At 73.2% G+C, this 54,678-nt stretch carries 53 protein-coding genes and 2 pseudogenes (1 of these 55 running past the window's edge); 26 read left to right on the top strand and 29 right to left on the bottom strand.

Annotation, left to right across the window (positions count from 1 at the left end):
• The 3 genes from ACIQWA_RS30740 to ACIQWA_RS30730 all read left to right on the top strand — a co-directional run.
• On the top strand, positions 1-479 hold the 3' end of the coding sequence (locus tag ACIQWA_RS30740; protein WP_402487976.1) for a hypothetical protein. Its footprint begins 607 nt before the window's first position; only the last 479 of its 1,086 coding nucleotides appear in the window; its start codon lies beyond the left edge, outside the window; the stop codon is at positions 477-479.
• Between the two features lie 297 nt (positions 480-776).
• Positions 777-1,088: a hypothetical protein gene (locus ACIQWA_RS30735; protein WP_360232043.1), complete on the top strand. Its 312-nt coding sequence runs from the start codon at positions 777-779 to the stop codon at positions 1,086-1,088.
• A 2-nt stretch (positions 1,089-1,090) separates the two neighbouring features.
• Entirely contained in the window at positions 1,091-3,289 is a 2,199-nt protein-coding gene (locus tag ACIQWA_RS30730) for a DUF6571 family protein (protein WP_402487978.1), read from the top strand.
• Positions 3,290-3,354: 65 nt separating this feature from the next.
• Here the strand turns inward: ACIQWA_RS30730 and ACIQWA_RS30725 are convergent, their stop codons facing one another.
• Complete coding sequence (locus ACIQWA_RS30725) at positions 3,355-4,458, bottom strand: NADH:flavin oxidoreductase/NADH oxidase (protein ID WP_402487980.1); 1,104 nt, start codon at positions 4,456-4,458, stop codon at positions 3,355-3,357.
• A 124-nt stretch (positions 4,459-4,582) separates the two neighbouring features.
• Between ACIQWA_RS30725 and ACIQWA_RS30720 the strand changes: the two genes are divergently transcribed.
• Positions 4,583-4,801, top strand: coding sequence for a hypothetical protein (locus tag ACIQWA_RS30720; RefSeq protein WP_402487982.1), 219 nt, complete (start codon positions 4,583-4,585; stop codon positions 4,799-4,801).
• Between the two features lie 57 nt (positions 4,802-4,858).
• On the opposite strand, the gene ACIQWA_RS30715 is transcribed toward ACIQWA_RS30720, so the two are convergent.
• Positions 4,859-6,247 (bottom strand): MFS transporter, encoded by a 1,389-nt coding sequence (locus ACIQWA_RS30715; RefSeq protein WP_402487984.1) that lies wholly within the window; start codon positions 6,245-6,247, stop codon positions 4,859-4,861.
• Positions 6,248-6,679: 432 nt separating this feature from the next.
• Entirely contained in the window at positions 6,680-8,299 is a 1,620-nt protein-coding gene (gene dacB, locus ACIQWA_RS30710; protein WP_402487986.1) for a D-alanyl-D-alanine carboxypeptidase/D-alanyl-D-alanine-endopeptidase, read from the bottom strand.
• 238 nt (positions 8,300-8,537) lie between these two features.
• Between dacB (ACIQWA_RS30710) and ACIQWA_RS30705 the strand changes: the two genes are divergently transcribed.
• Complete coding sequence (locus tag ACIQWA_RS30705; protein ID WP_402487988.1) at positions 8,538-9,734, top strand: MFS transporter; 1,197 nt, start codon at positions 8,538-8,540, stop codon at positions 9,732-9,734.
• Between the two features lie 55 nt (positions 9,735-9,789).
• Here the strand turns inward: ACIQWA_RS30705 and ACIQWA_RS30700 are convergent, their stop codons facing one another.
• The 3 genes from ACIQWA_RS30700 to ACIQWA_RS30690 all read right to left on the bottom strand — a co-directional run bounded on the left by ACIQWA_RS30700 (position 9,790) and on the right by ACIQWA_RS30690 (position 13,103).
• Positions 9,790-10,521, bottom strand: coding sequence for a heparin lyase I family protein (locus ACIQWA_RS30700; RefSeq protein WP_402487990.1), 732 nt, complete (start codon positions 10,519-10,521; stop codon positions 9,790-9,792).
• A 125-nt stretch (positions 10,522-10,646) separates the two neighbouring features.
• The gene (locus ACIQWA_RS30695) at positions 10,647-12,107 is read right to left on the bottom strand and encodes a uracil-xanthine permease family protein (RefSeq protein ID WP_402487991.1); all 1,461 of its coding nucleotides are present in this window, start codon (positions 12,105-12,107) and stop codon (positions 10,647-10,649) included.
• Positions 12,108-12,242: 135 nt separating this feature from the next.
• Entirely contained in the window at positions 12,243-13,103 is an 861-nt protein-coding gene (locus tag ACIQWA_RS30690) for a PIG-L family deacetylase (RefSeq protein WP_402487992.1), read from the bottom strand.
• Positions 13,104-13,352: 249 nt separating this feature from the next.
• Here ACIQWA_RS30690 and ACIQWA_RS30685 point away from each other — a divergent pair, with 249 nt between their 5' ends.
• Positions 13,353-14,075 (top strand): ricin-type beta-trefoil lectin domain protein, encoded by a 723-nt coding sequence (locus tag ACIQWA_RS30685; protein ID WP_402487994.1) that lies wholly within the window; start codon positions 13,353-13,355, stop codon positions 14,073-14,075.
• Between the two features lie 278 nt (positions 14,076-14,353).
• The gene (locus ACIQWA_RS30680; protein ID WP_402487996.1) at positions 14,354-14,557 is read left to right on the top strand and encodes a hypothetical protein; all 204 of its coding nucleotides are present in this window, start codon (positions 14,354-14,356) and stop codon (positions 14,555-14,557) included.
• 32 nt (positions 14,558-14,589) lie between these two features.
• Here ACIQWA_RS30680 and ACIQWA_RS30675 read toward each other — a convergent pair.
• Positions 14,590-15,120 (bottom strand): annotated as a pseudogene (locus ACIQWA_RS30675) (RNA-guided endonuclease InsQ/TnpB family protein); the annotation flags it as partial.
• A 112-nt stretch (positions 15,121-15,232) separates the two neighbouring features.
• Between ACIQWA_RS30675 and ACIQWA_RS30670 the strand changes: the two are divergent.
• From ACIQWA_RS30670 to ACIQWA_RS30660, 3 genes are all read left to right on the top strand, one after another.
• The gene (locus tag ACIQWA_RS30670) at positions 15,233-16,306 is read left to right on the top strand and encodes a cytochrome P450 (protein ID WP_402487998.1); all 1,074 of its coding nucleotides are present in this window, start codon (positions 15,233-15,235) and stop codon (positions 16,304-16,306) included.
• Positions 16,307-16,308: 2 nt separating this feature from the next.
• Positions 16,309-17,196, top strand: coding sequence for an NAD-dependent epimerase/dehydratase family protein (locus ACIQWA_RS30665; protein ID WP_402488000.1), 888 nt, complete (start codon positions 16,309-16,311; stop codon positions 17,194-17,196).
• Positions 17,197-17,364: 168 nt separating this feature from the next.
• Positions 17,365-17,727, top strand: a complete 363-nt coding sequence (locus ACIQWA_RS30660; RefSeq protein ID WP_402488001.1) for a peptidoglycan-binding protein — start codon at positions 17,365-17,367, stop codon at positions 17,725-17,727.
• 152 nt (positions 17,728-17,879) lie between these two features.
• Here ACIQWA_RS30660 and ACIQWA_RS30655 read toward each other — a convergent pair whose 3' ends face one another.
• From ACIQWA_RS30655 to ACIQWA_RS30645, 3 genes are all read right to left on the bottom strand, one after another.
• On the bottom strand, positions 17,880-18,242 hold the full coding sequence (locus ACIQWA_RS30655; protein WP_402488001.1) for a peptidoglycan-binding protein: 363 nt from the start codon (positions 18,240-18,242) through the stop codon (positions 17,880-17,882).
• 168 nt (positions 18,243-18,410) lie between these two features.
• Positions 18,411-19,298: an NAD-dependent epimerase/dehydratase family protein gene (locus tag ACIQWA_RS30650; protein WP_402488000.1), complete on the bottom strand. Its 888-nt coding sequence runs from the start codon at positions 19,296-19,298 to the stop codon at positions 18,411-18,413.
• 2 nt (positions 19,299-19,300) lie between these two features.
• Positions 19,301-20,374, bottom strand: coding sequence for a cytochrome P450 (locus ACIQWA_RS30645; protein ID WP_402487998.1), 1,074 nt, complete (start codon positions 20,372-20,374; stop codon positions 19,301-19,303).
• A gap of 112 nt (positions 20,375-20,486) precedes the next feature.
• Between ACIQWA_RS30645 and ACIQWA_RS30640 the strand changes: the two are divergent.
• A pseudogene (locus ACIQWA_RS30640) lies at positions 20,487-21,017 on the top strand (RNA-guided endonuclease InsQ/TnpB family protein); the annotation flags it as partial.
• A gap of 32 nt (positions 21,018-21,049) precedes the next feature.
• Here the strand turns inward: ACIQWA_RS30640 and ACIQWA_RS30635 are convergent.
• A complete protein-coding gene (locus ACIQWA_RS30635) occupies positions 21,050-21,253 on the bottom strand; it encodes a hypothetical protein (RefSeq protein ID WP_402487996.1) in 204 nt (67 codons plus the stop codon).
• 278 nt (positions 21,254-21,531) lie between these two features.
• Entirely contained in the window at positions 21,532-22,254 is a 723-nt protein-coding gene (locus tag ACIQWA_RS30630) for a ricin-type beta-trefoil lectin domain protein (RefSeq protein WP_402487994.1), read from the bottom strand.
• Between the two features lie 249 nt (positions 22,255-22,503).
• On the opposite strand from ACIQWA_RS30630, the gene ACIQWA_RS30625 reads away from it, so the two are divergent.
• From ACIQWA_RS30625 to ACIQWA_RS30615, 3 genes are all read left to right on the top strand, one after another.
• On the top strand, positions 22,504-23,364 hold the full coding sequence (locus tag ACIQWA_RS30625) for a PIG-L family deacetylase (RefSeq protein WP_402487992.1): 861 nt from the start codon (positions 22,504-22,506) through the stop codon (positions 23,362-23,364).
• A 135-nt stretch (positions 23,365-23,499) separates the two neighbouring features.
• Positions 23,500-24,960, top strand: a complete 1,461-nt coding sequence (locus tag ACIQWA_RS30620) for a uracil-xanthine permease family protein (protein ID WP_402487991.1) — start codon at positions 23,500-23,502, stop codon at positions 24,958-24,960.
• A 125-nt stretch (positions 24,961-25,085) separates the two neighbouring features.
• Positions 25,086-25,817, top strand: a complete 732-nt coding sequence (locus tag ACIQWA_RS30615) for a heparin lyase I family protein (RefSeq protein WP_402487990.1) — start codon at positions 25,086-25,088, stop codon at positions 25,815-25,817.
• A gap of 55 nt (positions 25,818-25,872) precedes the next feature.
• Here the strand turns inward: ACIQWA_RS30615 and ACIQWA_RS30610 are convergent, their stop codons facing one another.
• Positions 25,873-27,069 carry an MFS transporter gene (locus ACIQWA_RS30610; RefSeq protein ID WP_402487988.1) on the bottom strand — a complete coding sequence of 399 codons (1,197 nt, stop codon included), beginning with the start codon at positions 27,067-27,069 and terminating at the stop codon, positions 25,873-25,875.
• Between the two features lie 238 nt (positions 27,070-27,307).
• Here ACIQWA_RS30610 and dacB (ACIQWA_RS30605) point away from each other — a divergent pair, with 238 nt between their 5' ends.
• Positions 27,308-28,927 carry a D-alanyl-D-alanine carboxypeptidase/D-alanyl-D-alanine-endopeptidase gene (gene dacB / locus ACIQWA_RS30605; protein ID WP_402487986.1) on the top strand — a complete coding sequence of 540 codons (1,620 nt, stop codon included), beginning with the start codon at positions 27,308-27,310 and terminating at the stop codon, positions 28,925-28,927.
• 432 nt (positions 28,928-29,359) lie between these two features.
• Positions 29,360-30,748 (top strand): MFS transporter, encoded by a 1,389-nt coding sequence (locus ACIQWA_RS30600; protein WP_402487984.1) that lies wholly within the window; start codon positions 29,360-29,362, stop codon positions 30,746-30,748.
• A gap of 57 nt (positions 30,749-30,805) precedes the next feature.
• On the opposite strand, the gene ACIQWA_RS30595 is transcribed toward ACIQWA_RS30600, so the two are convergent.
• On the bottom strand, positions 30,806-31,024 hold the full coding sequence (locus ACIQWA_RS30595) for a hypothetical protein (RefSeq protein ID WP_402487982.1): 219 nt from the start codon (positions 31,022-31,024) through the stop codon (positions 30,806-30,808).
• Positions 31,025-31,148: 124 nt separating this feature from the next.
• Here ACIQWA_RS30595 and ACIQWA_RS30590 point away from each other — a divergent pair, with 124 nt between their 5' ends.
• On the top strand, positions 31,149-32,252 hold the full coding sequence (locus tag ACIQWA_RS30590) for an NADH:flavin oxidoreductase/NADH oxidase (protein WP_402487980.1): 1,104 nt from the start codon (positions 31,149-31,151) through the stop codon (positions 32,250-32,252).
• 65 nt (positions 32,253-32,317) lie between these two features.
• On the opposite strand, the gene ACIQWA_RS30585 is transcribed toward ACIQWA_RS30590, so the two are convergent.
• The 6 genes from ACIQWA_RS30585 to ACIQWA_RS30560 form a co-directional block, all read right to left on the bottom strand.
• Complete coding sequence (locus ACIQWA_RS30585; RefSeq protein ID WP_402487978.1) at positions 32,318-34,516, bottom strand: DUF6571 family protein; 2,199 nt, start codon at positions 34,514-34,516, stop codon at positions 32,318-32,320.
• Positions 34,517-34,518: 2 nt separating this feature from the next.
• Entirely contained in the window at positions 34,519-34,830 is a 312-nt protein-coding gene (locus ACIQWA_RS30580; protein WP_360232043.1) for a hypothetical protein, read from the bottom strand.
• Positions 34,831-35,127: 297 nt separating this feature from the next.
• Positions 35,128-36,213, bottom strand: coding sequence for a hypothetical protein (locus ACIQWA_RS30575; RefSeq protein ID WP_402487976.1), 1,086 nt, complete (start codon positions 36,211-36,213; stop codon positions 35,128-35,130).
• Positions 36,210-37,157 carry a hypothetical protein gene (locus ACIQWA_RS30570; protein WP_402487975.1) on the bottom strand — a complete coding sequence of 316 codons (948 nt, stop codon included), beginning with the start codon at positions 37,155-37,157 and terminating at the stop codon, positions 36,210-36,212. Before ACIQWA_RS30570 ends, ACIQWA_RS30575 begins: the two co-directional genes overlap by 4 nt.
• Positions 37,154-38,098: a hypothetical protein gene (locus ACIQWA_RS30565; protein ID WP_402487973.1), complete on the bottom strand. Its 945-nt coding sequence runs from the start codon at positions 38,096-38,098 to the stop codon at positions 37,154-37,156. The genes ACIQWA_RS30570 and ACIQWA_RS30565 overlap by 4 nt, the downstream gene beginning before the upstream one ends.
• A gap of 62 nt (positions 38,099-38,160) precedes the next feature.
• Positions 38,161-39,117: a hypothetical protein gene (locus ACIQWA_RS30560; protein ID WP_402487971.1), complete on the bottom strand. Its 957-nt coding sequence runs from the start codon at positions 39,115-39,117 to the stop codon at positions 38,161-38,163.
• Between the two features lie 359 nt (positions 39,118-39,476).
• Between ACIQWA_RS30560 and ACIQWA_RS30555 the strand changes: the two genes are divergently transcribed.
• Positions 39,477-39,899, top strand: coding sequence for a carboxymuconolactone decarboxylase family protein (locus ACIQWA_RS30555; protein WP_402487969.1), 423 nt, complete (start codon positions 39,477-39,479; stop codon positions 39,897-39,899).
• A gap of 48 nt (positions 39,900-39,947) precedes the next feature.
• Positions 39,948-40,943 (top strand): ADP-ribosylglycohydrolase family protein, encoded by a 996-nt coding sequence (locus ACIQWA_RS30550; protein ID WP_402487967.1) that lies wholly within the window; start codon positions 39,948-39,950, stop codon positions 40,941-40,943.
• A gap of 145 nt (positions 40,944-41,088) precedes the next feature.
• Here the strand turns inward: ACIQWA_RS30550 and ACIQWA_RS30545 are convergent, their stop codons facing one another.
• Positions 41,089-41,982 carry an SDR family NAD(P)-dependent oxidoreductase gene (locus ACIQWA_RS30545; RefSeq protein ID WP_402487965.1) on the bottom strand — a complete coding sequence of 298 codons (894 nt, stop codon included), beginning with the start codon at positions 41,980-41,982 and terminating at the stop codon, positions 41,089-41,091.
• A 196-nt stretch (positions 41,983-42,178) separates the two neighbouring features.
• On the opposite strand from ACIQWA_RS30545, the gene ACIQWA_RS30540 reads away from it, so the two are divergent.
• Positions 42,179-42,784, top strand: coding sequence for a TetR/AcrR family transcriptional regulator (locus ACIQWA_RS30540; RefSeq protein WP_402487963.1), 606 nt, complete (start codon positions 42,179-42,181; stop codon positions 42,782-42,784).
• A gap of 677 nt (positions 42,785-43,461) precedes the next feature.
• On the opposite strand, the gene ACIQWA_RS30535 is transcribed toward ACIQWA_RS30540, so the two are convergent.
• The 3 genes from ACIQWA_RS30535 to ACIQWA_RS30525 all read right to left on the bottom strand — a co-directional run bounded on the left by ACIQWA_RS30535 (position 43,462) and on the right by ACIQWA_RS30525 (position 45,760).
• Positions 43,462-44,214, bottom strand: coding sequence for an SDR family NAD(P)-dependent oxidoreductase (locus ACIQWA_RS30535; protein WP_402487961.1), 753 nt, complete (start codon positions 44,212-44,214; stop codon positions 43,462-43,464).
• A gap of 80 nt (positions 44,215-44,294) precedes the next feature.
• On the bottom strand, positions 44,295-44,726 hold the full coding sequence (locus ACIQWA_RS30530) for an Rrf2 family transcriptional regulator (protein ID WP_402487960.1): 432 nt from the start codon (positions 44,724-44,726) through the stop codon (positions 44,295-44,297).
• A gap of 512 nt (positions 44,727-45,238) precedes the next feature.
• Positions 45,239-45,760, bottom strand: a complete 522-nt coding sequence (locus ACIQWA_RS30525) for a peptidylprolyl isomerase (protein ID WP_402488012.1) — start codon at positions 45,758-45,760, stop codon at positions 45,239-45,241.
• A gap of 105 nt (positions 45,761-45,865) precedes the next feature.
• On the opposite strand from ACIQWA_RS30525, the gene ACIQWA_RS30520 reads away from it, so the two are divergent.
• Together ACIQWA_RS30520 and ACIQWA_RS30515 are read left to right on the top strand one after the other, a co-directional pair.
• Positions 45,866-46,096 (top strand): hypothetical protein, encoded by a 231-nt coding sequence (locus ACIQWA_RS30520; RefSeq protein WP_402488010.1) that lies wholly within the window; start codon positions 45,866-45,868, stop codon positions 46,094-46,096.
• Between the two features lie 3 nt (positions 46,097-46,099).
• A complete protein-coding gene (locus ACIQWA_RS30515) occupies positions 46,100-46,375 on the top strand; it encodes a hypothetical protein (protein ID WP_402487958.1) in 276 nt (91 codons plus the stop codon).
• Between the two features lie 155 nt (positions 46,376-46,530).
• On the opposite strand, the gene ACIQWA_RS30510 is transcribed toward ACIQWA_RS30515, so the two are convergent.
• Positions 46,531-47,919, bottom strand: coding sequence for an ALF repeat-containing protein (locus ACIQWA_RS30510; protein ID WP_402487956.1), 1,389 nt, complete (start codon positions 47,917-47,919; stop codon positions 46,531-46,533).
• Positions 47,920-48,095: 176 nt separating this feature from the next.
• Here ACIQWA_RS30510 and ACIQWA_RS30505 point away from each other — a divergent pair, with 176 nt between their 5' ends.
• Entirely contained in the window at positions 48,096-49,031 is a 936-nt protein-coding gene (locus tag ACIQWA_RS30505) for an NAD-dependent epimerase/dehydratase family protein (protein ID WP_402487954.1), read from the top strand.
• 76 nt (positions 49,032-49,107) lie between these two features.
• Here the strand turns inward: ACIQWA_RS30505 and ACIQWA_RS30500 are convergent, their stop codons facing one another.
• Positions 49,108-49,437 (bottom strand): DUF1330 domain-containing protein, encoded by a 330-nt coding sequence (locus ACIQWA_RS30500; protein WP_402487952.1) that lies wholly within the window; start codon positions 49,435-49,437, stop codon positions 49,108-49,110.
• A 288-nt stretch (positions 49,438-49,725) separates the two neighbouring features.
• On the opposite strand from ACIQWA_RS30500, the gene ACIQWA_RS30495 reads away from it, so the two are divergent.
• Together ACIQWA_RS30495 and ACIQWA_RS30490 are read left to right on the top strand one after the other, a co-directional pair.
• Positions 49,726-50,676: a hypothetical protein gene (locus ACIQWA_RS30495; RefSeq protein WP_402487950.1), complete on the top strand. Its 951-nt coding sequence runs from the start codon at positions 49,726-49,728 to the stop codon at positions 50,674-50,676.
• 156 nt (positions 50,677-50,832) lie between these two features.
• Positions 50,833-51,909, top strand: coding sequence for a response regulator transcription factor (locus ACIQWA_RS30490; RefSeq protein ID WP_402487948.1), 1,077 nt, complete (start codon positions 50,833-50,835; stop codon positions 51,907-51,909).
• A gap of 313 nt (positions 51,910-52,222) precedes the next feature.
• Here the strand turns inward: ACIQWA_RS30490 and ACIQWA_RS30485 are convergent, their stop codons facing one another.
• Genes ACIQWA_RS30485 through ACIQWA_RS30475 form a run of 3 tightly spaced genes read right to left on the bottom strand, consistent with a single transcriptional unit; the run spans position 52,223 to position 53,837 of the window.
• A complete protein-coding gene (locus ACIQWA_RS30485; protein WP_402487947.1) occupies positions 52,223-52,759 on the bottom strand; it encodes a hypothetical protein in 537 nt (178 codons plus the stop codon).
• Entirely contained in the window at positions 52,756-53,535 is a 780-nt protein-coding gene (locus ACIQWA_RS30480; RefSeq protein ID WP_402487945.1) for a DNA/RNA non-specific endonuclease, read from the bottom strand. The genes ACIQWA_RS30485 and ACIQWA_RS30480 overlap by 4 nt, the downstream gene beginning before the upstream one ends.
• Positions 53,532-53,837, bottom strand: a complete 306-nt coding sequence (locus ACIQWA_RS30475; protein WP_402487943.1) for a hypothetical protein — start codon at positions 53,835-53,837, stop codon at positions 53,532-53,534. The genes ACIQWA_RS30480 and ACIQWA_RS30475 overlap by 4 nt, the downstream gene beginning before the upstream one ends.
• On the opposite strand from ACIQWA_RS30475, the gene ACIQWA_RS30470 reads away from it, so the two are divergent.
• A complete protein-coding gene (locus ACIQWA_RS30470; RefSeq protein WP_402488008.1) occupies positions 53,769-54,656 on the top strand; it encodes a hypothetical protein in 888 nt (295 codons plus the stop codon). The two genes, ACIQWA_RS30475 and ACIQWA_RS30470, sit on opposite strands and share 69 nt — an antisense overlap.
• Positions 54,657-54,678: the final 22 nt, after the last annotated feature.

Here is a 54,678-nt window from a genome sequence, read left to right as displayed (position 1 = left end):
CGGCGTCGGCGGCCCCCGACGGGGCGGCCCCGGCGAACTGGGTGTCCTGCGACGCGCTGCTCGGCGACCTGCAGAACCCGGCCCGGATGCGCACCCTGCTGCGGCAGAACGTGTGCCGCGCGGCCACCGTCCGGGAGTGGACCGCCTCCGACGGCACCAGCACCCGGATCCGGCTGATGCGCTTCGGCACCTCCGCCGAGGCCTGGGACACCTTCTCCCGGACGCGCTCGGAGATCCAGCTCAAGGCCGCGCCCGACGCGCGGACCGCGACCTCCTCGGCCGACGGCGAGCTGCCGGACGGTGTCGAGGTGACCCGCAAGGAGTCCCGGGAGACCGCGGGCAAGGACGTGCCGACGACCCGGCTGGCGTTGGTGTCGGCCTCCGACGTGGTGGCCGTGATCACCATGACCAACCCGCGCGGCGTGCCCGCCGCGGCCTTCCGCCAGGTGGTCGACCTCCAGTCCGACCTGCTCGCCTGAGCGCTGCGCCCACCCGAGGGCCCCGCACCCCCCGCGCAACGGGCGGGTGCGGGGCCCTCGGCCCGTCACGGTACGGGCGGCCCGGCCGGCCCCGGGCCGCTCCGCCGGCCCCGGACCGTTCCACCGGCCCCGGCCCGGCCGGTGTGCCGTACCCGAACGGCCCGCCGGGCGCCGGGCGGTGACAGAACGGTGACGAATCCCTGATGAATCCCTTGCGAAAACCGGCGCTCCGCGGACTTACGATCATCGGCGCCCGGTGACCACACCGCCGGGTCACCACACATGGGGGAACGACGGATGAGCACACCGGCACCGGGCGGGTTCGGAGTCAACCACGCCGCGCTGGACAAGGCGCACGCCACGCTGACCAACCTGGCCCACGACTGCCCGGGCGCGGGCGCGGTCGCCGACGACGCCACCGGGACGGCGGTCGGCGCCCTCAAGAACTGGGACAGCGCCGGGGCGTTGAAGGACTCGCTGGACGAGTGGCACCAGCAGGTCAAGGCGCTGACCGGGCGGCTGAACGCCAACGCCGCCGCGATGCAGAGCACCAGCGCCAACTACCGCAGTACCAACCTGTCCATCGCCCAGTCCCTCCAGGTGCAGTGACCATGCTCGGATACGAAGACGTCATCAACGCCAACCCGGACGCGCTGACCTCGGCCGCCACCCAGTGGCGCGCGATGGCCACCCGCTTCCACACCATGCAGACCACCATGGAGCAGGACGTCCTGGGCGGAAGCGGCAACGGCGGCGGCATCGGCGGCAACGGCCTGTTCACCCCGGGCGGCTCCGGCCTGCCGGGCAGCGGCGGCCCCTGGTGGACGGGCGGCACCGCGAACCTGGCCAACGCGGCGCTGCTGGCCACCAAGGGCCAGATCGTCGACGCCCAGACCGAGGCCAACGCGATGGCCTCGCTGCTCGACGAGGCGCACGCCGACTTCGCCGCCGCGCAGAAGCAGACCCGCGACGCCGCCGACGGCGCCGTCAAGGACGGCTTCAAGGTGACCGGCACCGGCACCGCCGTGTTCGACGAGAGCACCCTCGACCCGGCCACCCGCCAGGCCCTGCACCACGACCCGGAGGCCCGGCAGTCCTACCAGGACGCGGCCGACAAGTGGACCAAGGCGATCGCGGCCGGCATCCAGGCCGCCACCCGCGCCGACCAGCGCATCGCCGCCGCCCTGCGCGGCGCCTCCAAGGCCGGCAACCCGCTGGACACCACCTTCAACGGCCAGGCCGTGGGCGGCGGCGACGCCGGTGACGCCCAGCGTGCCGCCGACCTGGCCACCCACCTGAACGACCTGACCCCGGAGCAACTGGTCCAGCTGCAGGACCTGATGAAGGACAAGGCCGACCACCCCGCCTTCTCCCAAGGCCTGTTGGACCGGCTCGGCCCGGACGGCATGCTCAAGCTCGCCGGGAAGCTGAGCAGCCCCGGCGGCGACCGCAAGGCCGCCTACACCGACCTCCAGGGCGGCCTCACCCACGCGCTGGCCTCCGCCACCCAGGACACCAACACCGACTTCTACCGGCGCTGGCGCGCGGGCATGGCCAAGGTCGGCTGCGACGGGGACCACAACTACGGCTCCAACACCGACCCGGTGTACGGGTACCAGGTCCTCACCACGCTGATGACCAAGGGCGACGCCACGTACTCGGCCGGGATGCTCGGCGACCTGGCCGACGACATCACCGCCGCGGAGAAGAAGACCCCCGACGCGTGGTCCTACAAGGCCAACCACAACGGCACCGCGCTGGGCGCCGACCCGCTGGACAACGTGCTCGCCGTGATGGGCCGCGAGCCGGACGCCGCCACCGCCTACCTGGACCCCAACTCCGGCGGCGGCAACCAGCACCTGCACTACCTGCTCAAGGACCGCAAGTGGCCCGAGGGCTGGGTCAGTTCGATGGCCGGCCCGTTCAAGACGCCCGACCCGCTGTCGCAGAGCGGCCTGGGCGCGGCGCTGGAGGCCGCCACCACCGGCCAGCCGGCCGGCGCCCCGCACACCGGGCACCACACCGAGGCCCAGGCCCGGATCATGCACGACACCGTCACCACCCTGGACGAGGGCCAGGGCGGCAACAAGGTCAACGCCAACCTGCGCCAGCCGCTGGCCAACGCGCTGGCCGACTACACCAACGACAGCCACGAGATCTTCAACGGCCGCAACTCCCAGTACCTGGACCACGGCAGCACGGTGTGGACCGACGCGAACGGCACCGTGCACATGGGCGTCGGCGAGGACAGCCTGGTGCGGGTGATGCGCGGACTGTCCGACAACCCCGACGCCTACGCCACCCTGCACCAGGCCGAGAGCGCGAAGATCGCCCAGGAGCTGTCCTCGATCGGGCCCCACCCCTCGCAGAACGACGTCCAGGACGTGATGAACAAGGGCGCCGCCGGCCTGGGCGTCTACGACGCGATCCGCGCCGACGTCGCCATGGGCCAGCGCGACGACGCCAACCTCCAGGCCGACTGGAAGGCCAAGGTCGCCTACCACGTGGTCGGCGCCCCGCTCACCCCCATCCCGTGGGTCGGCGACAGCGCCCAGCGCCTGGTCGACACCTGGGCCTGGGAGTGGGACAACCAGATGAAGGACCACAACAACAGCGTCGCCAACGCCAAGATCTCCGACACCTACCTGGACGCCAACAACGAGATGACCCACCTGGTCAGCGGCTGGGCCAAGGACCGCGGCATGGACCCGGACAGCAGCATGATCCACGTCGTCGAGGACGCCTCCCACGACCGCCGCTCCACCAGCGCCACCACCGCCGGCCACTTCCTGGGCCGCGGCAACTCCTGACGCAGCGTCAACTGTGGTGCGGCCGCCGACCCGAAGTCCAGGGGGCGGCGGCCGCAGCCGCGTCGTCAGGCGCGGTGGTACTGGACGGGGGTGTGCACCTCACCGCCCAGCTGGCCGGCCGCGTGGCGGGCCCAGGAGGGGTTGCGCAGCAGTTCGCGGCCGAGCAGGACGGCGTCGGCGCGGCCGGCGGCGAGGATCTCCTGGGCCTGGGCCGGCTCGGTGATCAGGCCGACGGCGGCCACCGGCAGGCCGGCCTGGTCGCGCACCGCCTCGGCGAAGGGCACCTGGTAGCCGGGGCCGGCCTCGATCGCGGCGTCGGGCACCAGGCCGCCGGTGGAGACGTCCAGCAGGTCCACGCCGTGCGCCTGGAGCTCCTTGGCCAGGCGGACGGTGTCCTGCGAGGTCCAGCCCTCGCGGCCGTCCTGCGGGTTCTCGGTGAGCCAGTCGGTGGCCGAGACGCGGAAGAACAGCGGCAGCTCCTGCGGCCACACCTCGCGCACCGCGTCGACGACCTCCAGCGCGAAGCGGATGCGGCCCTCGAAGGAGCCGCCGTAGGCGTCGGTGCGGCGGTTGCTCTCGGGGGAGAGGAACTGGTGGATCAGGTAGCCGTGCGCGCCGTGGACCTCGACGACCTGGAAGCCCGCCGCCAGGGCGCGCCGCGCGGCGTCGGCGAACTGCCGGACGATCCCGCCGATCTGATCGACCGTCAGCTCCTCGGGGGTGGTGTGCTCGGGCGAGAAGGGCAGCGCGCTGGGGGCGAGAGGGGTCCAGCCGTGCTCCTCCTCGGGGGCCAGGGCGCGCCCGCGGTCCACCCAGGTCCGCTCGGTGGAGGCCTTGCGCCCGGCGTGCCCGAGCTGGACGGCCGGCACGGTGCCCTGGGCCTTGAGGAAGTCGGTGATCCGGCGGAACGCCTCGACCTGGGTGTCGTTCCACAGCCCGAGGTCGTACGGGCTGATCCGCCCCTCGGGGCTGACCGCCGTGGCCTCCGTGATGATCAGCCCGGTGCCGCCGGCGGCCCGCGCCGCCTGGTGGGTGTAGTGCCAGTCCGTGGGGACCCCGGCGGCCTCTCCGGCCGGTGCGGCGCTGTACTGGCACATCGGCGGCATCCAGACCCGGTTGGGAACGGTCAGTTCCCGCAGCGTGTACGGGGTGAAGAGGGTGGTGCTCATGTCGGACTCCCGGTGGGAACGGCAGCGCCAGGACACAGGCGCTTGCTGATGCGCTTTATATGTCAACACAATAGTTGCACGGGACGACACTTTCAACGGGGAGCCCTGGCCCCCACCCCAGGGCGTGGCCGCCGTGCCGCTGGCCGCCGGGTTCTGGGTCGCCCTCGCCTTCCGCGACGAACGCGAACTCGCCCCCGCCACCGGCGGCCTGCCCCCGGGCGTCGAACGCGACGACCCCCTCCCACCCCACCCCAAGTACCCCGGGTACCTCGACCGGTGGGTCTTCCGGGCCGTCCTGAACCGCCTGAACGGCGTCGACGACACGGCGGACGCCCCCTGGTGAGGAGAAACGGCGGCGCCGTCCGGGGAACCCCGGACGGCGCCGCCGGCCGACGAACCGTCAGCGCACCGTCTGCGCCACCCGCTGCGCCGGGACGCCCGGCGCCCGGCCCGTACGCGGCGCGGCCGGGGAGGCGCCCAGCGCCGTACCGCGGGTCTCCTCCGCCCACAGCACGCACACCAGCAGGCCCAGCGCCGTCACCCCGGCGGCGATCAGCATGGTCGGGCCGGTGCCCAGGCCGGTCAGCGACAGCGGCAGCAGGTAGGTGCCCACCGCGGCGCCGATCCGGCTGACCGAGGTGGCCATGCCCACGGCGGTGGCCCGGATCTCGGTCGGGAACAGCTCGTTGGGGTAGGTCCAGTCGAGCACGTTCGGCCCGCCGCACAGGAAGGCGTACGCGCACAGCGCGGTCAGCGCCACGGCCGCCGGGGCGGTGGGCCACACGCCCAGCAGCGCCAGCGGCACGGTCATCAGCGCGAAGGACCAGATGATGACGGGGCGCCGGCCCTTGGTGTCGATCAGGCGCAGCGCCGGGTAGCAGCCGAGCAGGAAGACCAGGCTGATCAGCCCGGTGCCCAGGGTCTCCATCACGGTGCCGCCGGGCATGCCGAAGGAGGACAGGATCTGCGGGCCGAAGGTGAGCATCGCGAACAGCGGGCCGACCTGGCACAGGAAGAACAGGCCGCAGAACAGGGTGCGGCGCCGGTAGGGCGGGGTCATCAGCAGCCGCAGCCCGCCGGCGGCGCGGGCGCGCCCGGCCGGGTCGGGCATCAGCTCGCGGCCGTCGACCCGCACCCCCAGGTGCTTCTCCACCACGCGCACCGCCTCGCCGACCCGCCCGTTGGCGGCCAGCCAGCGCGGCGACTCCGGCGAGCCGCGGCGGATCACCAGGAACACCACGCACAGCACGGTGGAGCTGGCCAGCATCCACCGCCAGCTGCCCGGTCCGGCCAGCTCCAGGAACAGGTAGCCCACCACGTAGGCGAGCACCGAGCCGGCGTACCAGGCGACGATCTGCTGGCCGAGCAGCCGCCCGCGGTGCTTGGCGGGCAGCCACTCGGCCAGCAGGGAGGTGGCGATCGGGTAGTCGGCGGCCACCGCCATGCCGAGCACGAAGCGCAGCACGGTGATCGCCCACACCGAGTCGACCCAGAACGAGAGCACCGAGCAGGCGACCATCACCAGCAGGTCGGCGGTGTACATCACCTCCCGGCCGATCCTGTCGGTCAGCACGCCGAACACGGCGCCGCCGACGAACATGCCCACCAGGGCGGCGGCGCCGATCAGGCTGACCTGCGCGGTGGACAGGCCCAGGTCGGGGCGCATCCCGATCAGGGCGACACCGACGATGCTCAGGATGTAGCCGTCGAGCAGCGGCCCGCCGGAACAGGCCAGGGCCAGCCTGCGGTGGAAGGCGGTGTACGGGGCGTTGTCGATCGTTTGGGACATGGGCTTCGGGGTCCTCCGGGACGTACGGCCACGTGCTCGTCACGCGTCCCGTGCGCCGGGTAGACGGCAGGGAACGGCGCCGCCCACAGCGGACGGCGCCCTCGCCCGACCACGCCGGGCGACCGTCCACGGTTGCCCGGATACGCACGGTGAACCACCGGGCCGAAGGTCGGCCGGATTCGTGCCCAAGGTCCCGAAGCGGACAGGGCCTTCGCCCGTGCCGATCCACGCCCCGCCCAGTCCTCAGGGGCTCTGACGCCGCCCGCCCGCCTGCCCGGGGTCGGTGAGTGACCCTCATCACTTCCGGCGCCGCGGAGTGTGGGACCCGCCACGTTTCGCCGCACCGGTCCGGATTTCAGCGGTCCGAGGTCGACCACGTGCTCCCGCCCGGCCGGTGGCGGTCGGCCGTCCCGGCCGGGCGGGGAGGGGGGTTCAGGAGGCGGTCGGGTGGGGCGGGTGGTTGCGGGCCTGCCTGCAGGCCTCCTGCTGGAGGATGACGGCGATCTGGTCGACGTCGTCGTTGACGTCGAAGAAGCCCTGGATGTTGGGGACGGCGGCGCCGTTGACGCCGACGAAGAAGGTGTAGAGGTGGCCGTCGTCCGCCTGGAGGTAGCCCGCGTAGGTCTGGGCGTTGATGGCGAACTGCTGGTTGAGCCAGTCGAAGCCGATGATGGTGCCGGGCTTGGCGAAGACCTTGCCCTTGGCCGGGCAGGCGTCGGTGTTGCAGTAGAGCGCGCCGGTGCCGGACACGCCGAGGATCGGCAGCGAGGTGCGGAAGGCGTCCGCGTCGGGGGTGTGCAGCCAGTACGCCAGCAGCTGGTTGAGCCCGGTGGGCGTGACGCGGTCGACGGGGACGTCGCCGCGGCCGTCGGCCAGCTGGAACTGGGTCGGGTCGACCTTCGCCGTCGTGGTGAGGAAGTCGTGGACGACGGGGAAGCCGTCGAAGCAGTTGCTGCTGCCGCGGCCGACGGCCATGTTGCACAGGGCCAGGTTGGCGCCGAGGTTGTGGCTGACGTTCAGGATCAGCTTGGCGTACTCGCGGTACGGCGGGGAGACGAAGGCGGCCACCTGGGGGTCGCCGCTGTACGAGGCGGGCAGCGCGGCCTGCGGGTTGGGCCCGGTGGGCGGGGCGGTGACGGTGACCCCGGCGCGGCCCAGGGCCTCGATCAGGGCGGTGCGCCCGAACGCGTTGGGGTCCTGGACCTGGGAGATCTTCAAGGTGGGCGGGGCGTCGGCGGCGATGGTGCCGGAGAGGGTGATGCCCGTGCCGTCGGGGGAGGCGCTGACCTGGATGTCGGTGGTGCCGCCCGGGTCGACGGTGCGGACGTTCGAGGTGACCTGGTAGGGCGCGACCTGCGGGCGCCAGCTCAGCTGGGCGGGCTGCCCGGGGGAGGAGGGCGTGGTCAGCAGGTCGATGACGTTGTCGTTGATGATGAGGGGGGTCGGCTGGGGGTTGAGCGCGGGGGGCGTGAACAGCCGCGGGTCGATGACGACGTCGCCGTCGACGGTGGTGATGCCCGAGTCGCGGACCTGACGGGCGATCTGGTCCAGGCCGGCGAGCGGGTCCTCCGGGGTGAGGGTGGCGCCCGGGACGTCGTCGGCGTAGGTGTGGTCGATGGGGGTGAAGTCGACCGACCCGTCCGGTTTGGTGCGGCCGCCCATGGTGAGGTCGCCCTGGGCGACGAGCGCCAGGTTCCCGGTGAGGGTCGAGCCGTCGAGGCGGCCGACGGCGTGCACCGGCGTGGTGAAGCGGTGGTCGGGGCCCAGGGCGTGCCAGGCGCCGGAGATGGTGATCAGCTTGACGGTCGAACCCGGCATGAAGAACTGGTCGGGGTAGCGGGAGTGGAGGACCCGCCCGTCCTCGGGGTCGATCTCCAGCAGCCCCCACTGGGCGTGCTGGTAGGCGGGCTTGTTCATGATCGCCGTGATGTCGGGACCGAGGTCGTCCTGCGGGTTCTCCCCGGGCGCGGCGGCGGCCGTACCGGCCACGACCGCGAGTGCGACGCCGACGACGGCCCAGGGCCGAAGCCGGCCGCGGATCCTTGCTCTCATCTGCCCAGCCGTTCCTCGAGTCGGAAGCCCCGATTCGCGGGGCGCTCAAGGCGCACATGGTAGGTATCCGGACTCCCGGCGCCGGGATCCCGGACGGTGTGCTGACGGCGCGGGGGGGTGAGAACCATCCGATCGGTCGAAGGCGGGCGTCTGATAACAGTAGGCCCGGACCGCATCCGCTGCGGTCCGGGCCGTCACCGCAGCGGTGCGGGGGGCCGTGACTTGGGGGAGAGAACCTGTGCGTGTGCAGACCGAGCAGCTGGAGCAGCCCGCTGCCGAGACCACCGACAAGCGATCCGTACGGCACGCCCTGCTGATCTCGCTGGGCAGCGGCATCGGCTACCTGCCGTTCGCCCTGACCATCCCGATCCTGCCCGGCCTCGTCACGGGCCCGCTGCACGGCGGTCCCGCCGAGGTCGGCGCCGTCGTCGGCGGTTACGCGCTGACCGCGCTGCTGGCCCGCCCGGTGTCGGGCGCGCTGATGAACCGCCTCGGTGCCCGGGCCCTGACCATCGGCGGAGCGCTCCTGACCACGCTCGCCACCGTCTGCTACCCGCTCGCCGGGTCGGTCGCCCAACTCGTCGGCCTGCGCATGCTGGTGGGCATCGGCATGGGCGTGATGCTGGCCGCGACCGGGGTCTGGCCGGTCCAACTGGTCGCCAAGGACCGGCAGGGCTGGGCGCTGGGGCTGAGCGGCACCGTCATCTACGTGGCCATCGGCGTGGGCGCTCCGCTGGGCACCCTGGTCGAGCACCTGGTGGGCACCACGGCCACGTTCGTGATCGCCGGGCTGCTCGCCCTGCCCGTCATCCTCATCGCCCTGTCCGTGCCCGAGGTGCGCGTGCCCGCGAAGTCGGCGGAGCGGGCCGGCATCGAGCGGGGCCGGGCCCTGCTGGGCACCGTGCTGCCCAGCATCGCGCTGGTCTTCACCGCCTTCGGCTTCGCGGCCGTCTCCGGCTTCGCGGTCGCCAAGTTCGACGCCCTCGGGGTCGCCGGGGGAGCGGCCGTGGTCACCGCGTACTCCCTGACCGTGGTGCTGCTGCGGGTGGCGAGCACCTGGATCCGCTGGGAGGCCACCCGGCCGGTGGCGCTCGCCGCCCTGTTCCTGGTCGAGGCCCTGGGGGTCGCGCTCATCGGGCTGTCGGACGGCCTCGGCGCGGGGGTGATCGGCGGTGTGCTCACCGGGGTCGGCATGTGGCAGATCTACCCGGTGCTGGGGCTGTTCGTGGTGCGCTCGGTCGGCGAACGCCAGCGCGCCACGGCGCTGTCGACCTTCGGGGCCTGCTTCACCGTGGGCCTCGCCGCCGGCAGCGGCTCGCTGGGGCTGGTCGCCGAGGCCACCGGGTACCGGACGATGTTCCTGGTCTGCGCGGCCTGCGTGGGCCTGGGGCTGCTGGTGGCCGTGGCGGCCGCCCGCGTCGCCCGGATCCGCTGACGGCACGGGCCCGGGCCCGGACCGCATCCGCTGCGGTCCGGGCCCGTGGGTGCTGCTACGAGCCGGCCGTGGCCAGGTCCAGGGTGGTGGCCATCACCGGGCTGGTGAAGGTGTTCGTCGCCTCGCCCGGGTTCTGGTGGTACGAGCCCCACTTGAGGTAGTTGCGGTCGCCGTCCCAGGTGGTGCCCTTGAAGGTCCCCGAACCGGTCGTGAAGGTCTGCTTCCTGCCGTCGAACCAGAAGTCGATCGTCCCGTCGGTGCGACCCAGGTGGATCCTGAGCGCGTAGGCGTGCCACTCGCCGTTCTTCACCGGCGCCGTCCACAGCGGGTGCGCGTTGTGCTCGGTGTCCCACTCCTGGAGCCGCACCCGCGCGTTGGTGATGTCGATCTCGATCGGGTGGTTCGCCGTGCCCTCGCTGGGCGAGCACTTGAGCTGGAACACGTACCGGCTCTGGTCGTCCTTGATGTCCACCTTGGACGACCAGCCCAGGTAGAAGGTGTCGCCGCCCTTGAGGTCCGGGCCGACCGTCTCGCAGCGCTCCTGGTCCGCGGCCTGGAAGGCCCGCCACACCTCGCCCTTGGCGGGGTCCTTGACGACGCCGAAGGTGCTCGGGGCGGCGCACTGCACACCGGGGAAGGAGGACGGGCCGGCCTTGGTGCTCGGGGTCCACAGGACCTTGCCCGCGGCGGCGGTGGTGCCGGCGGTGGCCGAGCCGCAGGAGATCGCGAACACGGCGAGGGCCAGGGCCCCGACGGTGAGCCGGCGGCGGTGGGGCAGAACGGACATGCCACTCCCGGTGGGTGGGGTCGGGTGGTCGGATCGCTGGGTGCGATTCGACCACCCGACGGCCCTGCCGGCCAGGCGGAACGACCGGCGGAAGTACCGTCAGGTCATGTCCGGGCCAATTCTGCCTACGGCTCGTGCCGCTGCCCCTCGCTCCCGGAGCCTCCGGTGCTTCCCGTGCTTCCCGTGCTCCCGGTGCTCCCGGAGTCCCCGGACGACGGTGCGTCGTACGAGGAGGTGCCCTCGTCCAGCAGCGGCTCCTGGGTCTTGAGGTGCGCGGGGGCGAGCGCGCGCAGCGCGTGGTAGCCGGTGATGACGACCAGGGTGCCCAGGGCGATGCCGCTGAGGCTGAACGTGTCGGTGAACTTCAACGTCACGTTGCCGATGCCGATGATGATGCCGGCCGCGGCCGGGACCAGGTTCAGCGGGTTGCGCAGGTCGACCCCGGACTTGGTCCAGATCTGGGCGCCGAGCAGCCCGATCATGCCGTACAGGATGACGGTGATGCCGCCGAGCACCCCGCCGGGGATCGCGGCCACGACCGCGCCGAACTTGGGGCAGACGCCGAACAGCAGGGCGAAGCCGGCCGCGGCCCAGTAGGCGGCGGTGGAGTAGACCCGGGTGGCGGCCATGACGCCGATGTTCTCGGAGTAGGTGGTGTTGGGCGGGCCGCCGAGCGCGGTGGAGAGCACCGAGCCGACGCCGTCCGCGGAGATCGCGGTGCCCAGCCTGCCGTCCAGGTTCTCGCCCGTCATCTCGCCGACGGCCTTGACGTGTCCGGCGTTCTCGGCGACCAGCGCGATCACCACGGGCAGCGCGACCAGCACGGCCGACCACTGGAAGGAGGGGCCGTGGAAGGTGGGCAGGCCGATCCAGTCCGCCTTGCCGACGCCGGAGAGGTCCAGGCGCCAGTGGTCGGTCGGCTGCCCGCCCGGGCCCACCGAGTGGATCTTCCCGAAGACCCGGTCGAAGACCCAGGAGATCCCGTACCCGAAGACCAGTCCGAGGAAGATCGCCACCCGTGACCAGAAGCCGCGCAGGCACACCACCGCCAGGCCGGTGAAGAGCATCACCAGCAGCGCCGTCCACTGGTCCTGCGGCCAGTAGGTGGAGGCGGTGACCGGGGCGAGGTTGAAGCCGATCAGCATGACGACGGCGCCGGTGACGATCGGCGGCATCGTCGCGTGGATGATCCGCGCCCCGAAGTACTGCACCGCCAGTCCCACCAGGAACAGCACCACGCCCACCACGAGCACCGCGCCGGTCACCGTCGCGCTGGTGCCGCCCTGCGCCCGGATCACCGCGGCGACCCCGACGAAGGACAGCGAGCAGCCGAGGTAGCTGGGCACCCGGCCGCGGGTGGCCAGCAGGAAGATCACGGTCGAGACGCCGGACATCATGATCGCCAGGTTGGGGTCGAGCCCCATCAGCACCGGGGCGACGAAGCTCGCCCCGAACATGGCGACCACGTGCTGGGCGCCGAGCCCTGCGGTGCGGGGCCAGGAGAGCCGTTCGTCGGGGCGGACGACCGCTCCCGGTGCGGGCGTGCGCCCGTCACCGTGCAGCTTCCAGCGCACGCCGAGATCCATGTGGGGGTTCCTTCTGTCAACTTACGGGGGGGCTGTCCGCACCATTCTCATGGTCACCAGGGCCCCCGCGCGCCACCGGCCCCGCGCCTGACCTGCGCACTCGCGTACGGGGCCGGGTGCGGGGCGGGCGCCGGGTCAGCGCAGGCCGGCGAAGAGGTCCTGCTCCGGCAGGGCGGCGCCGGTGGTGTCGCGGACCCGGACGAAGGTCTCGGTGCCCATCAGCTCGGTGAAGCGCTCCTTGCCCATCCGCAGGAAGAAGATGTTCTCGCCCTGGCTGGCGTGCGCGGCCAGCGCGTCGTACTTCTGGGCGCCAAAGGCGTGGGTGTCCACCCAGGTGGTGACCTCCTCGTCGGGCAGCCCGATCGGGGGCAGCTCGGGGGGCCCGGCCGGCTCGGAGCCCTCCGCGGCCTCCCCGGCCTGCTCGTCCCCGTCGGTGCCGAACTCCTGCATCGCCGCGAAGAAGCGCTTCATCGCCGAGTGCGGCGCGGTGGTCCAGTACACCTTGGACGCCACGCCGGGGGCCAGTTCCAGGGCGGCCATGGTGATGCGGTGGGCCTGGATGTGGTCGGGGTGGCCGTAGAAGCCGTTCTCGTCGTAGGTGACGACGACGTCCGGCCGGTAGCGGTGCAGCAGTTCGGCCAGCCGGGCGGCGCCCTCGGCGACCGGGGTGCCCCAGAACGAGCCGGGCGCGTCGTTGGCGGCCCAGCCCATCATCCCGGAGTCGCCGTACTCGAGCAGTTCGAGGTGGTCGACGCCCAGGACCCGGCAGCTGGCATCCAGTTCGGTGCGGCGCAGGGCCGCGACCGCCGCCGGGTCGTGCCCGTCCTCGCCGGGCTTGACGCCGCCGGGGCCGTCGCCGCAGGCGCCGTCGGTGCAGGTGACCAGGACGGTGCGGATGCCCTCGGCGGCGTAGCGGGCGAGGACGCCGCCGGTGCCGGTGGCCTCGTCGTCGGGGTGGGCGTGCACTGCCATCAACGTCAGGGGCCGGTCGGCCATGGGTCCGTCCTCGGTTGGTTCGGGTGATCCACCCCCCAGTCTGCCCGGTGGCCCCGACAACCCGCCGCCCGCCCTCGCCGCCGCGGCAGCCGCCGTCCCGCGCCGTTCGATGCGAACTGACATGAATGGTTTTTGGACAAGCCATACACAACAGTTGACGCATCCTCATCCGGTCGCCCACGCTGGGCGACACCAACCACACGATCCACACAACCGGTTGGGCCCCGTCTGCTCGGAAGGGACCCTCACATGCGCCTGCGACGAACCCTCGCGGCCCTGTTCACCAGCCTGATCGCCCTGGTGGGCGTCGCCGTCCTGCCCGCCACCGCCGCCCACGCGGACTCCCCGGGCCAGTGCTCCACCACCCACAGCGGCCCGGTCGCCTCCGCCTACTGCGGCAACGTGCCCAACGGCACCATCTGGCGCGCCCAGGCCGTCTGCCTCTACATCGTCGGCACCACGCCCTACACGTACTGGGTCAACGGCACCATCGTCACCGGCAACGGCTCCTCCGTCGCCTACTGCAACCCCGGCCACTACGCCACCAAGACCATCGAGCCGGTCGTCCTCGGCATCCAGGGCCAGCAGGGCCGCCTGGTCGGCTACGGCGGCAAGTGCATGGACATCGCCAGCGGCCGGGCCAACAAGGGCACCCCCGTGCAGATCTACGACTGCAACGGCACCGGCGCCCAGTGGTGGACCCTGGGCGTCGACAACACCGTGCGCGGCCTGGGCATGTGCCTGAACGTGGTCTGGGGCAGCGCCGACAGCCCCAACGGCACCAAGGTCGAGATCTACGACTGCGTGGGCGCCGCGGGCGAGCAGTGGATCCCGCAGCCCGACGGCTCGTTGAAGAACGTGCTCACCGGCAAGTGCCTGGACGAACTCGGCTTCGACACCTCCAACCGCGCCCAGCTGGGCATCTGGGACTGCAACGGCCTCGCCAACCAGAAGTGGGTCCTCACCCCCTGAGGCCGTCCCCCGCTCCCGTCCGGCTAGGGCGTGTCTTGTGGATCAGGTCGGACCAGACCGCGGCGTCAGGGTGCGTGCATCGCAAGGCGGAGGAGGGAGTCCATGCGGAGCATCGGCGACCGACGACAACGCGGCGAGGTGCGTGCCCTGGCGTCGCGGGCCTGGCCTGATCCACAAGACACGCCCTAGCCCGCACTCCCCGAACGGGTATCCGCCCGGGCCCACCTGAGTACCCGTACTCAGGTGGGCCCGGCGCCCCGCGCACCAGCATGGGAGCCATGCACGCAGCAGCGACCCCGAGGATCGGCATCACCGCCGTCGGCTCCCACCTGCCCGCCCGCCGGATCACCTCCCAGCAGCTCCAGGACGAGATCACCGCCACCGCACAACTCGCTCTGCCCGAACGGATGCTGGAGAAGGCCACCGCCATCCGCACCCGCCACCACCTCACCTCTATCGGACGCACGCCGGCAACAACGTGACTCCTCCCCTGGCTGAGGCCGGGGGCTTCTCGCTAACCCCTTCGGGCGTCGCGACGGGCCAGCCCGGCCCGTAGAACGTTGACGGCTCCCACGGTGTCGGCGTGCGCCCGGTGGCCGCAGCGCACACAGTGGAAGGCTTCCTGGCTGGGCCGGTTCTCCGCCGTGACGTGCCCGCATTCGGGGCAGGTCCGGGAGGTGTTGCGGGGGTCCACGGCGATGATTACCCGTCCGGCGCTTTCAGCCTTGGCGTGCAGGATCGCGAGGAACACCCCCCAACCGGCATCCGATATCGAGCGGTTGAGTCCGGCCTTCGCCGACGCGCCGTTGGGCAGGAAGGTTCCCGGCTGGTTCGGGTCGGGCCTGGGCGCGGGGGCCTTGACCATGTTGCGGATCCGGAGGTCCTCGTGCGCGATGAAGTCGTGCGTACGGACCAGCCGGAGAGCGGTCTTGTGGGCGTGGTCCAGCCTTTGGCGGCGGACCTTGCGGTGCAGGTCCGCGACCCGCTGGACGGCCTTGCGGCGGCGGTTGCCGTGCCGCTCGCAGCGGGCCAGGGCCTGCTGGGCGGGGCGCCGCCCGCCCCGACGCCCTCCTGTTCGGCACCGTCCCGCTCGCCGGCCGCTCCCGCAAACCCGACCGCGCCGCCGCATCCGCCCACTGCGCACGGGAGTTGACCCGATGACCGGCCCCCTCGCCCCGCCCGCCGCCGCCCGCCGGGCCCGCCGCCGCGACCGCACCGTCTACCTGCGCAGCCACCCCCTCCTGTTCGCCCTGCTCTGCGCCACCCGCCACCGCCCCGTCCTGCGCCTGGGCCGCACCCTGCTCGTCCACCACCCCGACGCCTACCGCGAAGCCCTCACCCGCATCCCCCTGCACCGCACCGCCCCCGGCACCACCGGCGCCGCCACCAGCCAACTGGCAGAAACCGCAACCCTGTTCGACCAGGACGGCGCCGACCACCGCACCGCCCGCCGCACCCTCGCCCCCGACCTCGGCGCCACCGCCCTGCCCCGGCTGCGCCCGCTCTGGCAGGCCCTGCTCGCCGAACGGATCCCCGCGCTGGCCACCGGAGACCTCGAACTCGTCGACCTCGCCGCCGAGTTGGCCGCCACCACCGCCGCCGCCCTGACCGGCACCGACACCCCGCCCCGCCAACTCGCCCACGCCGCCCGCGAAACGGCGGCCGCCGCCGCCCGCGACCACCTGCCCGGCCCGCGCCGCAGCGGCCCGACAGCCGCCGAGGCCGCCGCCCGCCTCACCGCCCTGCTGCTCGACCCGCGCCACGCCGTGCTCGCCGTCACCGCCGTCAACACCACCGTCGCCGCCCTGCCCCGGGCCGTCGCCTGGTGCGCCGACGCCCGCCTGTGGCCCACCGTCGACGCCACCACCGCACCCGCCCTCGCCGCCGAACTCCTGCGCCTGACCGCCCCCTCCCCGCTGCTGCCCAGGGCCGCCGCCGCCGACACCACCCTGGCCGGCCACCCCGTGCGCACCGGCGACCGGCTGATCCTCGTCGCCCGCCACGCCGCCCGCGCCCACCACCGCACCCCGCCCGCCGACCCCGCCGCCACCCAGGCCGTCTTCGGCACCGGCCCCCACGCCTGCCCCGGCGCCCACCTCGCCCGCGCCCAACTCGCCGACACCCTCCTCGCGTTGGCCCCCCACCAACCCCGCGTCGTACGCTCCCGCGCCGACCGCCACGCCGCCCTGCCCGGCTACGCCGAACTCACCCTGCGCCGAGGAAGCCGCTGACCATGCGCATCGCCATCACCGGCGCCACCGGCTTCTGCGGCGCCCACCTCGCCCGCGCCGCCGCCCACCTGGGCCTGGACGTCACCTGCCACGGCCGCCGCCCCGGCCCCGTGGGCCGCCACCTGCCCTGGGACGCCACCGCGGCCGACCCCGACCTCGGCGACGCCGACCTCGTCGTCCACTGCGCCGCCGCCGTCGCCGACCTCCCGCCCGGCCACCGGGACGAAGCCCACCAGCACGCCGTCAACGTCACCGGCACCCGCCGCGTCCTGCGCGCCGCCGCCGGCCGCCCCCTCGTCCACGTCAGCAGCGCCAGCGTCTACGACCCGCGCACCACCGCCACCGCCCTCACCGAGGACCACCCCACCGCCGCCGGCCACCTCGACGCCTACGGCCGCACCAAGGCCGCCGCCGAACACCACGCCCTCGCCGCCGGCGCCGTCGTCCTGCGCCCCCGCGCCGTCTACGGCCCCGGCGACCCCCACCTGCTGCCGCCGCTGCTCGCCCGCGCCCGCCGCGGCCTGCTGCCCCTGCCCGGCCCCGACACCACCCTCAGCCTCACCGCCGTCGCCAACCTCACCGACGCCTGCCTGGCCGCCCTCGGCCTCACCGGCACCCCGCCCTGGCCCCCCGGCGCCTACAACATCGCCGACCCCGCCCCCTACCGCCGCGACGCCGCCCTGCGCCACGTCCTGACCGCCCACCGCCTGCCCGCCCGCATCGCCCACCTCCCCGCGCCGCTGGCCCGCCTCGCCGCCCGCACCACCCTGCTGCCCGGCCTCACCCCCTACACCGTCGACCTCCTGGCCCGCGGCGTCGTCCTCGACCTCACCCGCGCCCGCGCCCAGGGCTGGCACCCGCGCCACACCCTGGCCGACTACCGGCCCTGACCCCCACCCCGACTGCCGTGCCGACCTCCTGTCCTGACCTCCCGTCCGGCCCAAGTGGCCCACGGATGCGGCGGTCAATTGGATACCCCGCCGGGGCATCAGCCCTGGCTAGGGTCGGGGCACACGCTGCGCCGCCAGAACGGGCGCACGCCAACGGGAGGGTTATCCATGCGCAAGATCATCATCGGGCTGGCCGCCACCGGCCTACTGCTCGCGGGCACGGTCGCCACCGCCGGCACCGCCAACGCCGCGGGCACGCGCTGCGGCGACTGGAGCACCGCCGAGCCGCTGCTCAAGTACGGCGCCACCGGCGACGCCGTCAGGGAGCTCCAGTGCGAGCTGAACTACTCGCTCAACCCCGACGTCTTCGGCAAGACCACCGTCGACGGGGTCTTCGGCGACGACACCCTGCGCCGCGTTCGCATCTTCCAGGGCTGTATGCCGAACCTCCAGGTCGACGGCGCTGTCGGCCCGCAGACCTGGGGCTCGCTGGACTGGTGGAGTTCCAAGGACGCCTACCCCAACTGCTGAGGCAGCCGGTGGGAACAGCTAGTGGGAACAGCTGGTAGGAACAGCTGGTAGGAAGGGCGCCGGGGGCGGGGCATCCGGATGCCCCGCCCCCGGCGCCCTTCCTACCAGCTGTTCCTACCAGCTGTTCCCACTAGCTGTTCCCACCGGCTGCCTCAGCAGTTGGGGTAGGCGTCCTTGGAACTCCACCAGTCCAGCGAGCCCCAGGTCTGCGGGCCGACAGCGCCGTCGACCTGGAGGTTCGGCATACAGCCCTGGAAGATGCGAACGCGGCGCAGGGTGTCGTCGCCGAAGACCCCGTCGACGGTGGTCTTGCCGAAGACGTCGGGGTTGAGCGAGTAGTTCAGCTCGCACTGGAGCTCCCTGACGGCGTCGCCGGTGGCGCCGTACTTGAGCAGCGGCTCGGCGGTGCTCCAGTCGCCGCAGCGCGTGCCCGCGGCGTTGGCGGTGCCGGCGGTGGCGACCGTGCCCGCGAGCAGTAGGCCGGTGGCGGCCAGCCCGATGATGATCTTGCGCATGGATAACCCTCCCGTTGGCGTGCGCCCGTTCTGGCGGCGCAGCGTGTGCCCCGACCCTAGCCAGGGCTGATGCCCCGGCGGGGTATCCAATTGACCGCCGCATCCGTGGGCCACTTGGGCCGGACGGGAGGTCAGGACAGGAGGTCGGCACGGCAGTCGGGGTGGGGGTCAGGGCCGGTAGTCGGCCAGGGTGTGGCGCGGGTGCCAGCCCTGGGCGCGGGCGCGGGTGAGGTCGAGGACGACGCCGCGGGCCAGGAGGTCGACGGTGTAGGGGGTGAGGCCGGGCAGCAGGGTGGTGCGGGCGGCGAGGCGGGCCAGCGGCGCGGGGAGGTGGGCGATGCGGGCGGGCAGGCGGTGGGCGGTCAGGACGTGGCGCAGGGCGGCGTCGCGGCGGTAGGGGGCGGGGTCGGCGATGTTGTAGGCGCCGGGGGGCCAGGGCGGGGTGCCGGTGAGGCCGAGGGCGGCCAGGCAGGCGTCGGTGAGGTTGGCGACGGCGGTGAGGCTGAGGGTGGTGTCGGGGCCGGGCAGGGGCAGCAGGCCGCGGCGGGCGCGGGCGAGCAGCGGCGGCAGCAGGTGGGGGTCGCCGGGGCCGTAGACGGCGCGGGGGCGCAGGACGACGGCGCCGGCGGCGAGGGCGTGGTGTTCGGCGGCGGCCTTGGTGCGGCCGTAGGCGTCGAGGTGGCCGGCGGCGGTGGGGTGGTCCTCGGTGAGGGCGGTGGCGGTGGTGCGCGGGTCGTAGACGCTGGCGCTGCTGACGTGGACGAGGGGGCGGCCGGCGGCGGCGCGCAGGACGCGGCGGGTGCCGGTGACGTTGACGGCGTGCTGGTGGGCTTCGTCCCGGTGGCCGGGCGGGAGGTCGGCGACGGCGGCGGCGCAGTGGACGACGAGGTCGGCGTCGCCGAGGTCGGGGTCGGCCGCGGTGGCGTCCCAGGGCAGGTGGCGGCCCACGGGGCCGGGGCGGCGGCCGTGGCAGGTGACGTCCAGGCCCAGGTGGGCGGCGGCGCGGGCGAGGTGGGCGCCGCAGAAGCCGGTGGCGCCGGTGATGGCGATGCGCATGGTCAGCGGCTTCCTCGGCGCAGGGTGAGTTCGGCGTAGCCGGGCAGGGCGGCGTGGCGGTCGGCGCGGGAGCGTACGACGCGGGGTTGGTGGGGGGCCAACGCGAGGAGGGTGTCGGCGAGTTGGGCGCGGGCGAGGTGGGCGCCGGGGCAGGCGTGGGGGCCGGTGCCGAAGACGGCCTGGGTGGCGGCGGGGTCGGCGGGCGGGGTGCGGTGGTGGGCGCGGGCGGCGTGGCGGGCGACGAGGATCAGCCGGTCGCCGGTGCGCACGGGGTGGCCGGCCAGGGTGGTGTCGGCGGCGGCGGCCCTGGGCAGCAGCGGGGAGGGGGCGGTCAGGCGCAGGAGTTCGGCGGCGAGGGCGGGTGCGGTGGTGGCGTCGACGGTGGGCCACAGGCGGGCGTCGGCGCACCAGGCGACGGCCCGGGGCAGGGCGGCGACGGTGGTGTTGACGGCGGTGACGGCGAGCACGGCGTGGCGCGGGTCGAGCAGCAGGGCGGTGAGGCGGGCGGCGGCCTCGGCGGCTGTCGGGCCGCTGCGGCGCGGGCCGGGCAGGTGGTCGCGGGCGGCGGCGGCCGCCGTTTCGCGGGCGGCGTGGGCGAGTTGGCGGGGCGGGGTGTCGGTGCCGGTCAGGGCGGCGGCGGTGGTGGCGGCCAACTCGGCGGCGAGGTCGACGAGTTCGAGGTCTCCGGTGGCCAGCGCGGGGATCCGTTCGGCGAGCAGGGCCTGCCAGAGCGGGCGCAGCCGGGGCAGGGCGGTGGCGCCGAGGTCGGGGGCGAGGGTGCGGCGGGCGGTGCGGTGGTCGGCGCCGTCCTGGTCGAACAGGGTTGCGGTTTCTGCCAGTTGGCTGGTGGCGGCGCCGGTGGTGCCGGGGGCGGTGCGGTGCAGGGGGATGCGGGTGAGGGCTTCGCGGTAGGCGTCGGGGTGGTGGACGAGCAGGGTGCGGCCCAGGCGCAGGACGGGGCGGTGGCGGGTGGCGCAGAGCAGGGCGAACAGGAGGGGGTGGCTGCGCAGGTAGACGGTGCGGTCGCGGCGGCGGGCCCGGCGGGCGGCGGCGGGCGGGGCGAGGGGGCCGGTCATCGGGTCAACTCCCGTGCGCAGTGGGCGGATGCGGCGGCGCGGTCGGGTTTGCGGGAGCGGCCGGCGAGCGGGACGGTGCCGAACAGGAGGGCGTCGGGGCGGGCGGCGCCCCGCCCAGCAGGCCCTGGCCCGCTGCGAGCGGCACGGCAACCGCCGCCGCAAGGCCGTCCAGCGGGTCGCGGACCTGCACCGCAAGGTCCGCCGCCAAAGGCTGGACCACGCCCACAAGACCGCTCTCCGGCTGGTCCGTACGCACGACTTCATCGCGCACGAGGACCTCCGGATCCGCAACATGGTCAAGGCCCCCGCGCCCAGGCCCGACCCGAACCAGCCGGGAACCTTCCTGCCCAACGGCGCGTCGGCGAAGGCCGGACTCAACCGCTCGATATCGGATGCCGGTTGGGGGGTGTTCCTCGCGATCCTGCACGCCAAGGCTGAAAGCGCCGGACGGGTAATCATCGCCGTGGACCCCCGCAACACCTCCCGGACCTGCCCCGAATGCGGGCACGTCACGGCGGAGAACCGGCCCAGCCAGGAAGCCTTCCACTGTGTGCGCTGCGGCCACCGGGCGCACGCCGACACCGTGGGAGCCGTCAACGTTCTACGGGCCGGGCTGGCCCGTCGCGACGCCCGAAGGGGTTAGCGAGAAGCCCCCGGCCTCAGCCAGGGGAGGAGTCACGTTGTTGCCGGCGTGCGTCCGATAGAGGTGAGGTGGTGGCGGGTGCGGATGGCGGTGGCCTTCTCCAGCATCCGTTCGGGCAGAGCGAGTTGTGCGGTGGCGGTGATCTCGTCCTGGAGCTGCTGGGAGGTGATCCGGCGGGCGGGCAGGTGGGAGCCGACGGCGGTGATGCCGATCCTCGGGGTCGCTGCTGCGTGCATGGCTCCCATGCTGGTGCGCGGGGCGCCGGGCCCACCTGAGTACGGGTACTCAGGTGGGCCCGGGCGGATACCCGTTCGGGGAGTGCGGGCTAGGGCGTGTCTTGTGGATCAGGCCAGGCCCGCGACGCCAGGGCACGCACCTCGCCGCGTTGTCGTCGGTCGCCGATGCTCCGCATGGACTCCCTCCTCCGCCTTGCGATGCACGCACCCTGACGCCGCGGTCTGGTCCGACCTGATCCACAAGACACGCCCTAGCCGGACGGGAGCGGGGGACGGCCTCAGGGGGTGAGGACCCACTTCTGGTTGGCGAGGCCGTTGCAGTCCCAGATGCCCAGCTGGGCGCGGTTGGAGGTGTCGAAGCCGAGTTCGTCCAGGCACTTGCCGGTGAGCACGTTCTTCAACGAGCCGTCGGGCTGCGGGATCCACTGCTCGCCCGCGGCGCCCACGCAGTCGTAGATCTCGACCTTGGTGCCGTTGGGGCTGTCGGCGCTGCCCCAGACCACGTTCAGGCACATGCCCAGGCCGCGCACGGTGTTGTCGACGCCCAGGGTCCACCACTGGGCGCCGGTGCCGTTGCAGTCGTAGATCTGCACGGGGGTGCCCTTGTTGGCCCGGCCGCTGGCGATGTCCATGCACTTGCCGCCGTAGCCGACCAGGCGGCCCTGCTGGCCCTGGATGCCGAGGACGACCGGCTCGATGGTCTTGGTGGCGTAGTGGCCGGGGTTGCAGTAGGCGACGGAGGAGCCGTTGCCGGTGACGATGGTGCCGTTGACCCAGTACGTGTAGGGCGTGGTGCCGACGATGTAGAGGCAGACGGCCTGGGCGCGCCAGATGGTGCCGTTGGGCACGTTGCCGCAGTAGGCGGAGGCGACCGGGCCGCTGTGGGTGGTGGAGCACTGGCCCGGGGAGTCCGCGTGGGCGGCGGTGGCGGGCAGGACGGCGACGCCCACCAGGGCGATCAGGCTGGTGAACAGGGCCGCGAGGGTTCGTCGCAGGCGCATGTGAGGGTCCCTTCCGAGCAGACGGGGCCCAACCGGTTGTGTGGATCGTGTGGTTGGTGTCGCCCAGCGTGGGCGACCGGATGAGGATGCGTCAACTGTTGTGTATGGCTTGTCCAAAAACCATTCATGTCAGTTCGCATCGAACGGCGCGGGACGGCGGCTGCCGCGGCGGCGAGGGCGGGCGGCGGGTTGTCGGGGCCACCGGGCAGACTGGGGGGTGGATCACCCGAACCAACCGAGGACGGACCCATGGCCGACCGGCCCCTGACGTTGATGGCAGTGCACGCCCACCCCGACGACGAGGCCACCGGCACCGGCGGCGTCCTCGCCCGCTACGCCGCCGAGGGCATCCGCACCGTCCTGGTCACCTGCACCGACGGCGCCTGCGGCGACGGCCCCGGCGGCGTCAAGCCCGGCGAGGACGGGCACGACCCGGCGGCGGTCGCGGCCCTGCGCCGCACCGAACTGGATGCCAGCTGCCGGGTCCTGGGCGTCGACCACCTCGAACTGCTCGAGTACGGCGACTCCGGGATGATGGGCTGGGCCGCCAACGACGCGCCCGGCTCGTTCTGGGGCACCCCGGTCGCCGAGGGCGCCGCCCGGCTGGCCGAACTGCTGCACCGCTACCGGCCGGACGTCGTCGTCACCTACGACGAGAACGGCTTCTACGGCCACCCCGACCACATCCAGGCCCACCGCATCACCATGGCCGCCCTGGAACTGGCCCCCGGCGTGGCGTCCAAGGTGTACTGGACCACCGCGCCGCACTCGGCGATGAAGCGCTTCTTCGCGGCGATGCAGGAGTTCGGCACCGACGGGGACGAGCAGGCCGGGGAGGCCGCGGAGGGCTCCGAGCCGGCCGGGCCCCCCGAGCTGCCCCCGATCGGGCTGCCCGACGAGGAGGTCACCACCTGGGTGGACACCCACGCCTTTGGCGCCCAGAAGTACGACGCGCTGGCCGCGCACGCCAGCCAGGGCGAGAACATCTTCTTCCTGCGGATGGGCAAGGAGCGCTTCACCGAGCTGATGGGCACCGAGACCTTCGTCCGGGTCCGCGACACCACCGGCGCCGCCCTGCCGGAGCAGGACCTCTTCGCCGGCCTGCGCTGACCCGGCGCCCGCCCCGCACCCGGCCCCGTACGCGAGTGCGCAGGTCAGGCGCGGGGCCGGTGGCGCGCGGGGGCCCTGGTGACCATGAGAATGGTGCGGACAGCCCCCCCGTAAGTTGACAGAAGGAACCCCCACATGGATCTCGGCGTGCGCTGGAAGCTGCACGGTGACGGGCGCACGCCCGCACCGGGAGCGGTCGTCCGCCCCGACGAACGGCTCTCCTGGCCCCGCACCGCAGGGCTCGGCGCCCAGCACGTGGTCGCCATGTTCGGGGCGAGCTTCGTCGCCCCGGTGCTGATGGGGCTCGACCCCAACCTGGCGATCATGATGTCCGGCGTCTCGACCGTGATCTTCCTGCTGGCCACCCGCGGCCGGGTGCCCAGCTACCTCGGCTGCTCGCTGTCCTTCGTCGGGGTCGCCGCGGTGATCCGGGCGCAGGGCGGCACCAGCGCGACGGTGACCGGCGCGGTGCTCGTGGTGGGCGTGGTGCTGTTCCTGGTGGGACTGGCGGTGCAGTACTTCGGGGCGCGGATCATCCACGCGACGATGCCGCCGATCGTCACCGGCGCCGTCGTCATGCTGATCGGCTTCAACCTCGCCCCGGTCACCGCCTCCACCTACTGGCCGCAGGACCAGTGGACGGCGCTGCTGGTGATGCTCTTCACCGGCCTGGCGGTGGTGTGCCTGCGCGGCTTCTGGTCACGGGTGGCGATCTTCCTCGGACTGGTCTTCGGGTACGGGATCTCCTGGGTCTTCGACCGGGTCTTCGGGAAGATCCACTCGGTGGGCCCGGGCGGGCAGCCGACCGACCACTGGCGCCTGGACCTCTCCGGCGTCGGCAAGGCGGACTGGATCGGCCTGCCCACCTTCCACGGCCCCTCCTTCCAGTGGTCGGCCGTGCTGGTCGCGCTGCCCGTGGTGATCGCGCTGGTCGCCGAGAACGCCGGACACGTCAAGGCCGTCGGCGAGATGACGGGCGAGAACCTGGACGGCAGGCTGGGCACCGCGATCTCCGCGGACGGCGTCGGCTCGGTGCTCTCCACCGCGCTCGGCGGCCCGCCCAACACCACCTACTCCGAGAACATCGGCGTCATGGCCGCCACCCGGGTCTACTCCACCGCCGCCTACTGGGCCGCGGCCGGCTTCGCCCTGCTGTTCGGCGTCTGCCCCAAGTTCGGCGCGGTCGTGGCCGCGATCCCCGGCGGGGTGCTCGGCGGCATCACCGTCATCCTGTACGGCATGATCGGGCTGCTCGGCGCCCAGATCTGGACCAAGTCCGGGGTCGACCTGCGCAACCCGCTGAACCTGGTCCCGGCCGCGGCCGGCATCATCATCGGCATCGGCAACGTGACGTTGAAGTTCACCGACACGTTCAGCCTCAGCGGCATCGCCCTGGGCACCCTGGTCGTCATCACCGGCTACCACGCGCTGCGCGCGCTCGCCCCCGCGCACCTCAAGACCCAGGAGCCGCTGCTGGACGAGGGCACCTCCTCGTACGACGCACCGTCGTCCGGGGACTCCGGGAGCACCGGGAGCACGGGAAGCACGGGAAGCACCGGAGGCTCCGGGAGCGAGGGGCAGCGGCACGAGCCGTAGGCAGAATTGGCCCGGACATGACCTGACGGTACTTCCGCCGGTCGTTCCGCCTGGCCGGCAGGGCCGTCGGGTGGTCGAATCGCACCCAGCGATCCGACCACCCGACCCCACCCACCGGGAGTGGCATGTCCGTTCTGCCCCACCGCCGCCGGCTCACCGTCGGGGCCCTGGCCCTCGCCGTGTTCGCGATCTCCTGCGGCTCGGCCACCGCCGGCACCACCGCCGCCGCGGGCAAGGTCCTGTGGACCCCGAGCACCAAGGCCGGCCCGTCCTCCTTCCCCGGTGTGCAGTGCGCCGCCCCGAGCACCTTCGGCGTCGTCAAGGACCCCGCCAAGGGCGAGGTGTGGCGGGCCTTCCAGGCCGCGGACCAGGAGCGCTGCGAGACGGTCGGCCCGGACCTCAAGGGCGGCGACACCTTCTACCTGGGCTGGTCGTCCAAGGTGGACATCAAGGACGACCAGAGCCGGTACGTGTTCCAGCTCAAGTGCTCGCCCAGCGAGGGCACGGCGAACCACCCGATCGAGATCGACATCACCAACGCGCGGGTGCGGCTCCAGGAGTGGGACACCGAGCACAACGCGCACCCGCTGTGGACGGCGCCGGTGAAGAACGGCGAGTGGCACGCCTACGCGCTCAGGATCCACCTGGGTCGCACCGACGGGACGATCGACTTCTGGTTCGACGGCAGGAAGCAGACCTTCACGACCGGTTCGGGGACCTTCAAGGGCACCACCTGGGACGGCGACCGCAACTACCTCAAGTGGGGCTCGTACCACCAGAACCCGGGCGAGGCGACGAACACCTTCACCAGCCCGGTGATGGCCACCACCCTGGACCTGGCCACGGCCGGCTCGTAGCAGCACCCACGGGCCCGGACCGCAGCGGATGCGGTCCGGGCCCGGGCCCGTGCCGTCAGCGGATCCGGGCGACGCGGGCGGCCGCCACGGCCACCAGCAGCCCCAGGCCCACGCAGGCCGCGCAGACCAGGAACATCGTCCGGTACCCGGTGGCCTCGGCGACCAGCCCCAGCGAGCCGCTGCCGGCGGCGAGGCCCACGGTGAAGCAGGCCCCGAAGGTCGACAGCGCCGTGGCGCGCTGGCGTTCGCCGACCGAGCGCACCACGAACAGCCCCAGCACCGGGTAGATCTGCCACATGCCGACCCCGGTGAGCACACCGCCGATCACCCCCGCGCCGAGGCCGTCCGACAGCCCGATGAGCGCGACCCCCAGGGCCTCGACCAGGAACAGGGCGGCGAGCGCCACCGGCCGGGTGGCCTCCCAGCGGATCCAGGTGCTCGCCACCCGCAGCAGCACCACGGTCAGGGAGTACGCGGTGACCACGGCCGCTCCCCCGGCGACCCCGAGGGCGTCGAACTTGGCGACCGCGAAGCCGGAGACGGCCGCGAAGCCGAAGGCGGTGAAGACCAGCGCGATGCTGGGCAGCACGGTGCCCAGCAGGGCCCGGCCCCGCTCGATGCCGGCCCGCTCCGCCGACTTCGCGGGCACGCGCACCTCGGGCACGGACAGGGCGATGAGGATGACGGGCAGGGCGAGCAGCCCGGCGATCACGAACGTGGCCGTGGTGCCCACCAGGTGCTCGACCAGGGTGCCCAGCGGAGCGCCCACGCCGATGGCCACGTAGATGACGGTGCCGCTCAGCCCCAGCGCCCAGCCCTGCCGGTCCTTGGCGACCAGTTGGACCGGCCAGACCCCGGTCGCGGCCAGCATCACGCCCATGCCGATGCCCACCAGCATGCGCAGGCCGACGAGTTGGGCGACCGACCCGGCGAGCGGGTAGCAGACGGTGGCGAGCGTGGTCAGGAGCGCTCCGCCGATGGTCAGGGCCCGGGCACCGAGGCGGTTCATCAGCGCGCCCGACACCGGGCGGGCCAGCAGCGCGGTCAGCGCGTAACCGCCGACGACGGCGCCGACCTCGGCGGGACCGCCGTGCAGCGGGCCCGTGACGAGGCCGGGCAGGATCGGGATGGTCAGGGCGAACGGCAGGTAGCCGATGCCGCTGCCCAGCGAGATCAGCAGGGCGTGCCGTACGGATCGCTTGTCGGTGGTCTCGGCAGCGGGCTGCTCCAGCTGCTCGGTCTGCACACGCACAGGTTCTCTCCCCCAAGTCACGGCCCCCCGCACCGCTGCGGTGACGGCCCGGACCGCAGCGGATGCGGTCCGGGCCTACTGTTATCAGACGCCCGCCTTCGACCGATCGGATGGTTCTCACCCCCCCGCGCCGTCAGCACACCGTCCGGGATCCCGGCGCCGGGAGTCCGGATACCTACCATGTGCGCCTTGAGCGCCCCGCGAATCGGGGCTTCCGACTCGAGGAACGGCTGGGCAGATGAGAGCAAGGATCCGCGGCCGGCTTCGGCCCTGGGCCGTCGTCGGCGTCGCACTCGCGGTCGTGGCCGGTACGGCCGCCGCCGCGCCCGGGGAGAACCCGCAGGACGACCTCGGTCCCGACATCACGGCGATCATGAACAAGCCCGCCTACCAGCACGCCCAGTGGGGGCTGCTGGAGATCGACCCCGAGGACGGGCGGGTCCTCCACTCCCGCTACCCCGACCAGTTCTTCATGCCGGGTTCGACCGTCAAGCTGATCACCATCTCCGGCGCCTGGCACGCCCTGGGCCCCGACCACCGCTTCACCACGCCGGTGCACGCCGTCGGCCGCCTCGACGGCTCGACCCTCACCGGGAACCTGGCGCTCGTCGCCCAGGGCGACCTCACCATGGGCGGCCGCACCAAACCGGACGGGTCGGTCGACTTCACCCCCATCGACCACACCTACGCCGACGACGTCCCGGGCGCCACCCTCACCCCGGAGGACCCGCTCGCCGGCCTGGACCAGATCGCCCGTCAGGTCCGCGACTCGGGCATCACCACCGTCGACGGCGACGTCGTCATCGACCCGCGGCTGTTCACGCCCCCCGCGCTCAACCCCCAGCCGACCCCCCTCATCATCAACGACAACGTCATCGACCTGCTGACCACGCCCTCCTCCCCCGGGCAGCCCGCCCAGCTGAGCTGGCGCCCGCAGGTCGCGCCCTACCAGGTCACCTCGAACGTCCGCACCGTCGACCCGGGCGGCACCACCGACATCCAGGTCAGCGCCTCCCCCGACGGCACGGGCATCACCCTCTCCGGCACCATCGCCGCCGACGCCCCGCCCACCTTGAAGATCTCCCAGGTCCAGGACCCCAACGCGTTCGGGCGCACCGCCCTGATCGAGGCCCTGGGCCGCGCCGGGGTCACCGTCACCGCCCCGCCCACCGGGCCCAACCCGCAGGCCGCGCTGCCCGCCTCGTACAGCGGCGACCCCCAGGTGGCCGCCTTCGTCTCCCCGCCGTACCGCGAGTACGCCAAGCTGATCCTGAACGTCAGCCACAACCTCGGCGCCAACCTGGCCCTGTGCAACATGGCCGTCGGCCGCGGCAGCAGCAACTGCTTCGACGGCTTCCCCGTCGTCCACGACTTCCTCACCACGACGGCGAAGGTCGACCCGACCCAGTTCCAGCTGGCCGACGGCCGCGGCGACGTCCCCGTCGACCGCGTCACGCCCACCGGGCTCAACCAGCTGCTGGCGTACTGGCTGCACACCCCCGACGCGGACGCCTTCCGCACCTCGCTGCCGATCCTCGGCGTGTCCGGCACCGGCGCGCTCTACTGCAACACCGACGCCTGCCCGGCCAAGGGCAAGGTCTTCGCCAAGCCCGGCACCATCATCGGCTTCGACTGGCTCAACCAGCAGTTCGCCATCAACGCCCAGACCTACGCGGGCTACCTCCAGGCGGACGACGGCCACCTCTACACCTTCTTCGTCGGCGTCAACGGCGCCGCCGTCCCCAACATCCAGGGCTTCTTCGACGTCAACGACGACGTCGACCAGATCGCCGTCATCCTCCAGCAGGAGGCCTGCAGGCAGGCCCGCAACCACCCGCCCCACCCGACCGCCTCCTGAACCCCCCTCCCCGCCCGGCCGGGACGGCCGACCGCCACCGGCCGGGCGGGAGCACGTGGTCGACCTCGGACCGCTGAAATCCGGACCGGTGCGGCGAAACGTGGCGGGTCCCACACTCCGCGGCGCCGGAAGTGATGAGGGTCACTCACCGACCCCGGGCAGGCGGGCGGGCGGCGTCAGAGCCCCTGAGGACTGGGCGGGGCGTGGATCGGCACGGGCGAAGGCCCTGTCCGCTTCGGGACCTTGGGCACGAATCCGGCCGACCTTCGGCCCGGTGGTTCACCGTGCGTATCCGGGCAACCGTGGACGGTCGCCCGGCGTGGTCGGGCGAGGGCGCCGTCCGCTGTGGGCGGCGCCGTTCCCTGCCGTCTACCCGGCGCACGGGACGCGTGACGAGCACGTGGCCGTACGTCCCGGAGGACCCCGAAGCCCATGTCCCAAACGATCGACAACGCCCCGTACACCGCCTTCCACCGCAGGCTGGCCCTGGCCTGTTCCGGCGGGCCGCTGCTCGACGGCTACATCCTGAGCATCGTCGGTGTCGCCCTGATCGGGATGCGCCCCGACCTGGGCCTGTCCACCGCGCAGGTCAGCCTGATCGGCGCCGCCGCCCTGGTGGGCATGTTCGTCGGCGGCGCCGTGTTCGGCGTGCTGACCGACAGGATCGGCCGGGAGGTGATGTACACCGCCGACCTGCTGGTGATGGTCGCCTGCTCGGTGCTCTCGTTCTGGGTCGACTCGGTGTGGGCGATCACCGTGCTGCGCTTCGTGCTCGGCATGGCGGTGGCCGCCGACTACCCGATCGCCACCTCCCTGCTGGCCGAGTGGCTGCCCGCCAAGCACCGCGGGCGGCTGCTCGGCCAGCAGATCGTCGCCTGGTACGCCGGCTCGGTGCTCGCCTACGTGGTGGGCTACCTGTTCCTGGAGCTGGCCGGACCGGGCAGCTGGCGGTGGATGCTGGCCAGCTCCACCGTGCTGTGCGTGGTGTTCCTGGTGATCCGCCGCGGCTCGCCGGAGTCGCCGCGCTGGCTGGCCGCCAACGGGCGGGTCGGCGAGGCGGTGCGCGTGGTGGAGAAGCACCTGGGGGTGCGGGTCGACGGCCGCGAGCTGATGCCCGACCCGGCCGGGCGCGCCCGCGCCGCCGGCGGGCTGCGGCTGCTGATGACCCCGCCCTACCGGCGCCGCACCCTGTTCTGCGGCCTGTTCTTCCTGTGCCAGGTCGGCCCGCTGTTCGCGATGCTCACCTTCGGCCCGCAGATCCTGTCCTCCTTCGGCATGCCCGGCGGCACCGTGATGGAGACCCTGGGCACCGGGCTGATCAGCCTGGTCTTCCTGCTCGGCTGCTACCCGGCGCTGCGCCTGATCGACACCAAGGGCCGGCGCCCCGTCATCATCTGGTCCTTCGCGCTGATGACCGTGCCGCTGGCGCTGCTGGGCGTGTGGCCCACCGCCCCGGCGGCCGTGGCGCTGACCGCGCTGTGCGCGTACGCCTTCCTGTGCGGCGGGCCGAACGTGCTCGACTGGACCTACCCCAACGAGCTGTTCCCGACCGAGATCCGGGCCACCGCCGTGGGCATGGCCACCTCGGTCAGCCGGATCGGCGCCGCGGTGGGCACCTACCTGCTGCCGCTGTCGCTGACCGGCCTGGGCACCGGCCCGACCATGCTGATCGCCGCCGGGGTGACGGCGCTGGGCCTGCTGGTGTGCGTGCTGTGGGCGGAGGAGACCCGCGGTACGGCGCTGGGCGCCTCCCCGGCCGCGCCGCGTACGGGCCGGGCGCCGGGCGTCCCGGCGCAGCGGGTGGCGCAGACGGTGCGCTGACGGTTCGTCGGCCGGCGGCGCCGTCCGGGGTTCCCCGGACGGCGCCGCCGTTTCTCCTCACCAGGGGGCGTCCGCCGTGTCGTCGACGCCGTTCAGGCGGTTCAGGACGGCCCGGAAGACCCACCGGTCGAGGTACCCGGGGTACTTGGGGTGGGGTGGGAGGGGGTCGTCGCGTTCGACGCCCGGGGGCAGGCCGCCGGTGGCGGGGGCGAGTTCGCGTTCGTCGCGGAAGGCGAGGGCGACCCAGAACCCGGCGGCCAGCGGCACGGCGGCCACGCCCTGGGGTGGGGGCCAGGGCTCCCCGTTGAAAGTGTCGTCCCGTGCAACTATTGTGTTGACATATAAAGCGCATCAGCAAGCGCCTGTGTCCTGGCGCTGCCGTTCCCACCGGGAGTCCGACATGAGCACCACCCTCTTCACCCCGTACACGCTGCGGGAACTGACCGTTCCCAACCGGGTCTGGATGCCGCCGATGTGCCAGTACAGCGCCGCACCGGCCGGAGAGGCCGCCGGGGTCCCCACGGACTGGCACTACACCCACCAGGCGGCGCGGGCCGCCGGCGGCACCGGGCTGATCATCACGGAGGCCACGGCGGTCAGCCCCGAGGGGCGGATCAGCCCGTACGACCTCGGGCTGTGGAACGACACCCAGGTCGAGGCGTTCCGCCGGATCACCGACTTCCTCAAGGCCCAGGGCACCGTGCCGGCCGTCCAGCTCGGGCACGCCGGGCGCAAGGCCTCCACCGAGCGGACCTGGGTGGACCGCGGGCGCGCCCTGGCCCCCGAGGAGGAGCACGGCTGGACCCCTCTCGCCCCCAGCGCGCTGCCCTTCTCGCCCGAGCACACCACCCCCGAGGAGCTGACGGTCGATCAGATCGGCGGGATCGTCCGGCAGTTCGCCGACGCCGCGCGGCGCGCCCTGGCGGCGGGCTTCCAGGTCGTCGAGGTCCACGGCGCGCACGGCTACCTGATCCACCAGTTCCTCTCCCCCGAGAGCAACCGCCGCACCGACGCCTACGGCGGCTCCTTCGAGGGCCGCATCCGCTTCGCGCTGGAGGTCGTCGACGCGGTGCGCGAGGTGTGGCCGCAGGAGCTGCCGCTGTTCTTCCGCGTCTCGGCCACCGACTGGCTCACCGAGAACCCGCAGGACGGCCGCGAGGGCTGGACCTCGCAGGACACCGTCCGCCTGGCCAAGGAGCTCCAGGCGCACGGCGTGGACCTGCTGGACGTCTCCACCGGCGGCCTGGTGCCCGACGCCGCGATCGAGGCCGGCCCCGGCTACCAGGTGCCCTTCGCCGAGGCGGTGCGCGACCAGGCCGGCCTGCCGGTGGCCGCCGTCGGCCTGATCACCGAGCCGGCCCAGGCCCAGGAGATCCTCGCCGCCGGCCGCGCCGACGCCGTCCTGCTCGGCCGCGAACTGCTGCGCAACCCCTCCTGGGCCCGCCACGCGGCCGGCCAGCTGGGCGGTGAGGTGCACACCCCCGTCCAGTACCACCGCGCCTGACGACGCGGCTGCGGCCGCCGCCCCCTGGACTTCGGGTCGGCGGCCGCACCACAGTTGACGCTGCGTCAGGAGTTGCCGCGGCCCAGGAAGTGGCCGGCGGTGGTGGCGCTGGTGGAGCGGCGGTCGTGGGAGGCGTCCTCGACGACGTGGATCATGCTGCTGTCCGGGTCCATGCCGCGGTCCTTGGCCCAGCCGCTGACCAGGTGGGTCATCTCGTTGTTGGCGTCCAGGTAGGTGTCGGAGATCTTGGCGTTGGCGACGCTGTTGTTGTGGTCCTTCATCTGGTTGTCCCACTCCCAGGCCCAGGTGTCGACCAGGCGCTGGGCGCTGTCGCCGACCCACGGGATGGGGGTGAGCGGGGCGCCGACCACGTGGTAGGCGACCTTGGCCTTCCAGTCGGCCTGGAGGTTGGCGTCGTCGCGCTGGCCCATGGCGACGTCGGCGCGGATCGCGTCGTAGACGCCCAGGCCGGCGGCGCCCTTGTTCATCACGTCCTGGACGTCGTTCTGCGAGGGGTGGGGCCCGATCGAGGACAGCTCCTGGGCGATCTTCGCGCTCTCGGCCTGGTGCAGGGTGGCGTAGGCGTCGGGGTTGTCGGACAGTCCGCGCATCACCCGCACCAGGCTGTCCTCGCCGACGCCCATGTGCACGGTGCCGTTCGCGTCGGTCCACACCGTGCTGCCGTGGTCCAGGTACTGGGAGTTGCGGCCGTTGAAGATCTCGTGGCTGTCGTTGGTGTAGTCGGCCAGCGCGTTGGCCAGCGGCTGGCGCAGGTTGGCGTTGACCTTGTTGCCGCCCTGGCCCTCGTCCAGGGTGGTGACGGTGTCGTGCATGATCCGGGCCTGGGCCTCGGTGTGGTGCCCGGTGTGCGGGGCGCCGGCCGGCTGGCCGGTGGTGGCGGCCTCCAGCGCCGCGCCCAGGCCGCTCTGCGACAGCGGGTCGGGCGTCTTGAACGGGCCGGCCATCGAACTGACCCAGCCCTCGGGCCACTTGCGGTCCTTGAGCAGGTAGTGCAGGTGCTGGTTGCCGCCGCCGGAGTTGGGGTCCAGGTAGGCGGTGGCGGCGTCCGGCTCGCGGCCCATCACGGCGAGCACGTTGTCCAGCGGGTCGGCGCCCAGCGCGGTGCCGTTGTGGTTGGCCTTGTAGGACCACGCGTCGGGGGTCTTCTTCTCCGCGGCGGTGATGTCGTCGGCCAGGTCGCCGAGCATCCCGGCCGAGTACGTGGCGTCGCCCTTGGTCATCAGCGTGGTGAGGACCTGGTACCCGTACACCGGGTCGGTGTTGGAGCCGTAGTTGTGGTCCCCGTCGCAGCCGACCTTGGCCATGCCCGCGCGCCAGCGCCGGTAGAAGTCGGTGTTGGTGTCCTGGGTGGCGGAGGCCAGCGCGTGGGTGAGGCCGCCCTGGAGGTCGGTGTAGGCGGCCTTGCGGTCGCCGCCGGGGCTGCTCAGCTTCCCGGCGAGCTTGAGCATGCCGTCCGGGCCGAGCCGGTCCAACAGGCCTTGGGAGAAGGCGGGGTGGTCGGCCTTGTCCTTCATCAGGTCCTGCAGCTGGACCAGTTGCTCCGGGGTCAGGTCGTTCAGGTGGGTGGCCAGGTCGGCGGCACGCTGGGCGTCACCGGCGTCGCCGCCGCCCACGGCCTGGCCGTTGAAGGTGGTGTCCAGCGGGTTGCCGGCCTTGGAGGCGCCGCGCAGGGCGGCGGCGATGCGCTGGTCGGCGCGGGTGGCGGCCTGGATGCCGGCCGCGATCGCCTTGGTCCACTTGTCGGCCGCGTCCTGGTAGGACTGCCGGGCCTCCGGGTCGTGGTGCAGGGCCTGGCGGGTGGCCGGGTCGAGGGTGCTCTCGTCGAACACGGCGGTGCCGGTGCCGGTCACCTTGAAGCCGTCCTTGACGGCGCCGTCGGCGGCGTCGCGGGTCTGCTTCTGCGCGGCGGCGAAGTCGGCGTGCGCCTCGTCGAGCAGCGAGGCCATCGCGTTGGCCTCGGTCTGGGCGTCGACGATCTGGCCCTTGGTGGCCAGCAGCGCCGCGTTGGCCAGGTTCGCGGTGCCGCCCGTCCACCAGGGGCCGCCGCTGCCCGGCAGGCCGGAGCCGCCCGGGGTGAACAGGCCGTTGCCGCCGATGCCGCCGCCGTTGCCGCTTCCGCCCAGGACGTCCTGCTCCATGGTGGTCTGCATGGTGTGGAAGCGGGTGGCCATCGCGCGCCACTGGGTGGCGGCCGAGGTCAGCGCGTCCGGGTTGGCGTTGATGACGTCTTCGTATCCGAGCATGGTCACTGCACCTGGAGGGACTGGGCGATGGACAGGTTGGTACTGCGGTAGTTGGCGCTGGTGCTCTGCATCGCGGCGGCGTTGGCGTTCAGCCGCCCGGTCAGCGCCTTGACCTGCTGGTGCCACTCGTCCAGCGAGTCCTTCAACGCCCCGGCGCTGTCCCAGTTCTTGAGGGCGCCGACCGCCGTCCCGGTGGCGTCGTCGGCGACCGCGCCCGCGCCCGGGCAGTCGTGGGCCAGGTTGGTCAGCGTGGCGTGCGCCTTGTCCAGCGCGGCGTGGTTGACTCCGAACCCGCCCGGTGCCGGTGTGCTCATCCGTCGTTCCCCCATGTGTGGTGACCCGGCGGTGTGGTCACCGGGCGCCGATGATCGTAAGTCCGCGGAGCGCCGGTTTTCGCAAGGGATTCATCAGGGATTCGTCACCGTTCTGTCACCGCCCGGCGCCCGGCGGGCCGTTCGGGTACGGCACACCGGCCGGGCCGGGGCCGGTGGAACGGTCCGGGGCCGGCGGAGCGGCCCGGGGCCGGCCGGGCCGCCCGTACCGTGACGGGCCGAGGGCCCCGCACCCGCCCGTTGCGCGGGGGGTGCGGGGCCCTCGGGTGGGCGCAGCGCTCAGGCGAGCAGGTCGGACTGGAGGTCGACCACCTGGCGGAAGGCCGCGGCGGGCACGCCGCGCGGGTTGGTCATGGTGATCACGGCCACCACGTCGGAGGCCGACACCAACGCCAGCCGGGTCGTCGGCACGTCCTTGCCCGCGGTCTCCCGGGACTCCTTGCGGGTCACCTCGACACCGTCCGGCAGCTCGCCGTCGGCCGAGGAGGTCGCGGTCCGCGCGTCGGGCGCGGCCTTGAGCTGGATCTCCGAGCGCGTCCGGGAGAAGGTGTCCCAGGCCTCGGCGGAGGTGCCGAAGCGCATCAGCCGGATCCGGGTGCTGGTGCCGTCGGAGGCGGTCCACTCCCGGACGGTGGCCGCGCGGCACACGTTCTGCCGCAGCAGGGTGCGCATCCGGGCCGGGTTCTGCAGGTCGCCGAGCAGCGCGTCGCAGGACACCCAGTTCGCCGGGGCCGCCCCGTCGGGGGCCGCCGACGCCGTGCCGGAGGCGCTCGGGCTCGCGGAGGCCGAGGAGGTGCCGGACGGGGCGTCGGACGGGGCGTCGGACGGGGTGCCGGACGGGGTGTCGGAGGCGCTCGGGCTCGCGGAGGCCGAACCCGTCGGGACCGTCGGGGCCGGGAAGACCGGCGGGTTCACCGAGCCGCCGGCCTCCTTGGGCGCGGGCAGCAGCAGGTACCGCAGGTCCGCCAGGTGCACGGCGGTGCTCTTGTCCTTGCTCTTGTCCTTGAGGTTGGGCGCGGCCTTGCCCGAGGGCAGCGGCGGCAGGGCCAGCGGCGGGAAGGTGTAGCGGCCGTCGCCGGCGGTGGCCAGGCCGGGGATGTCGGTACGCTCGGGCGCGGTGACGGCCAGCGCGGTGCCGGTGCCGGCCAGGGCGAACACCAGGACGGCGCAGCCCCAGCGCACCGCGGCCTTGCGGCGGCGGGCGCGGTGGGCGGCCTGCTCCTCGGCGGCCCGTGCCGCGAGGGCCTGCTCCTCGGCGGCCGGCGGCGGGGCGGGGGCGGGGGCCGGGTCGGCGTCGAGCGCCGGGGCGAACTCCGGGGCGGACTGCGGCCCGGGCTGCGGGGTGGCGGCGTGGTCGTCGGTCATACGGAGGCTCCGGGGCTGGCGAGGCGGTCGAGCTGCATGGTGAAGAGGGCCACGATCCTGTCCTTGGGCAGCGGTGCCACGCCCTCGGCGCTCATGATCACCAGGAGGTCGCCCTCGGCGGCCGAGCACTCCAGGTAGTCGATCGGCGCGGACGGCGGCGCGGGCATCAGGTAGCAGTGCGCCTCGGGGTGGCCGGGGATCTGCGGGCCGGAGCGGAAGATGCCGGTGTCGCCGGTGAACACCGCGGTGTACTCGTTGATCCGTTGCACCTCCTGCTGGTTGAACTGGCGCAGCCGCAGGCCGATCACCAGGTTGCCGTCGTCGTTGCGGTAGGTCCGCACGCCGGTGCCCTTGACGTGCAGGCCCTGCCAGTAGGAGCGGAGCTTGTCGCGCTTGTCCTTGGGGACCTGCTGGAGCTCGGCGTCCATCTCGTCGGTCAGCTGTCCGGCGCCGAGTTCGGTGTCGTTGCCGTAGCCGCCCTCGTCGGGGCCCGGTGCGTAGCCGGCCGGGACGGGCAGCAGCAGGTCGCGCAGCGAGCCGAAGTGGCTGCCGTTGGACTTGGCGCCGAAGGGCGTGGGGGTGGCGGTCGGGGCGGGGGTGCCGGTGGGGCCGGCGGCGGCGACCGGGGCGGGGTCGTCGTACTGGGTCTTGATGATGCCGACGCCGATGACCACGCCGACCAGGGCGGCGGCGACGGTGGCGGCGCCCGCGCGCAGCAGGCGGCGCGGGGCGGGGTTCGGCGCGGGGGCCGACTGGCCTGCGGGCGCGGCCGGTTCGGTGGCCGCGGGGGTCCGCTCGGCCGGGGTGGCCGGAGTTGCCGGGGTAGCCGGGGTGGCCGGGGTGGCCGGGATGAGTGGCTCGGCCGGGGCGGCCGGGGTGTGCGGCTCGGCCGGGGTGGCCGGCACGGCGGCCACGGAGTCGTCGGTCACGGAGTCGTCGGTCATGCCAGCCGCTCCCACTGCTGCTTGGCGAGGGCCTTGAGGTCCCCGGATTCCACCGGCTTGGGGCTGAACACCTCGACGGTCATCAGCACCGTGCCGCGCTGGGCGGCGGCGTGGCCGTAGTAGTACTGGTCCTTGGTGTCGGACCAGTGCCTGGGTTCGGGGTCCACCCGGTAGCCGCCGTCGGTGTCGTCGGCGAAGGTCTGCCCGTGGAAGGCCGCGGCCTCGTCGATGTGCTCGGGCGTGTACTGGGTGAGCGTGACCCGGTAGCGGACGTCGTCCTTCATCCAGTCCACCTCGGCGGCGCGCCGGAAGCCGGACGTGGCGAGGTCCTTGAAGACGACGGCCGCGTCGCCCTTGCGTTCGGCGAGTTCGCCGATCGACATCCAGCCGGGCTTGTCCGGGTAGTCGCCCCAGGCGGTGCTGCCGTCGGGGGCGCTGATCAGCAGCTTGGTCAGGTCGCCCTCGATGGCGGGCGGCGGGGGCTGGGCGGCGGCGAGGGCGGCGGGGTCGACCGTCTCGGCCGGGTAGGCGGGCAGGGCGACCTGGAGCGGGGGCAGCGGCGTGGGCGGGCGCTGGGCCTGGATCGCGTAGCCGACGCCGCCGCCGGCCAGCACGCCCACGACCAGGGCGCAGACGGACAGCAGCACCGGGCGGGGGCGGCGCGGGGGGCGCGGGGCGGTCTCGGGGCCGGCCGACAGGTAGTCGGCGTGGACGTCCGCCGTAGGGGCGAACTCCTCGACGACCGGCGCCTGGTGCGCCGATGCCTGGGCCGACCAGGGGGACGGCGCCGGGACGGGGGGCACCGGCGGGACCTGGGGCACCGGTGGTACGGGCGGTACGGGCGGCAGCGGCGGCGTCGGCGGTTCGGCCGACGCGCCCGACGCGGACGGGTCGGACGGTTCGTCGGCCGCGGACGGCGGCTGCTCGGGTTCGGTGGTCACGGAAGCGACTCCTGAGGAGGAGGGGCGGGAGGACGTCGTGGGGCGATCGCGCGGGCGCGGGCTCAGCCGCCGGAGGCGAGCCACTCGCGCTGGCGCTTCATCAGGTCGTTCAGCAGCGCCTTGTCCGGCGTGCCCTTGACCTCGACGTCGACGGTGTACTGGACGTCGCCCTGGCTGGAGATGCCGGTCATCGAGCCGGTGTAGGCCTCGTTCTTGGGCTTGCGGCGGAAGCCGTGGGCGTTGGGGTCGCCGTCGATGTCGATCGGTTCCTGCGACTTGACGGTGTAGCCCTGGACGAACCGGCTCGCCAGGTCGGCGGAGCCGAAGTGCAGCAGGGTGACGGTGACTTCGGCGGTGCCGTCGGCGGTGCGGTAGGTGCGGGTGGCGCCGTCCCGGTAGCCGAGGCGGCTGAGGATGGTGTCGATGTCGTCCGGCTTGCCGAACATCTCGGAGACGTCGTCACGGGTCATCGCCATCCCGTCGGCGGGCCCGTAGGACTCGCCGCCGGCCGGGATCGGGAGCAGGAAGTAGCGCAGGTCGCCGTCGTGCTTGCCGCCGCTGACGGTGCCCTTGACGGTGCTCGCCGGGGCGGGCTCGGTCGGGACGGCCGTCGGCACCGGGACGGGTACGGCGGAGGGCGTGGCGCTCGCGGCGGCGCTCGGGCCGCCGCTCGCCGGGGCGGTGGCGGTGGCGGTGGCACGCGGTGCGGGCGCGGCGGCCGGGTGGCCGTCCGGCTTGCCGACGGCGACGGTCACCGCGGCGCTGGCCGCCGTGACGGCGAGCAGTCCGGCGGTGGCCAGCGCGACCCCGACGGCGCGCGGCAACCGGCGCGGGGCCGGGGCCGCCGGGGCCGGGTCGGCGGGCTCGGGCGCAGGCGCGGGCTCGGGCGCAGGCGTGGGCTCGGGCACGGCAGCCGCTTCCGGCGCGGCTGCGGGCTCGGGCGCTACGACGGCCGGCTGCGCTACGACGACCGGCGGCGGGTCGGTGAACGCGGCGCTCTCGTTCTCGGGCGCGGGCAAAGGACTCCCCCCATGGGAATGATCGGAATGTCGCACGTGGGCCACCGTCGCAATCCGCTCCCCCACGGCTTTCCCGGACCGGCCATCACGCGTCTCAGCAGGGATTATGAGAGTCCGATGACCTTCTCGCCAACAAAATCAATCACCGCACTCCCGTGCAATGCCCGATGAATCGGACACTCCGTGACCCAACCGCAACAGGCGCCCTGCCGGGGTGTCGTGCGTCCGGGTGCCGCGGGCGGCGGTTCCGGCCCGGCCTTGAGTTGGAGTGCGCTCCAAGTCCTACGGTTCCTTCCGTGGTCAGGGCCGGTCGGCCGGGGCCGCGGCACGGGAACGGGTACGAGGAGAGGACAGGCGCCATGGGTGTTGCGGAGCAGGGGGCCGGGCAGCGGCAGGAGCGGTTCGAGCGGGGCATGGAGGTGCTCACCCGGGTCGACGGGGAGGGCGGGCAGCGGGTGGTGGACGCGCTGGCCGACATCAGCCCGGAGCTGGCCCACCAGGTCGTCGCCTGGGGCTTCGGCGACGTCTACAGCCGCCCCGAACTCGCCCCGCGCGACCGGCAGTTGGTGACCCTGGGGATGCTCACCGCGCTCGGCGGCTGCGAGCCGCAGCTGGAGGTCCACATCAACGCCTCGCTCAACGTCGGCCTCACCCCCGTGGAGATCACCGAGGCGCTGCTGCACTCGGCCGTGTACTGCGGGTTCCCCAGGGCGCTGAACGCGACCTTCGTCGCCAAGAAGGTCTTCGGCGAGCGCGGCCTCCTCCCGGTCACGGCGAACTGACGCCGGACCACCGCACCGCCGGGGCGCGGCCGGTGCGATCATGCGGCCATGACGTATTCGGCAGCACGTGACGCGTTGGAGGGCCTGGCGCTCGGGGACGGCTTCGGCGAGCGGTGGTTCCCGCTCTTCCGCACACCGAAGGTGGCGTTCGCACAGATCCGGGCCCGGCAGGTGCCGCCGGAGACCCCGTGGCACTGGACCGACGACACGGCGATGGCGCTGTCGGTGTACGGGATCCTCACCGCGTACGAGGCGGTGCACCAGGAGCGCCTGGCCCAGGCCTTCGGGGCGACGTACCTGGCCGACGCCTACCGCGGTTACGGCAACGGCATGAGCCTGCTGCTGCCCCGGCTGGCCGGGCGGCCGTCGGCGTGGCGCGAGGAGTCGCGCAGGCTGTTCGACGGGCAGGGCAGCCTGGGCAACGGTGCGGCGATGCGGGTGGCGCCGCTGGGCGCCTGGTTCCACGCGGACCTGGACGAGGCCGCGGAACAGGCCGCGCTGTCGGCCGAGGTGACGCACGCCCACCCCGAGGGGATCGCCGGCGCGGTGGCCGTGGCGCTGGCGGCCGCGCTGGCCGCGCGCGGACGCGGGGGCGCCGGGGCTCCGGCACCGGCACCGGCACCGGCTCCGGCTCCGGCTCCGGCACCAGCACCGGCCGGGGCCGACTTCCTCGCCGAGGTGGCCGGGCGCACCCCGGCCGGCCCGGTGCGCGAGGGCCTGGCCCGGGCCGCCGAACTCGCCCCGGACACCGAGCCCTGGCGCGCGGCGGACCTGCTGGGCAACGGGCAGCGGGTGCGGGCCGGCGACACCGTGCCCTTCGCCCTGTGGTCGGCCGCCCACCACCTCGACAGCCTCACCGACGCCCTGTGGACCACCGCCGAGGGCCTGGGCGATGTGGACACCACCTGCGCCATCACCGGCGGCGTGGTCGCCGCCCGCACCGGCCTGGGCGGGGAGGCCGCCGGCTGGCTCGCCCGGCGCGAGCCGCTGCCGGAGTGGGTGGCCGGGGCCGAGGACGAGAGCCCGGTACGGCGCGCGGGCTGAGCCCCCGGGCCGGGCGGGGGCCGGGCGGGGACGACCACGGTGACACCGGTCCGCCGCCGGCGGGACGAAGACAATTCCATGATCATCAATCCCGTCTCCGTCGTGCCGTCCTCTCCGTCGTTTGCCCACGTCTACGGGCCGACGCCTAGACGATGAAGCGGTGGATGGCCTCGTTGGCGTGGTCCTGAAACGACGGGTTGGCCAGGTCGGGGAAGATGTCCGCCTGGTTGACCAGGGGGCCCTTCAGCTTGTTGGCCGCGCTGGCGTAGAACACCCCGCTGGCCAGGGTCGGGTCGGTGACGCCGTCGACCAGTCGCTTCGCGCCGACCTCGAGCTTGTGGGAGATCCCCAGGGCGGGCAGGACGTACTTGGACGCCATGCGCAGCGGTAGGGCGATGTTGTTGGCGGCTTGGGTGCCGGTGGTGGCGCCGGGGCTCACGGTGATGAAGCGGCGGTCGGGGTGCCGGCGGGCCAGGTAGGCCATCCAGAGGGCCCCGATGTACTTGGCCTGCCCGAAGGCGAGGTTGAAGTCGGTCTTTCCGTCGGCGAAGAATCTGCCGTCGATGACGGTGGCGAGTTCGTCGGCAGAGGTTGAGGCGAAGGACGGCCGCTTCATCCGCAGCATCGGAAGTCCCCTGGCTGCTTCACTTCCGGCGAGGACCGCGACCTCGCCGAGCCGTCCCTCGGCCAGGAGTCCTTCGAGGAGGACGACGTGGCCGAGAACATTCGTCGCGAACACATTGGTGACCCCGTCAGCGGTCAACTCCATCGATCTCGGGCCGATGACGCCGGCGTTCATGACCAGTGCGTCGACGTTTCCGTCGACGGCGGCAAGGCCGGCGCGGACCGAGCCCAGATCGGCGACGTCCATGACGACGATGTCGAAGATTCGTCGGCCGGTGGCGGCTTCGAGCTCGGCCTTTGCCGTTGTCGCCCGGTCTCGGTTGCGGCAGGCCAAGTAGATGCGGGTCGTCTCCGGTCGCAGGGCCAGTTGCCGGGCCACGTCCTTGCCGATCCCGCCGTTGGCGCCCGTGATCATCACGGTCTTTCCCGGGAGTGTGCTCATCGGGATTCCCTCTCATCTTCTGCGGGGCCGATCAGGTTGAACGGCTCATGCCGCTTCGCGGGGGCCGGTGCTGCGTCGGCGAGTCACGTGGCCTTCAAAGTGGGTTGTGCAACTCAGTCTGACCCGGCCCAGACTGGGCTGTCAAACTCAGAATCGCTACCATGGGTGCATGGCGAACAAGACGAACAATCGGCCGCGGCTCACCGCGAAGGGCGAGCGCGTCCGGGGCCGAATCGTGGAGGGGGCTGCGGCCTTGATCCACGAGCGCGGGGTCGCGGGTACCACCCTGGAAGACGTCAAGGGGGCAGCGGAGGTCAGCGGCTCGCAGCTCTACCACTACTTTCCCGACAAGAACGAGCTCCTGCAGGCGGTCATCGACTACCAGGCCGACACTCTCGTCGCTCACAATCGGCAGGCGCTCGGCAGCGAAGACGGAATCGCAGCCTGGCGGGACATGCTGATCGCCGGGGTGAAGCACGGCCAGGCCAAGGGAGGCTGCCCACTCGGCTCGCTCGGCGGCCAACTCGCCGAGAGCGACCCCGAGTCCCGAGCCCTCATCGCCGCCGGATTCGAGCAGTGGTCAGCTGCCATCAGCGAAGGACTCACGTCGCTCCACGCCGACGGGAAGCTCGCACCCGGCATCGACCCGGACGCCCTGGCCACCACCATGCTCGCCACCCTGCAAGGCGGACTGCTGCTCGCCCAGGTTCAACGGAGCACGCGCCCCTTGGAAGTCGCGGTCGATACTCTCCTCGCCCTGGCCATCCGGACTTGAGACCCTGATGGGGATCCTTGCCTGAGGACCTGGTCGCGGACGGGTGCATCATCAAGGCGCCCTCGGGCGGACAGTGCGCGGGGAAGTCTCCTGTGGACCGGGGCGAGCAGGACACCGAGCAATCCCAGCTGACTGGCGGTCACGGGATACCCGTGGTCACGGTGCCCGTCGGCGTGAACGTTCGCGACCACACGCCCGGTCTCGGGTGGTGTCCTCGTGCCGCGCCTGCTGACGCGTGGCCGTGTACGGGCTGGTAGTCGTAGCCGGCGTCCGGCTCAGCCTCGGACTCTGCGGGGACGCCGGTCCAGACCGACGGCCGCTGGGTGGTCGAGCGCACGAACTCGTGGATGAACAACTTCGGCAAGCTTCGCCGCAACACCGAGCGGCGACGCTCCTGCACCGGGTTCTTCCTTGCTCTGGCCACGGTGATGAGGCTCGTTGAGAATCCCCACCCCATGCTCGGGGTGCGGGACAGACCTGCTCACTCGATCTCCCCACCCTCGGAGCGTTGGCCTGGGATGGAGCGTCAGGGCTCCGGAGCCGCCGCGTCGGTCAGCAGCACTTCGGGTCGGACCGCGCTGTCCAAGGGACCTGTCCACGGTCCTCCGGCCTGCAGGGGCTGCCGCTCGGGCGGCCGCCGGGGCGTCGTCACAGGGCCGCGAGTCGCCGAGGCTGCGTCAGAGTTGGGTTGCGCCGCCGTCGACGAGGAGTTCGGAACCGGTGGTGAACGAGCTCTGGTCGGCCGCGAGGTAGAGCGCGGTGGCGGCGACCTCCTCGGGTCGGCCGACGCGACCGAGGGGGGTCGGTGCGGCATGCCCGGCCACCGCGGACCGCCCACCTTGCGGCATGGCGGCCCGCAGCTCGTCGGCCCCGGGGGTCTCGACGGGGCCGGGAGTCAGGGCGTTGACCCGGATCCCGCGATCGGCCAGCTCGGCAGCCCAGGTACGAGCCAGGCTCCGGATCGCGGCCTTTGTGGCGGCGTAGACGCCGAGGCCCGGAGCCGCTCGTAGCGCGGCGCTGGAGGAGAGCAGGATCACCGAGGCTCCGGCCGACAGCAGCGGCAGGGCCTTTTGGACGGTGAAGACGGTGCCCTTGAAGTTGATGGAGGTGGTGCGCTCGTAGTCCTCTTCGGTGATCTCACCCAGTGGGCCGTAGTCCCCGACGCCGGCGTTGGCCAGGACGATGTCCAGCCGGCCGCTGCGCTCGGTGATCTCGGCGAACAGCCGGTCGAGGTCGTCCAGATTCGACGCGTCGCCCTGGATGCCGATGCCGCGCGGGCCGACCAGTGCGACGGCAGCGTCCAGTTCGGCCTTGCGGCGGCCGGTGAGGTAGACCGTCGCCCCCTCTGCGGCGAACCGGCGGGCGGTGGCGAGGCCGATGCCGGTCGAGGCACCGGTCACCAGGGCGGTCTTGTGCTCCAGCAGTCCCATGTCGTTCTCCAGTCCTAGAGGTAACCATCTTTGTTACATTTATGGGCGGAGAAACATCCCCGCACAGGGGAGCGGTCGGATCAGGTTGCCGTGAGTACGTCCCGCAGGACGTCTTCCAGTGTCGTTCTCGCCAGTTCCTTACGGAGGGCCGCTTCGATCTCGTCGTAGACAGCGGTCATCGCCGGCCCGATGCCGTGACCCACGACGCACTCCGGGTCGGGGGTCGAGCGATGCAGGGCGAAGATCGGCCCCACCTCGACCGCCTCGTAGACATCGAGAAGGGTGATGTCCGCCAGGTCTCGCGAGAGCATCCAGCCGGCCCCCGCGCCTCGCCGCGAGTCGACCAGTCCGGCCTTGCGCAGTTCGGCCAGCAAGCGGCGGATCACCACCGGATTGGTGTTGACGCTCGTGGCGATCTGCTCGGAGGTGGCAACCTCATGGCCACGGCGCTGATAAAGCCCGATCCAGGTCAGGGCGTGTGCCGCGATCGTCAGTCTGCTGTTGGCGCTCACGCCGCACCTCCCTCTGCCTTGAAGCAACAGTAATAGTTACAACAGGACCCGGCAAGTCCCTCCGGGACGTCCCGTTCGGACCGCGCCCGGAACCGTCCCCGGGGCGTGGTGAAGCGCAGTCGTCAGGCAGCACTGCTCATGAACGGAGCCGGTCGCGACCTGGCCGACGGCGGCAGGAGAGGGGGACGTGGTTTCGTTGAACGTGGGGGCAGTGGCAGTCCTGGCGATTGCCGAGAAGCGCGAACGAGGATCTTCCAGGCCGGCCCGGAGACCCCGAGGGGCCGGGTGCTCGTGGCCCTGGCTCAGAGGCAGGGTGGGCGGCCCCAGGCTGTGGCGGGTGCCGCCGGCAGGCGGGGCCCGGCGGGCGCTCGGCGGGCGCTCGGCGGGCGCTCGGCGGGCGGCTGCTGGGCGCCGCCCGCCGTCAACTCCCCTGCCGCCGACCGTACTTCGCCGGGCGGCGGCAGGGGTGCTCGGCGGGCGGCTTCGCGGGTGGGCCTGCGGCCCCGCCGGGGTCAGGCGTGGGTGATCTCGACCGAGTCGATCACCACGGCCTGCGCCGGGCGATCGCCGTCGGTGGGGGCGGCGGCGATCGCGTCCACCACGGCCTTGGAGGCGGCGTCGGCGACCTGGCCGAAGATGGTGTGCTTGCGGTTGAGGTGGGTGGGGGTGCCCACCGTGATGAAGAACTGCGAACCGTTCGTCCCCGGGCCGGAGTTGGCCATCGCCAGCAGGTACGGGCGGGTGAAGAACAGCTCCGGGTGGAACTCGTCCGGGAAGGCGTAGCCGGGCCCGCCGGTGCCGGTGCCGGTCGGGTCGCCGCCCTGGATCATGAAGCCCTTGATCACCCGGTGGAAGGTCGTGCCGTCGTAGTACGGGCCGCTGCCCGGCTCCCCGGTGCGCGGGTCGGTGTACTCCCGGGTGCCCTCGGCGAGTTCGACGAAGTTGCGGACCGTCTTCGGCGCGTGGAACGGGAACAGTTCCAGCCGGATCGGGCCCGCCGTGGTGTGCAGGGTGGCGAACCGGGCGTTGGCCACGGGTGTCTCCATTCTTCGTCGGTCCTGTTCGGTGTTCGGGTGGGCATCCTGGCACATGGGAGGATTCGTGGCCGAACCGGTAGGGGAAGTGGAGGTGGCGCCGTGGTGGTCGGAGCGGTGCTGGTCGGGGTGCTGGTGCTGGTGCTCGCCGGGTGCGGGTGCATAGTGTGGGCCGCGCGCGGCGGGCCGGGCTGGGTGCGCGCGGTGGCGGCGGTGACGCTCGGCGCGGGCGACCTGCTGCGCGGCGCGGAGCAGCGCCGTCGGCGGCGGCAGCAGCGGGAGCGGTGGCTCCTGGGCCGGAACAGCAGCGGCGAGAGCGGCGGGGACGGGAGCTGAGGCGTGACGGACGGACAGCAACTGCGACGGACCTTCGAGGTGGGGCTGGCCGAGGCCCTGGCCGGGCGCGGGGTGGCGACCTGCCTGGGTCTGGACGACCCGACCGAGGAGGCGCTGTGGGCGGTGTACGACGCCGCGACCGGCCACCGCACCGGCCCGGAAACGGTCGAGGAGCTGGTGGCGGCCGCCCGCCGGACCTTCGAGGGGCAGCTGGACGGCAGCAACGCGGCGCGCTGGCGCGAGCAGCTCGCGAAGAAGTTCGCCGAACACGGGTACTGAGCCGGAGGCGCCGAGCCCGGGGCGCTGAGCCGGGGGCACTGAGTGGGGGCCGGACGCGGCGTGTCCCCGGCCGCCGTGGTGGGCACGGCGGCCGGGGACACGAGCGGGCGTCGGCCCTGCGCGTGTCAGCCCTCGGCCTGTCAGCTCTCGGTGCGTCAGCTCTCGGCGGAGCGGCGGCGCGAGAGCGCGACCAGCGCCGCGCCCGCGGCGAGGGCCGCGGCGGCGCCGCCCGCCTCCCAGCCCAGGCCCTCGGTGCCGGTGGCGGCGAGCGCGCCGGTGGCGGCGGCGGCGCCGGTACCCGTGGTGCCGGTACCCGTGGTGCCGGTGCCCGTGGTGCCGGTCCCGGTCAGGGCGGCCGGCTGGACGGTCTGCGGCTGCTGGGCGCCCTGGTCCTGCTGCCCGGCGGGCTTGTCGCCCGGCTTCTCGGCCGGCTTGTCGGCGGGCTTGTCCGCCGGCTTGCCGGCGGCGGCCTCGTCCGCGGCGCGGGCCGTGGCCCAGCCCTCGGCGAGGAACTTGGCGATGTCGGCGTCGCTGCCCTCCATCGCCGTGCCGGCCGCCGCGCGCACGGCCGGGCCGCCGGTCTCCATCAGCTGCGAGACCTTGACGCGGTTGTCGGAGGCGCGCAGCTTGGGCAGGTCGCGCAGGAACTGGGCGACGTCGGCCGGGGTGCCGGCGAGCGCCTTCTTGGCGGCGTCGAGGGTGTGCGGGCCGGTGTTCTGGTCGGACAGCGCGACGAAGAGCGCGACGCGGTCGTCCGAGGCCTGGGCGGCGGGGTAGCCCTCCGCGAGCCACTTCGCGACCTCCGCGTCGCTGCCGTCCATCGCCTTGTTGGCGCCCTCGCGCACCTCGCGGCCGCCGGAGGCGAGCAGCTGGGAGACCTTGACCCGGTTGTCGTCGGCGCGCTGCCTGGGCAGCTCGGCCTCCAGGAAGTGCCTCAGCTGGGCGGCGCCGCCCTTGAGGGCCTTCTCCCCCTTCTCGCGCACGCCGCGGCCGGTGTTCGGGTCGGCCAGGATCTTCTGGATCTCGGCGCGGTCCGCGTCCTCGGCCTGGGCGGCCGGCAGGCCCTCCGAGAGGAACCTCAGCAGGTCCGCCTCGCTGCCCTCCAGCACCTTGCCGCCGGCCTCGCGTACGGCCGGGCCGCCGCGGTTCATGTACTGGGAGACCTTCACCCGCAGGTCGTCCAGGCGGTTCTTGGGGAAGTCGATCTCCAGGAAGTGCCGCAGCTGGGCGGCGTTGCCCTTGAGGGCCTGCTGGGCGGCCTCGCGCACGCCGGGGCCGGTGTTCTTGTCGTCCAGGATCTTCTGGATCTCGGCACGGTCGCGCTGCTCCTGCCCCTCGGGGGCCTCGGGGCGGCTGCTGTTGCCCGGGCCGCCGTTGACGCCGTCGTCGCCGGGGGTGACGTCCGGCGTGGAGCCGGAGGCGGTGTCGGGACCGGAGAGCCCGGTCGGCCGGGGGGCGTCGGCGGCGGAGGCCGAGGAGGGGAAGAGGACGGCGGGCGCCAGGACCGCGGCGGCGACGACGGTGGACACCCGGGGCAGCTTCATGCGGGCAGACCTGTATTTCCTGTGAAGAGATCTTGAACGCCCGACAGCATAGGCCCCTTTTTGCTATTGCCATACCAGGTATTTGCCGCCCCCCTTCCCGCACCGGACCGAACCGTCACGGCGGACGTCACGGCGGACGTCACGGCCTGTCAGCGGCACGCTCTAGGGTGGGCGCTGTGAGCTTTCATCTCGTCGTCGGACACGGGCCCGCCGGGGCCGCCACCACCCGCCTGCTGGCCGAACAGGGCCACGAGGTCCGGGTCGTCACCCGTACCGGGCGCCCCGCCGCCCCCGCCGACGGCGTCGAGCACCTCGCCCTGGACGCGAGCGACCCGGCCCGGCTGGCCGAGGCCGCGCGCGGGGCCGTCGCGATCCACGGCTGCGCCGCGCCGCCGCTGCCGCAGTGGGCCGGGCGGTGGCCCGCGCTCGCCTCCGCGCTGTGCGCGGCCGCCGAGGACAGCGGGGCCGTGCTGGTGATGCTCGGCAACCTGTACGGCTACGGCCCGGTGGACCGTCCGATGACCGAGGACCTCCCGCTCGCCGCCACCGGCCCCAAGGGCCGGGTGCGCGCCGCGGCCTGGGAGCAGGCCTGGGCCCTGCACGAGGCCGGGCGGATCCGCGCGGTCGAGGTGCGGGCCTGCGACTTCTTCGGACCCGGCGTCACCGACGGCGGCCACCTCGCCTCCCGGGCCGTGCCCGCCCTGCTCAAGGGCCGTCCGGTCACCGTCCTGGGCGACCCGGACGCCCCGCACAGCTGGACCTACCTGCCGGACGTGGCCCGTGCCATGGTCGAGGTCGCCGCCGAGGAGAGCGCCTGGGGCCGCCCCTGGCACGTCCCCACCGCCCCCGCCCTGCCGGTGCGCACCATGGTCGAGCGCCTGGCCGCCGAGGCCGGCACCGGCCCCGTCCCGGTGCGCCGCCTCTCCCCCGTCCTGCTCGGCGCGGCCGGCCTGTTCTCCCCGCTGCTGCGCGAACTGCGCGAGACCCGCTACCAGTTCGACCGCCCCTTCGTGGTGGACTCCTCCGCGTACGAGGCCGCCTTCACCGTCCGCGCGACCCCGCTGGACGAGCAGGTCGCGGCGACCGTCGCCTGGTGGCGCGAGCGGTCGTAGGCGGGCCCGGGGGGCTCGGTGCCCGTTGAGTCAGTGCCCCCTTGAGTCAGTGGCCCTTGAGTCAGTGGCCCTTGAGTCAGTGCCCCTTGAGGCTGTCCGCGCCCCGGTAGCCGGCCGGCACGCCCTCGGCGATGATCACGTCGGCGACCATGTGGCGGGTGCGCAGCGGCAGGATCTCCCGGTAGGCGGGCGAGTCGTACCAGGCGCGGGCGCTCCCGTAGTCGGGGAACTCGATCAGGATCAGCCCGAGCTGGCCCCAACTGCCCTCCAGCGTCTCGAACGTGCCGCCGTGGACGACGAAGCGCCCGCCGAAGTCGTCGAGGGTGGTGTCGATCCGCTCCAGGTACTCCTCGATGTCGGGGCACATCTCGGCGGCGTGGACCTGGGCGAGGGCGTAGGCGCTCATGTGCTGCTCCCGTGGCGGTGTCGGAGGGGGGTTCGTCGTGCTGACGTCTCCGACGGTAGGGCTCGGCAGGGGCCCGCCGAATCCGTCACGCATCAGTAGGGATGACGTAGCCGGGCGAGGTCGGGGCGGGGGTGCGCGCGGGGGTGCACGGGGGTGCGCGGGGGGTCCGAGAAAGCTCGGATACCGGTGGGTGACGGGTTCCTGACAGCCTGGGTGCCGGTCGGCCGGCCGTACCGCCTCTGCCCCCGTACCGCTTCTGCCCCCGTACCCCCTCGATCTGGAGATCCCTTGCGCTCGCTCATCCGACGCATCGTCCTCTCGGCCGCGCTCGCCCTGGGCGGCCTGGCGCTGGCCCCCGGTGCCGCCTCGGCCGACACCCCGGCGACGGTCCTGTTCAACCAGGCCTCCGAACGCTGTCCCGACGGCGCGGTGTGGGACACCCAGGACATGCACCCCTGCGCGCCCTCGAACAACCCCGGCAAGTGGGTGTTCACCCCGGTCCCGGGCTGGACCGGCGTCTACACGATCAACAACGAGGCCGACAGGCGCTCCTGCCTGACCGCCTCCGACAGCCGCCCCAGCGGCTACCAGTGCTACGCGAACCAGACCAGCCAGATGTGGCGGATCACCCCCTACACGGCGCCCGGCCAGAGCGCGAAGTACGACATGGTGGGGGTGCGGATCCAGAACGTGTCCAGCTCGCTGTGCCTGGACAACACCAAGAAGAACTTCGGCGGCTGGAAGCTCTACATGTTCGGCTGCAACGACGGCGCCTACCAGCAGTGGAACATCTACCGCAGCAGCTACGAGGCCCTGTTCGGCCCGGTCGGCGCCCACAAGGGCATGACCTGGGCAACCCTGGAGCAGCGCGCCGACAACGTGGTGCATGTCGGCTACGACACGGCCAGCGACCCGTACCAGGGCGACACCCCGGCCGGCAGCCGGCTGCCGGTGCTGTGCCTGCGCAAGGACGACCGCCCCGCCCCGGCGGGCGTGCCCACCAGCGGCTTCCACAGCTGGGCCGGCGGCGAGGTGAAGGCCACCGCGCCGGTGCCCGGCACCCAGCTGAGCAGCCGGGCCACCGCCGACCAGCTGTGCGCGGCCTCGTTCGGGGCGGACTTCCGGATGGCGGAGTTCCACGACGCGTCGGGCTGGGGGCTGTGGGCCAACGGCACCCTGCCGACCCAGACCAGGTTCTGGACCGCGATCGACGACCAACCGGCCAACCCGTGGAGCTGACCGCCTCGGCGGCGCGTCACGGGTGATCGGGGGCGGGGGCGGGTGCCGAGCAGTGTGGCACCCGCCCCCGAATTTTTCGGTCACCCTCGGCCTGCTCCCGGCCATTCGTTCGTACGTCCACCGGCAACGGGGGCCCGTTTCCCTAGCCTTCGGTCTGTGGCCAAACGACGCGACATCGAGCGGGAAGTGCTGGGCACCATCGGCGAACTGGCGGCCTCCCGGCTGCCCACGGCCGAGCTGTTCGGGGAGTTGCACGCCCTGCTCCGGGGCCCGCTCGGTTTCGACGGCGGGTGCTGGCACGGCACCGACCCGGTCACCGGGTTCCCCACCTCCACCGTCGCTTCCGGCCTCGACCCCGCCGGCTTCGAACAGGCCGTCCGCCTGGAGCTCCAGGGCGAGGACGCCACCACCTTCGAGGCCATCCGCGCCGCCGGGCAGCGGGTGCAGAGCGTCGGCCGCGCCACCGACGGCCACCTCGAACGCAGCGTCCGCTACCGGGAGTTGCTCCAGCCCTGCGGCTACGGCGACGAACTGCGGATCAACTTCGACCTCGGCGGCGGCCGCTGGGGCAGCGCCGCGTTCATGCGCGAGAACGGCCGCGACCCCTACGACCTGCCCGAGTTGCGCCTGGCCGCCCGCATCGCCACCCCGGTGGGCGCCGCCCTGCGCGCCGCCCACCGCGCCTCGCTGTGGCCCACCCGCACCGCCCCGCCCGCCCTCGCCCCGGCCGTCGCCGTCCTGGACGCCCACGGGCGGCTGCGCTCCGCCGACGTGGCGGCCCGCGACCTCATCTCCCGGATGGCCGAACCCGGCGGCCTCGTCCTGGGCGTGCCCAGCGGCTTCCTCACCGTGGCCCGCCAGGCCGCCCGCACCGGCCGCCCGGCCGAGGTCCGGGTGTGCACCCCGGACGGCCAGTGGCTCGCCCTGCACGCAACCGCCCTCGACGGCCCCTCCGACGGCGTCGCCGTCATCGCCACCCCGGTCTCCCCCGTCCAGCACCTGCCGCTGGCCGTCCTCGCCCACGGCCTGTCCCCGCGCGAACAGCAGGTCGCCCTCCACGCGGTGCGCGGCACCAGCACCAAGGACATCGCCGCCCTCCTGCACCTGACCGTCCCCACCGTCCAACAGCACGTGGGCGCCATCCTCGACAAGACCGGCACCCGCACCCGCCGCGAACTCGTCACCCTCCTGATGGCCGGCCACCTCCCCACCCTCGGCCTGCCCCCGGCGTGACGGGGAACGCGAAGCGGCCGGACCCGTGTTCAGGGCCCGGCCGCAACTCCCGCTTACCCTGCCCAGCTCTCAGAACGAGCGCCAGACGTCGGGACCCACCGCCCAGTCGATCAGCTCATCGGCCGAGGTGTCCCAGCAGAATTAGTCGGAGGGCGTGTTGTTCGCCCAGGCGAGCAGGCCCCCTTCGCCGGAAACGGCTCGTAGGGGCGAGCTTCCACCCCATCGCAGCCGTAGCACTTCTCCAACATCTCCGACGCCGACATAGCCAAGGGCGGCAGGATCCCCGCTCCGGGTCCTGCCGCCCTCTTCGGCACTAGAAAGCGAGGAAGGAAACCTTCCGTTCGCCCGACGGCAATGACGCCGGCAGCCCGGGCACCGGGAACCGGCCGGAGTACAGGCCTTCGAGGAAGGACACAGCGCTCTCCGGGTAGGACCACCATCCGCCACTACGGCCCCGTACGACGACCGTCCATTCATCGGGATTCCGAGCAGCCGTGTGCCAGAGGATCTCGTCCCCGTTCGGCGTCCCCGCCCAGGCCAGCAGCGCAGCTCTTTCCACGCCTGCCTCCACAGAGATGTACTCCGCAGGAATGTCCCCCTCGGCGATGTCGTCCTCGAAGACCTCCCGGTCGGACTGGACACCGGAGACGAACTTCGACTCCGAGCCCGGGGCCGGGGTCGACACCAGGAGGAAGTCGTCGACCGAGAAGCTGGGGCAATGTGCGGAGAGTTCGCGGTAGTCGGCGGGCAGGCCGGTACCGATCCCCTCTTGAATCGCCGTCCAGTCGATGGCGCGGCCACCCGGAGCGGCCCCCAGGCCGGGAAGCTGGAGCATGAGCCGATCGATCATTTGTGGCACGTTCGCTGCCTCGTATCCGTGTTCTCGATGCGCTTGTCAAACAGTTCGGAGCCGTCAGCCAGGTTGGCCTTCATGCGTATCGCCACCGGGATGCCTTCCTTCCCGGAGTACTCCAACTGCCCCGAGTACTGGACCGCCCTATTGGCCGCGAGCTGTTCAGCCATGCGATTTTCGCACGCCTTCATGCCACCGGTGTTCATCAGGTTATGCCCGGTGAAGAGGTTCTCCTCGCGCCATTCCCCATGGAAGCGGTCGCCCAAGATGTGCGTCCTGTTCCACATCCATTTGCCCGGCTTCAGCTCTTCGTTGAACCCTGGCAGCGGGAAGTCCTTGACGTCGACACTGCCGCCGTCGTCACGCCCGGCGTTGGCCGGCTTCAGGTCGGACGGACAGATGAGCGCGGTCACACCGGTAGGTCGCCCGCCGACCATGGGTTGGTAGTGGAACCGCTGACTCCGATCCTTGGAGCACTCCGTGTCCTGGTCTACCGGCCCGCTGCCGGAACCCGGCTGGGCACCGGGGGCAGTGTGGGTGCTGGTGTCCTGGTCAGGGGTGACGTTCTGGTGCGTGGTCAGCATGTTGAGCAGGTCGGCGGCGTTGTAGATCGCGGAGATGATCTTGAGGAGGTCGCCGGGGTTCGGCGGCTCCCAGTCGAGCCTGGGGAGGGGGCGCTCGACCGAGGGCTTGGTCTTGTCCCACAAGCCCCTGCGGTCGTCGTCCTTCTTGGGCTCGGCGTGGCGCGGTCCTCGCTCGGTCTTGCAGGTCACGCAGCGACCGTTGCCGCCCCCTCGACCACCACCACGACCGCCGCCACCACCACCGCCGGGCCAGGGGTCGGAGTCGGGGTCGGCGGTGCCGTCGACGGGGCGCGGGCGGGCAGCAGGCCGGGCGAGGCGACATCGAAAGGCATCGCCACCCCCGTCTCCCTGTCCAGCACCTGCCGCTGGCCGTCCTCGCCCACGGCCTGTCCCCGCGCGAACAGCAGGTCGCCCTCCACGCGGTGCGCGGCACCAGCACCAAGGACATCGCCGCCCTCCTGCACCTGACCGTCCCCACCGTCCAACAGCACGTGGGCGCCATCCTCGACAAGACCGGCACCCGCTTCACCACCGGGCTGACGCCCGGCGCACTGCGATTAGATCCGGTAGCATCCGCCCAGCTCGAACACATGATCATGCGAACGGGGTGGGACGGATGCCACAGGAAGACGGCAACGGCAGGACGACGAAGCGGCGCCGGCAGGCCCTCGCCGTCGCGGCGGGGGCCTGCGTCCTCGGCGCGGCCGGCCTCGGCGGGGCCCTGCTGCTCACCGGCTCGCACGGCACCACCGCCCCGGCGGCGCAGGACGCGGCGGCCACGTCGAGCCCCTCCCCCGCGGCCTCGCCGTCCGCCACGCCGTCGGCCTCCCCCTCGGCCCCGGTCGAGGCGCCGACGACTCCCCCGGTGCCGGTGGAGACCGGAACGCCCACGGTCGTCCCCGCAGCCGACCAGGCCGAGGACGGGGCCGAGGACGGGGCCGAGGCCACGCCCGAGCCCGCCGCCACCAAGCCGGCCCCGGCCCGACCCCATACCACCCAGGCCCCGGCCGCCCACACCCCGGCCGCCCCGGCTCCGCCGAAGAAGCAGCCCGCAGCCGAGCAGCCGCCCGCCCCCGAGCACACCGTCCCGCCCAGGCCGGTGCCCGAGGCCCCGGCCCCGGTGCGCACCGACACCCCCTGCCCGCCCGGACAGGGCATCACCTACGCCGGCTGCCGCCCGTTCGGCCCGGTCATCACCCTGGGCCCCACCACCCCGCACGGCTGACCACCCCGGGGCCGGGCATCAGGGCCGACGGGGGATCACGGCGAGAGCAAGCGCCACACGTCGGGGCCCATCGACCGGTCCATGAACTCGTCGGCGTCGGGGACCTC

The sequence above is a fragment of the Kitasatospora sp. NPDC098652 genome, assembly GCF_044760155.1.
GTDB lineage: Bacteria > Actinomycetota > Actinomycetes > Streptomycetales > Streptomycetaceae > Kitasatospora.
This window is presented reverse-complemented; position numbering and strand designations above follow the sequence as displayed.

Coding starts and splice junctions, on each gene's coding strand:
- ACIQWA_RS30555 (WP_402487969.1), top strand. CDS start 39,477: ATGGGTGTTGCGGAGCAGGGGGCCGGGCAGCGGCAGGAGCGGTTCGAG.
- dacB (WP_402487986.1), bottom strand. CDS start 8,299: ATGAGAGCAAGGATCCGCGGCCGGCTTCGGCCCTGGGCCGTCGTCGGC.
- ACIQWA_RS30615 (WP_402487990.1), top strand. CDS start 25,086: ATGTCCGTTCTGCCCCACCGCCGCCGGCTCACCGTCGGGGCCCTGGCC.
- ACIQWA_RS30715 (WP_402487984.1), bottom strand. CDS start 6,247: ATGTCCCAAACGATCGACAACGCCCCGTACACCGCCTTCCACCGCAGG.
- ACIQWA_RS30620 (WP_402487991.1), top strand. CDS start 23,500: ATGGATCTCGGCGTGCGCTGGAAGCTGCACGGTGACGGGCGCACGCCC.
- ACIQWA_RS30655 (WP_402488001.1), bottom strand. CDS start 18,242: ATGCGCAAGATCATCATCGGGCTGGCCGCCACCGGCCTACTGCTCGCG.
- ACIQWA_RS30625 (WP_402487992.1), top strand. CDS start 22,504: ATGGCCGACCGGCCCCTGACGTTGATGGCAGTGCACGCCCACCCCGAC.
- ACIQWA_RS30635 (WP_402487996.1), bottom strand. CDS start 21,253: ATGCACGCAGCAGCGACCCCGAGGATCGGCATCACCGCCGTCGGCTCC.
- ACIQWA_RS30690 (WP_402487992.1), bottom strand. CDS start 13,103: ATGGCCGACCGGCCCCTGACGTTGATGGCAGTGCACGCCCACCCCGAC.
- ACIQWA_RS30585 (WP_402487978.1), bottom strand. CDS start 34,516: ATGCTCGGATACGAAGACGTCATCAACGCCAACCCGGACGCGCTGACC.
- ACIQWA_RS30600 (WP_402487984.1), top strand. CDS start 29,360: ATGTCCCAAACGATCGACAACGCCCCGTACACCGCCTTCCACCGCAGG.
- ACIQWA_RS30645 (WP_402487998.1), bottom strand. CDS start 20,374: ATGACCGGCCCCCTCGCCCCGCCCGCCGCCGCCCGCCGGGCCCGCCGC.
- ACIQWA_RS30660 (WP_402488001.1), top strand. CDS start 17,365: ATGCGCAAGATCATCATCGGGCTGGCCGCCACCGGCCTACTGCTCGCG.
- ACIQWA_RS30700 (WP_402487990.1), bottom strand. CDS start 10,521: ATGTCCGTTCTGCCCCACCGCCGCCGGCTCACCGTCGGGGCCCTGGCC.
- dacB (WP_402487986.1), top strand. CDS start 27,308: ATGAGAGCAAGGATCCGCGGCCGGCTTCGGCCCTGGGCCGTCGTCGGC.
- ACIQWA_RS30540 (WP_402487963.1), top strand. CDS start 42,179: ATGGCGAACAAGACGAACAATCGGCCGCGGCTCACCGCGAAGGGCGAG.
- ACIQWA_RS30535 (WP_402487961.1), bottom strand. CDS start 44,214: ATGGGACTGCTGGAGCACAAGACCGCCCTGGTGACCGGTGCCTCGACC.
- ACIQWA_RS30685 (WP_402487994.1), top strand. CDS start 13,353: ATGCGCCTGCGACGAACCCTCGCGGCCCTGTTCACCAGCCTGATCGCC.
- ACIQWA_RS30575 (WP_402487976.1), bottom strand. CDS start 36,213: ATGACCGACGACCACGCCGCCACCCCGCAGCCCGGGCCGCAGTCCGCC.
- ACIQWA_RS30570 (WP_402487975.1), bottom strand. CDS start 37,157: ATGACCGACGACTCCGTGACCGACGACTCCGTGGCCGCCGTGCCGGCC.
- ACIQWA_RS30550 (WP_402487967.1), top strand. CDS start 39,948: ATGACGTATTCGGCAGCACGTGACGCGTTGGAGGGCCTGGCGCTCGGG.
- ACIQWA_RS30665 (WP_402488000.1), top strand. CDS start 16,309: ATGCGCATCGCCATCACCGGCGCCACCGGCTTCTGCGGCGCCCACCTC.
- ACIQWA_RS30590 (WP_402487980.1), top strand. CDS start 31,149: ATGAGCACCACCCTCTTCACCCCGTACACGCTGCGGGAACTGACCGTT.
- ACIQWA_RS30485 (WP_402487947.1), bottom strand. CDS start 52,759: ATGATCGATCGGCTCATGCTCCAGCTTCCCGGCCTGGGGGCCGCTCCG.
- ACIQWA_RS30510 (WP_402487956.1), bottom strand. CDS start 47,919: ATGAAGCTGCCCCGGGTGTCCACCGTCGTCGCCGCCGCGGTCCTGGCG.
- ACIQWA_RS30730 (WP_402487978.1), top strand. CDS start 1,091: ATGCTCGGATACGAAGACGTCATCAACGCCAACCCGGACGCGCTGACC.
- ACIQWA_RS30545 (WP_402487965.1), bottom strand. CDS start 41,982: ATGATCACGGGCGCCAACGGCGGGATCGGCAAGGACGTGGCCCGGCAA.
- ACIQWA_RS30650 (WP_402488000.1), bottom strand. CDS start 19,298: ATGCGCATCGCCATCACCGGCGCCACCGGCTTCTGCGGCGCCCACCTC.
- ACIQWA_RS30695 (WP_402487991.1), bottom strand. CDS start 12,107: ATGGATCTCGGCGTGCGCTGGAAGCTGCACGGTGACGGGCGCACGCCC.
- ACIQWA_RS30680 (WP_402487996.1), top strand. CDS start 14,354: ATGCACGCAGCAGCGACCCCGAGGATCGGCATCACCGCCGTCGGCTCC.
- ACIQWA_RS30735 (WP_360232043.1), top strand. CDS start 777: ATGAGCACACCGGCACCGGGCGGGTTCGGAGTCAACCACGCCGCGCTG.
- ACIQWA_RS30630 (WP_402487994.1), bottom strand. CDS start 22,254: ATGCGCCTGCGACGAACCCTCGCGGCCCTGTTCACCAGCCTGATCGCC.
- ACIQWA_RS30670 (WP_402487998.1), top strand. CDS start 15,233: ATGACCGGCCCCCTCGCCCCGCCCGCCGCCGCCCGCCGGGCCCGCCGC.
- ACIQWA_RS30580 (WP_360232043.1), bottom strand. CDS start 34,830: ATGAGCACACCGGCACCGGGCGGGTTCGGAGTCAACCACGCCGCGCTG.
- ACIQWA_RS30500 (WP_402487952.1), bottom strand. CDS start 49,437: ATGAGCGCCTACGCCCTCGCCCAGGTCCACGCCGCCGAGATGTGCCCC.
- ACIQWA_RS30725 (WP_402487980.1), bottom strand. CDS start 4,458: ATGAGCACCACCCTCTTCACCCCGTACACGCTGCGGGAACTGACCGTT.